At 62.8% G+C, this 56,955-nt stretch carries 50 protein-coding genes (1 of these 50 only partly in view); 31 read left to right on the top strand and 19 right to left on the bottom strand.

Annotated elements, in window-relative coordinates; all coding sequences use genetic code 11:
- Positions 1-179: 179 nt before the first annotated feature.
- Together AC09SL_RS26920 and bfr are read left to right on the top strand one after the other, a co-directional pair.
- Positions 180-1,628: a catalase gene (locus tag AC09SL_RS26920; protein ID WP_058543337.1), complete on the top strand. Its 1,449-nt coding sequence runs from the start codon at positions 180-182 to the stop codon at positions 1,626-1,628.
- 158 nt (positions 1,629-1,786) lie between these two features.
- Positions 1,787-2,251, top strand: coding sequence for a bacterioferritin (gene bfr / locus AC09SL_RS26925; protein WP_058543338.1), 465 nt, complete (start codon positions 1,787-1,789; stop codon positions 2,249-2,251).
- A 95-nt stretch (positions 2,252-2,346) separates the two neighbouring features.
- Here the strand turns inward: bfr and uvrA are convergent, their stop codons facing one another.
- A complete protein-coding gene (gene uvrA / locus AC09SL_RS26930) occupies positions 2,347-5,181 on the bottom strand; it encodes an excinuclease ABC subunit UvrA (protein WP_058543339.1) in 2,835 nt (944 codons plus the stop codon).
- A 179-nt stretch (positions 5,182-5,360) separates the two neighbouring features.
- Here uvrA and AC09SL_RS26935 point away from each other — a divergent pair, with 179 nt between their 5' ends.
- Together AC09SL_RS26935 and AC09SL_RS26940 are read left to right on the top strand one after the other, a co-directional pair.
- Entirely contained in the window at positions 5,361-6,758 is a 1,398-nt protein-coding gene (locus AC09SL_RS26935) for an MFS transporter (protein WP_058543340.1), read from the top strand.
- A 9-nt stretch (positions 6,759-6,767) separates the two neighbouring features.
- Positions 6,768-7,289 (top strand): single-stranded DNA-binding protein, encoded by a 522-nt coding sequence (locus tag AC09SL_RS26940; RefSeq protein ID WP_003206078.1) that lies wholly within the window; start codon positions 6,768-6,770, stop codon positions 7,287-7,289.
- A gap of 75 nt (positions 7,290-7,364) precedes the next feature.
- On the opposite strand, the gene AC09SL_RS26945 is transcribed toward AC09SL_RS26940, so the two are convergent.
- On the bottom strand, positions 7,365-7,928 hold the full coding sequence (locus AC09SL_RS26945; protein ID WP_058543341.1) for a cysteine hydrolase family protein: 564 nt from the start codon (positions 7,926-7,928) through the stop codon (positions 7,365-7,367).
- A 98-nt stretch (positions 7,929-8,026) separates the two neighbouring features.
- Between AC09SL_RS26945 and AC09SL_RS26950 the strand changes: the two genes are divergently transcribed.
- The 3 genes from AC09SL_RS26950 (at position 8,027) to AC09SL_RS26960 (ending at position 11,221) form a co-directional block, all read left to right on the top strand.
- On the top strand, positions 8,027-9,022 hold the full coding sequence (locus AC09SL_RS26950) for a GlxA family transcriptional regulator (protein WP_058543342.1): 996 nt from the start codon (positions 8,027-8,029) through the stop codon (positions 9,020-9,022).
- A 341-nt stretch (positions 9,023-9,363) separates the two neighbouring features.
- Positions 9,364-10,473: a DUF3182 family protein gene (locus AC09SL_RS26955; RefSeq protein WP_058543343.1), complete on the top strand. Its 1,110-nt coding sequence runs from the start codon at positions 9,364-9,366 to the stop codon at positions 10,471-10,473.
- A complete protein-coding gene (locus AC09SL_RS26960; RefSeq protein WP_058543344.1) occupies positions 10,463-11,221 on the top strand; it encodes an alpha/beta hydrolase family protein in 759 nt (252 codons plus the stop codon). Before AC09SL_RS26955 ends, AC09SL_RS26960 begins: the two co-directional genes overlap by 11 nt.
- A 61-nt stretch (positions 11,222-11,282) precedes the next feature.
- Here AC09SL_RS26960 and AC09SL_RS26965 read toward each other — a convergent pair whose 3' ends face one another.
- The 5 genes from AC09SL_RS26965 to AC09SL_RS26985 all read right to left on the bottom strand — a co-directional run bounded on the left by AC09SL_RS26965 (position 11,283) and on the right by AC09SL_RS26985 (position 19,787).
- Positions 11,283-12,284, bottom strand: a complete 1,002-nt coding sequence (locus AC09SL_RS26965) for a lysylphosphatidylglycerol synthase domain-containing protein (protein ID WP_058543345.1) — start codon at positions 12,282-12,284, stop codon at positions 11,283-11,285.
- Positions 12,271-13,569 (bottom strand): cardiolipin synthase ClsB, encoded by a 1,299-nt coding sequence (gene clsB, locus AC09SL_RS26970; RefSeq protein WP_058543346.1) that lies wholly within the window; start codon positions 13,567-13,569, stop codon positions 12,271-12,273. The genes AC09SL_RS26965 and clsB overlap by 14 nt, the downstream gene beginning before the upstream one ends.
- Positions 13,566-14,375: an endonuclease/exonuclease/phosphatase family protein gene (locus tag AC09SL_RS26975; RefSeq protein WP_058543347.1), complete on the bottom strand. Its 810-nt coding sequence runs from the start codon at positions 14,373-14,375 to the stop codon at positions 13,566-13,568. Before AC09SL_RS26975 ends, clsB begins: the two co-directional genes overlap by 4 nt.
- Positions 14,372-15,298 (bottom strand): DUF72 domain-containing protein, encoded by a 927-nt coding sequence (locus AC09SL_RS26980; protein WP_058543348.1) that lies wholly within the window; start codon positions 15,296-15,298, stop codon positions 14,372-14,374. Before AC09SL_RS26980 ends, AC09SL_RS26975 begins: the two co-directional genes overlap by 4 nt.
- 175 nt (positions 15,299-15,473) lie before the next feature.
- Positions 15,474-19,787 carry a DEAD/DEAH box helicase gene (locus tag AC09SL_RS26985; protein ID WP_058543349.1) on the bottom strand — a complete coding sequence of 1,438 codons (4,314 nt, stop codon included), beginning with the start codon at positions 19,785-19,787 and terminating at the stop codon, positions 15,474-15,476.
- 406 nt (positions 19,788-20,193) lie between these two features.
- Here AC09SL_RS26985 and AC09SL_RS26990 point away from each other — a divergent pair, with 406 nt between their 5' ends.
- Positions 20,194-21,078 carry a sugar nucleotide-binding protein gene (locus AC09SL_RS26990; protein WP_058543350.1) on the top strand — a complete coding sequence of 295 codons (885 nt, stop codon included), beginning with the start codon at positions 20,194-20,196 and terminating at the stop codon, positions 21,076-21,078.
- Entirely contained in the window at positions 21,071-22,000 is a 930-nt protein-coding gene (locus AC09SL_RS26995) for an NAD-dependent epimerase/dehydratase family protein (protein ID WP_058543351.1), read from the top strand. Before AC09SL_RS26990 ends, AC09SL_RS26995 begins: the two co-directional genes overlap by 8 nt.
- Positions 22,001-22,258: 258 nt before the next feature.
- Here the strand turns inward: AC09SL_RS26995 and AC09SL_RS27000 are convergent, their stop codons facing one another.
- The 5 genes from AC09SL_RS27000 to AC09SL_RS27020 form a co-directional block, all read right to left on the bottom strand.
- Positions 22,259-22,957, bottom strand: a complete 699-nt coding sequence (locus tag AC09SL_RS27000; RefSeq protein ID WP_064107111.1) for an OmpW/AlkL family protein — start codon at positions 22,955-22,957, stop codon at positions 22,259-22,261.
- A 257-nt stretch (positions 22,958-23,214) separates the two neighbouring features.
- Positions 23,215-23,733 carry a DUF3299 domain-containing protein gene (locus tag AC09SL_RS27005; protein ID WP_058544945.1) on the bottom strand — a complete coding sequence of 173 codons (519 nt, stop codon included), beginning with the start codon at positions 23,731-23,733 and terminating at the stop codon, positions 23,215-23,217.
- A gap of 11 nt (positions 23,734-23,744) precedes the next feature.
- Positions 23,745-25,010, bottom strand: a complete 1,266-nt coding sequence (locus AC09SL_RS27010; RefSeq protein WP_058544946.1) for an ABC transporter permease — start codon at positions 25,008-25,010, stop codon at positions 23,745-23,747.
- Position 25,011: 1 nt separating this feature from the next.
- The gene (locus AC09SL_RS27015; protein ID WP_053187667.1) at positions 25,012-25,722 is read right to left on the bottom strand and encodes an ABC transporter ATP-binding protein; all 711 of its coding nucleotides are present in this window, start codon (positions 25,720-25,722) and stop codon (positions 25,012-25,014) included.
- Positions 25,723-25,882: 160 nt separating this feature from the next.
- The gene (locus tag AC09SL_RS27020; RefSeq protein ID WP_058544947.1) at positions 25,883-26,479 is read right to left on the bottom strand and encodes a DUF2796 domain-containing protein; all 597 of its coding nucleotides are present in this window, start codon (positions 26,477-26,479) and stop codon (positions 25,883-25,885) included.
- 120 nt (positions 26,480-26,599) lie between these two features.
- Here AC09SL_RS27020 and AC09SL_RS27025 point away from each other — a divergent pair, with 120 nt between their 5' ends.
- A complete protein-coding gene (locus AC09SL_RS27025) occupies positions 26,600-26,950 on the top strand; it encodes a hypothetical protein (RefSeq protein WP_058544948.1) in 351 nt (116 codons plus the stop codon).
- A 116-nt stretch (positions 26,951-27,066) separates the two neighbouring features.
- Here the strand turns inward: AC09SL_RS27025 and trxA are convergent, their stop codons facing one another.
- The 3 genes from trxA to AC09SL_RS27040 form a co-directional block, all read right to left on the bottom strand.
- Entirely contained in the window at positions 27,067-27,939 is an 873-nt protein-coding gene (gene trxA, locus AC09SL_RS27030; RefSeq protein WP_058544949.1) for a thioredoxin, read from the bottom strand.
- Positions 27,940-28,125: 186 nt separating this feature from the next.
- On the bottom strand, positions 28,126-28,779 hold the full coding sequence (locus AC09SL_RS27035) for a class I SAM-dependent methyltransferase (RefSeq protein ID WP_058544950.1): 654 nt from the start codon (positions 28,777-28,779) through the stop codon (positions 28,126-28,128).
- Positions 28,776-29,240, bottom strand: coding sequence for a YbaY family lipoprotein (locus tag AC09SL_RS27040; protein ID WP_058544951.1), 465 nt, complete (start codon positions 29,238-29,240; stop codon positions 28,776-28,778). Before AC09SL_RS27040 ends, AC09SL_RS27035 begins: the two co-directional genes overlap by 4 nt.
- A 127-nt stretch (positions 29,241-29,367) precedes the next feature.
- Between AC09SL_RS27040 and nrdR the strand changes: the two genes are divergently transcribed.
- The 12 genes from nrdR to AC09SL_RS27100 all read left to right on the top strand — a co-directional run bounded on the left by nrdR (position 29,368) and on the right by AC09SL_RS27100 (position 38,195).
- The gene (gene nrdR / locus AC09SL_RS27045) at positions 29,368-29,832 is read left to right on the top strand and encodes a transcriptional regulator NrdR (protein WP_058544954.1); all 465 of its coding nucleotides are present in this window, start codon (positions 29,368-29,370) and stop codon (positions 29,830-29,832) included.
- Positions 29,829-30,962: a bifunctional diaminohydroxyphosphoribosylaminopyrimidine deaminase/5-amino-6-(5-phosphoribosylamino)uracil reductase RibD gene (gene ribD, locus AC09SL_RS27050; protein WP_058544952.1), complete on the top strand. Its 1,134-nt coding sequence runs from the start codon at positions 29,829-29,831 to the stop codon at positions 30,960-30,962. Before nrdR ends, ribD begins: the two co-directional genes overlap by 4 nt.
- 46 nt (positions 30,963-31,008) lie before the next feature.
- On the top strand, positions 31,009-31,686 hold the full coding sequence (locus AC09SL_RS27055; RefSeq protein ID WP_014340443.1) for a riboflavin synthase: 678 nt from the start codon (positions 31,009-31,011) through the stop codon (positions 31,684-31,686).
- 16 nt (positions 31,687-31,702) lie between these two features.
- Positions 31,703-32,794, top strand: coding sequence for a bifunctional 3,4-dihydroxy-2-butanone-4-phosphate synthase/GTP cyclohydrolase II (gene ribBA / locus AC09SL_RS27060; protein ID WP_063324168.1), 1,092 nt, complete (start codon positions 31,703-31,705; stop codon positions 32,792-32,794).
- A gap of 245 nt (positions 32,795-33,039) precedes the next feature.
- On the top strand, positions 33,040-33,516 hold the full coding sequence (gene ribH / locus AC09SL_RS27065) for a 6,7-dimethyl-8-ribityllumazine synthase (protein WP_003206025.1): 477 nt from the start codon (positions 33,040-33,042) through the stop codon (positions 33,514-33,516).
- Positions 33,513-34,013, top strand: coding sequence for a transcription antitermination factor NusB (gene nusB, locus AC09SL_RS27070; protein WP_003185935.1), 501 nt, complete (start codon positions 33,513-33,515; stop codon positions 34,011-34,013). The genes ribH and nusB overlap by 4 nt, the downstream gene beginning before the upstream one ends.
- A gap of 18 nt (positions 34,014-34,031) precedes the next feature.
- A complete protein-coding gene (thiL, locus tag AC09SL_RS27075; RefSeq protein ID WP_058546814.1) occupies positions 34,032-34,997 on the top strand; it encodes a thiamine-phosphate kinase in 966 nt (321 codons plus the stop codon).
- Positions 34,994-35,497, top strand: coding sequence for a phosphatidylglycerophosphatase A family protein (locus tag AC09SL_RS27080; protein ID WP_058546815.1), 504 nt, complete (start codon positions 34,994-34,996; stop codon positions 35,495-35,497). The genes thiL and AC09SL_RS27080 overlap by 4 nt, the downstream gene beginning before the upstream one ends.
- An 11-nt stretch (positions 35,498-35,508) precedes the next feature.
- Positions 35,509-36,267 carry a substrate-binding periplasmic protein gene (locus AC09SL_RS27085; protein WP_058546816.1) on the top strand — a complete coding sequence of 253 codons (759 nt, stop codon included), beginning with the start codon at positions 35,509-35,511 and terminating at the stop codon, positions 36,265-36,267.
- A gap of 109 nt (positions 36,268-36,376) precedes the next feature.
- Positions 36,377-36,994, top strand: coding sequence for a GTP cyclohydrolase II (ribA, locus tag AC09SL_RS27090; RefSeq protein WP_003206015.1), 618 nt, complete (start codon positions 36,377-36,379; stop codon positions 36,992-36,994).
- Positions 36,991-37,410, top strand: coding sequence for a hypothetical protein (locus tag AC09SL_RS27095; RefSeq protein WP_058546817.1), 420 nt, complete (start codon positions 36,991-36,993; stop codon positions 37,408-37,410). Before ribA ends, AC09SL_RS27095 begins: the two co-directional genes overlap by 4 nt.
- Positions 37,410-38,195 carry a helical backbone metal receptor gene (locus AC09SL_RS27100; RefSeq protein ID WP_058546818.1) on the top strand — a complete coding sequence of 262 codons (786 nt, stop codon included), beginning with the start codon at positions 37,410-37,412 and terminating at the stop codon, positions 38,193-38,195. The genes AC09SL_RS27095 and AC09SL_RS27100 overlap by 1 nt, the downstream gene beginning before the upstream one ends.
- 140 nt (positions 38,196-38,335) lie before the next feature.
- Here the strand turns inward: AC09SL_RS27100 and AC09SL_RS27105 are convergent, their stop codons facing one another.
- The 4 genes from AC09SL_RS27105 to AC09SL_RS27120 form a co-directional block, all read right to left on the bottom strand.
- The gene (locus AC09SL_RS27105; RefSeq protein ID WP_058546819.1) at positions 38,336-40,216 is read right to left on the bottom strand and encodes a TonB-dependent receptor domain-containing protein; all 1,881 of its coding nucleotides are present in this window, start codon (positions 40,214-40,216) and stop codon (positions 38,336-38,338) included.
- 144 nt (positions 40,217-40,360) lie between these two features.
- Positions 40,361-42,259 (bottom strand): 1-deoxy-D-xylulose-5-phosphate synthase, encoded by a 1,899-nt coding sequence (gene dxs / locus AC09SL_RS27110; RefSeq protein ID WP_058546820.1) that lies wholly within the window; start codon positions 42,257-42,259, stop codon positions 40,361-40,363.
- Positions 42,260-42,374: 115 nt separating this feature from the next.
- Entirely contained in the window at positions 42,375-43,262 is an 888-nt protein-coding gene (locus AC09SL_RS27115) for a polyprenyl synthetase family protein (protein WP_058546821.1), read from the bottom strand.
- Positions 43,259-43,501, bottom strand: a complete 243-nt coding sequence (locus AC09SL_RS27120; RefSeq protein WP_003185917.1) for an exodeoxyribonuclease VII small subunit — start codon at positions 43,499-43,501, stop codon at positions 43,259-43,261. Before AC09SL_RS27120 ends, AC09SL_RS27115 begins: the two co-directional genes overlap by 4 nt.
- Positions 43,502-44,122: 621 nt before the next feature.
- Here AC09SL_RS27120 and AC09SL_RS27125 point away from each other — a divergent pair.
- From AC09SL_RS27125 to AC09SL_RS27165, 9 genes are all read left to right on the top strand, one after another.
- Positions 44,123-44,911: a YfaP family protein gene (locus AC09SL_RS27125; protein WP_058544916.1), complete on the top strand. Its 789-nt coding sequence runs from the start codon at positions 44,123-44,125 to the stop codon at positions 44,909-44,911.
- Between the two features lie 30 nt (positions 44,912-44,941).
- Positions 44,942-46,651, top strand: coding sequence for a DUF2138 domain-containing protein (locus AC09SL_RS27130; protein WP_058544915.1), 1,710 nt, complete (start codon positions 44,942-44,944; stop codon positions 46,649-46,651).
- Entirely contained in the window at positions 46,636-47,295 is a 660-nt protein-coding gene (locus tag AC09SL_RS27135) for a DUF1175 domain-containing protein (protein WP_058544914.1), read from the top strand. Before AC09SL_RS27130 ends, AC09SL_RS27135 begins: the two co-directional genes overlap by 16 nt.
- On the top strand, positions 47,292-51,860 hold the full coding sequence (locus tag AC09SL_RS27140; protein ID WP_081264535.1) for an alpha-2-macroglobulin family protein: 4,569 nt from the start codon (positions 47,292-47,294) through the stop codon (positions 51,858-51,860). The genes AC09SL_RS27135 and AC09SL_RS27140 overlap by 4 nt, the downstream gene beginning before the upstream one ends.
- Before the next feature lies 1 nt (position 51,861).
- Entirely contained in the window at positions 51,862-53,481 is a 1,620-nt protein-coding gene (locus AC09SL_RS27145; RefSeq protein ID WP_058544912.1) for a DUF2300 domain-containing protein, read from the top strand.
- A gap of 3 nt (positions 53,482-53,484) precedes the next feature.
- Positions 53,485-54,324 (top strand): YfaP family protein, encoded by an 840-nt coding sequence (locus AC09SL_RS27150; RefSeq protein WP_058544911.1) that lies wholly within the window; start codon positions 53,485-53,487, stop codon positions 54,322-54,324.
- 362 nt (positions 54,325-54,686) lie between these two features.
- Positions 54,687-55,268 carry a YjfI family protein gene (locus tag AC09SL_RS27155; RefSeq protein WP_116641237.1) on the top strand — a complete coding sequence of 194 codons (582 nt, stop codon included), beginning with the start codon at positions 54,687-54,689 and terminating at the stop codon, positions 55,266-55,268.
- Between the two features lie 22 nt (positions 55,269-55,290).
- The gene (locus AC09SL_RS27160; RefSeq protein WP_058544909.1) at positions 55,291-55,989 is read left to right on the top strand and encodes a PspA/IM30 family protein; all 699 of its coding nucleotides are present in this window, start codon (positions 55,291-55,293) and stop codon (positions 55,987-55,989) included.
- A 466-nt stretch (positions 55,990-56,455) separates the two neighbouring features.
- Positions 56,456-56,955: the start of an ion channel gene (locus AC09SL_RS27165; protein WP_058544908.1), read on the top strand. The gene runs 535 nt beyond the window's last position; 500 of the gene's 1,035 nt are visible here — the first part of the coding sequence; its start codon is at positions 56,456-56,458; the stop codon falls past the right edge of the window.

Below are 56,955 nucleotides of genomic sequence, written 5' to 3' on the forward strand. Positions count from 1 at the left end.
CCTGGAGGAAAAGCAGACGGGCTGTTTCGCCTAGCTTGGCTATCGGCAAGTATTCAGCGTTAGATAATGACTATCGATGCCCATGATTTAATGAATTTGGATACTGTCATTAACATGATCAATACTCCTTTCCAGCCGATTAGCCGGCAGTTCGAAGACCGACCTAGGAAGATTTGAGCATGAGCCAGACCAAAACGCTTACGACCGCCAGCGGCGCTCCTGTCGCCGATAACCAGAACTCTCGCTCCGCCGGCCCGCGCGGCCCGCTGCTGCTCGACGACTTTCACCTGATCGAGAAGCTTGCTCACTTCAACCGCGAAAACATCCCTGAGCGCCGTGTGCACGCCAAAGGCTCGGGCGCCTACGGTACATTCACCGTCACCCGAGATATCACCTCATACACCAGCGCCAAGTTGTTCGAATCGGTTGGCAAGCAGACGCCCACCTTCCTGCGGTTCTCCACTGTGGGCGGCGAGCGTGGTTCGGCTGACACTGAGCGCGACCCGCGCGGCTTCGCCCTGAAGTTCTACACCGAGGAAGGCAACTGGGACATCGTCGGCAATAACACGCCGGTATTCTTCATCCGTGATCCGTTGAAGTTTCCAGATTTCATCCACACCCAGAAACGTCTGCCGCAAAGCAATCTGAAAAGCGCGCAAGCGATGTGGGATTTCTGGTCGCATTCGCCTGAGGCGCTGCACCAGGTCACCATTCTGTTTTCCGATCGCGGTATTCCGGATGGCTACCGCCACATGCACGGCTTCGGCAGTCACTCCTACAGCCTGATCAACGCACAGGGTGAGCGCCACTGGGTGAAGTGGCACTACAAGACCCAGCAAGGGATCAAGAACCTCGCGCCGGCAGAGGCAGCACGCCTGGCGGGTACCGACCCGGATTACGCCCAGCGTGATTTGTTCAGCGCCATCGAGCGCGGTGACTTCCCGAAATGGAGCGTTTGCATCCAGGTCATGACCGAGGCCCAGGCCGCGGCGCATTACGAGAATCCGTTTGACGTCACCAAGACCTGGTCGCAGAAAGAGTTTCCGCTGATTGAAGTCGGCGTGCTGGAGCTCAACCGTAACCCGCTGAATTATTTTGCCGAAGTCGAGCAAGCGGCGTTTGGCCCTAGCAACATGGTGCCAGGGGTTGGTCTCTCGCCGGATCGCATGTTGCAGGGCCGCGTTTTCGCCTACGCTGATGCGCACCGCTACCGTGTGGGCACCAATCACCAGCAATTGCCGGTGAATGCGCCGCGCAGTCCGGTCAATACCTACCAGCGCGACGGCGCCATGGCGTTTGGCAGCAATGGCGGGGCGGCTCCGAACTACGAGCCTAACAGCTACGTGGAAGCGCCGAAGCAGGCTCCACGTTACGCAGAACCAGCACTGGCCCTCAGTGGCGCGGCGGATCGTTACGATCATCGCGAAGACACTGACTACTACAGCCACGCTGGTGCGCTGTTCCGCTTGATGAGCGATGAGCAGAAAGCGCTGTTGATCAGCAACATCGCCGGTGCGATGGCTGGCGTATCGCCGGATGTGGTTGACCGCCAGTTGCAGCACTTCTTCAAGGCAGATGTTGCTTATGGAGAAGGCATTGCAAAAGCCTTGGGTATAGCGCTTACCTAAGTCTAAACGAGAAGCAGAACCGCCCTCATTAGGGCGGTTTTTGCGTTATTTAACCTGGTTTTCTCGGATTTTCTTCGCTTTTGTAGCGTTGAGGCAGTGACCTTGCGGTCAGCTTGGTTCAAACTACAACCTTTAAAAGCTTGTGGAGATGTAGGGCGATGCAAGGTCACCCAGACGTAATCGATTACCTCAACACGTTGCTGACAGGCGAACTGGCAGCCCGTGATCAATATTTCATCCATTCGCGGATGTACGAGGATTGGGGTTTTACCGAGCTCTACGAACGTATCAACCACGAGATGGAAGAAGAGACCCAGCACGCCGATGCGCTGATGCGCCGGATCCTGATGCTCGAAGGTACGCCACGCATGCGTGCCGATGATCTTGACGTCGGCACCACGGTGCCCGATATGCTCGCCGCCGATCTGCGCCTGGAATACAAAGTCCGCGCTGCGCTGTGCAAAGGCATCGAGCTCTGTGAGCAGCACAACGACTACGTGACCCGCGAGATCCTGCGGATCCAGCTCAACGACACCGAAGAAGACCACACCTACTGGCTGGAGAAGCAGTTGGGTCTGATCAAGCTGGTCGGGTTGGAAAACTACCTGCAATCGCAGTTCTGAATGTAGGAGCTGCCGAAGGCTGCGATCCTTTCGAAATCGCAAAAAAGCCCCTGCCATCGATGAGATGACAGGGGCTTTTTCGTGCTCGGGTAAAATCAGTCCCGATCACGTTCCAGCAGCGGCTTGAGGTAGTAGCCGGTGTAGGACTGCTTCATCTCGGCCACTTGTTCCGGCGTCCCTACGGCGATGATCTGGCCACCTTTGGAACCACCTTCCGGCCCCAGGTCCACCAGCCAGTCAGCGGTCTTGATTACGTCCAGGTTGTGTTCGATCACCACCACGGTGTTGCCGTGGTCACGAAGGCGGTGCAGCACGTCGAGCAATTGCTGGATATCGGCGAAGTGCAGGCCTGTGGTCGGCTCGTCGAGGATATACAGGGTCTTGCCGGTGTCGCGCTTGGACAGCTCGCGGGACAACTTGACCCGCTGGGCTTCACCGCCCGACAGCGTGGTTGCCGACTGTCCCAGCTTGATATACGACAGGCCGACATCCATCAGCGTCTGGAGCTTGCGCGCCAGGGCCGGCACCGCGTCGAAGAACACCCGTGCTTCCTCGATAGTCATCTCGAGGGTTTCGTGGATGTTCTTGCCCTTGTACTTGATCTCCAGGGTTTCGCGGTTGTAGCGCTTGCTCTTGCACACGTCGCACGGCACGTAGATGTCTGGCAGGAAGTGCATTTCCACCTTGATCAGGCCATCGCCCTGGCAGGCTTCGCAGCGCCCGCCCTTGACGTTGAACGAGAAACGCCCCGGGCCGTAGCCACGCGAACGGGACTCCGGTACGCCGGCGAACAGTTCGCGGATCGGTGTGAACAACCCGGTATAGGTCGCCGGGTTGGAACGCGGGGTACGGCCAATCGGGCTCTGGTCGATGTCGACCACTTTATCCAGGTGCTCCAGGCCCTTGATGCTGTCGTGGGCGGCCGCTTCCAGGGTGGTGGCGCCGTTCAGGGCCGTGGCGCTGAGGGGGAACAGGGTGTTGTTGATCAACGTCGACTTGCCGGAGCCGGAGACGCCGGTAACACAGGTCAGCAGGCCAATCGGGATTTCCAGGTCGACGTTGCGCAAGTTGTTGCCGCGAGCACCCTTGAGGGTCAGCGACAACTTCTTGTTGCGTGGCGTACGTTTGGCCGGGACCTTGATCTTGACCCGGCCAGACAGGTATTTACCCGTCAGCGAGTCAGGGTGCGCCATGACTTCGGCGGCGGTGCCCTGGGCGACGATGTGCCCGCCATGCACGCCCGCGCCCGGGCCGATGTCCACCACGTAGTCGGCCAGGCGAATCGCGTCTTCATCGTGCTCGACCACGATCACCGTGTTGCCGATGTCCCGCAGGTGCTTCAGGGTGCCGAGCAGCCGGTCGTTATCCCGTTGGTGCAGGCCGATGGACGGCTCGTCGAGGATGTACATCACCCCCACCAGGCCGGCGCCGATCTGGCTGGCGAGGCGGATACGCTGGGCTTCGCCGCCGGACAAGGTGTCGGCGCTGCGATCGAGGGTCAGGTAGTCCAGGCCGACGTTCACCAGAAACTGCAGGCGCTCGCGAATTTCCTTGAGGATCTTGTCGGCGATTTCGCCCCGACGGCCAGTGAGCTTCAAACCGCCGAAATAATCGGTGGCGTCGCCAATCGGCAGGTTGGTCACCGCCGGCAGCGTCTTCTCGCCGACCCACACGTGCCGCGCTTCGCGACGCAGACGGGTGCCACGGCAATCCGGGCAGGGTTGGGTGCTGAGGAACTTGGCCAGTTCTTCGCGCACACTGGCCGATTCGGTCTCGCGGTAGCGTCGCTCCAGGTTCGGCACGATGCCTTCGAACGGGTGGGAGCGCTTGACGATGTCGCCGCGGTCGTTGAGGTATTTGAAGTCGACATTCTGCGAGCCGCTGCCTTGCAGGATGAATTTCTGCTGGTCGGCGGGCAGCTCGTTGAACGGCTTGTCCAGGCTGAACTTGTAATGGGCCGCCAGCGAGCCGAGCATCTGGAAGTAATAGACGTTACGCCTGTCCCAGCCGCGAATCGCGCCTTCGGCCAGGGTCAGCTCGCCATTGACCAGTCGCTTGGTGTCGAAGAACTGCTTGACCCCCAGGCCATCGCAGGTCGGGCAGGCGCCAGCCGGGTTGTTGAAGGAGAACAGCTTGGGTTCCAGCTCGCTGATGGCGTGGCCGCAGACCGGGCAGGCGAAGCGCGCGGAGAAAATGATTTCCTCGCCGGGCTCGTCGTCCATCGGCGCGACCAGGGCGATGCCATCGGCCAGCTTCAGCGCCGTCTCGAAGGACTCGGCCAACCGCTGTTGCAGATCGGCGCGGACCTTGAAGCGATCGACCACTACATCGATCGAATGCTTCTTCTGCTTATCCAGCTTCGGCAGTTCGTCCAGTTCGCACAGCTTGCCGTTGACCCGGGCCCGCACGAAGCCCTGGGCGCGCAGTTCTTCGAAAACCATCAGGTGTTCGCCCTTGCGCTCGCGAATCACCGGCGCCAGCAACATCAGCTTGCTGCCTTCCGGCTGGGCCAGCACCAGGTCGACCATCTGGCTGACGGTCTGGGCTTCCAGGGGAATGTCGTGATCGGGGCAGCGGGGAATGCCGACTCGCGCATACAGCAAGCGCAGGTAGTCGTAGATCTCGGTGATGGTACCGACCGTCGACCGTGGGTTATGGGAGGTCGACTTCTGTTCGATGGAAATGGCCGGCGACAGGCCTTCGATGGTGTCGACGTCGGGTTTTTCCATCATCGACAGGAACTGCCGGGCGTAGGCTGACAGCGATTCGACATAGCGTCGCTGGCCTTCAGCGTACAGCGTGTCGAAGGCCAGGGATGATTTGCCGGATCCGGACAGGCCGGTGATGACGATCAGCTTGTCCCGTGGCAGGGTCAGGTCGATGTTCTTCAGGTTGTGGGTACGGGCCCCACGAATCAGGATCTTGTCCAAAGTGGCCTCGCTCGGCGGGCGTCGAAAACGTAGGAGTATACGGGCAAATACTGGATGGATGCACACTATTGAAGGTGCGATTGCAGCCATACATGAAGACTGCGCGGCAAACGGTCGCCATATACCCTCTCAATCGATGGGACTGGTAGAATCGCCGCCGGTTCACATGAGGTTTTTCCATGCAAGATCCCCACAGCGAACGCATGAGTAGTGGCGAGACGCGCGCAGCAAGCGGTCTGGCCCTGGTGTTCGCCTTCCGTATGCTGGGCATGTTCATGGTGTTGCCGGTGCTGGCGACCTATGGCATGGACCTGGCTGGCGCGACCCCGGCCCTCATTGGGTTGGCGATTGGCGCTTATGGCCTGACCCAGGCGATCTTCCAGATCCCGTTCGGGATCATTTCCGACCGCATCGGCCGGCGTCCGATCATCTACCTGGGGCTGATCGTCTTCGCCCTGGGCAGTGTGCTGGCGGCCAATGCCGACTCGATCTGGGGCGTGATCGCCGGACGCATCCTACAGGGCGCCGGGGCTATTTCCGCGGCTGTCATGGCGCTGCTGTCGGACTTGACCCGCGAACAGCATCGGACCAAGGCCATGGCCATGATCGGCATGACCATTGGTCTGTCGTTCGCTGTCGCCATGGTCGTAGGCCCCTTGCTGACCCGTGCCTTTGGTTTGTCGGGGCTGTTCCTGGCCACCGGAGTCATGGCGCTGATAGGCATCCTGATCGTGGCGTTCATGGTGCCGCGTTCCACCGGGCCGTTGCAGCACCGTGAGTCCGGGGTGGCGCGCCAGGCGCTGATCCCGACGCTCAAGCACCCGGACCTGTTGCGCCTGGACCTGGGCATTTTCGCGCTCCACGCCATGCTGATGTCCAGTTTCGTAGCCCTGCCGCTGGCCCTGGTCGAGAAGGCCGGCCTGCCCAAGGAGCAGCACTGGTGGGTCTACCTGACGGCGCTGCTGATTTCGTTCTTCGCCATGATCCCGTTCATCATCTATGGCGAGAAACGACGCAAAATGAAACGAGTTTTGCTAGGCGCCGTCACGACGCTGATGCTCACTGAGCTATTCTTCTGGCAGTTCGGCGATAGCTTGCGGGCCCTGGTGATTGGCACGGTGGTGTTCTTCACCGCGTTCAATCTGCTGGAAGCATCGCTGCCGTCGCTGATCAGCAAGGTTTCACCGGCGGGCGGCAAGGGCACCGCGATGGGGGTCTATTCCACCAGCCAGTTCCTGGGTTCAGCGTTGGGCGGAATCCTCGGCGGCTGGCTGTTCCAGCATGGCGGTTTGTCGGTTGTGTTCCTGGGATGTGCCGCGCTGGCTGCACTTTGGTTAGCCTTTGCTGTTACCATGCGCGAACCTCCCTATGTGACGAGCCTGCGCTTGCCCTTATCGCCCGAGGCGATTCGTGAGGCTGGCCTGACCGAGCGTCTGAAGGCCGTCGTTGGAGTAACCGATGCAGTGGTGGTCGCCGACGAGGCGGCCGTGTATATCAAACTCGACACCGAATTATTGGATCGCGCGACGCTCGAGCGCCTGGTGAACAACCCGGCCCCGACCACGTGCGAAGCCTAGGAGAACGTTATGGCCCGTGGGGTTAACAAAGTCATATTGGTCGGTACTTGCGGCCAGGATCCTGAAGTTCGCTACCTGCCCAACGGCAACGCCGTGACCAACCTGAGTCTGGCGACCAGCGAACAGTGGACCGACAAGCAGACCGGCCAGAAGGTCGAGAAGACCGAATGGCACCGCGTGTCGATGTTCGGCAAAGTGGCTGAGATCGCCGGCGAATACCTGCGCAAAGGCTCGCAAGTGTACATCGAAGGCAAGCTGCAGACCCGCGAGTGGGAAAAGGACGGTATCAAGCGTTACACCACCGAAATCGTGGTTGACATGCAAGGCACCATGCAACTGTTGGGCGGCCGTCCACAGGGCGACCAGCAACAAGGTGGCAACAACTACCAGCAGTCGGCTCCGGCCCCGCGTCAGCAGGCGCCTCGTCCGCAGTCGGCTCCGCAGCCACAACGCGAACGCCCGGCCCCACAACAGGCCGCGCCGCAACCGGCTCCGGATTTCGACAGCTTTGATGACGATATTCCGTTCTAAAGAGCAGTTCATAGCTCCGAGCTAACAACAAAACCGCGCTTCGTTTCCGAGGCGCGGTTTTTTTTCGCTTGAAACTTATGGCTGCGTCCGGCTGGCGCCCAAAAACTGTTCAGTGCTCACCACACTCGCGTAGGCAAACCCCAGCGCTGCCATGACCGCCGCATGCACCTGGGCAGCCGGCACGACGACGCCGTTGAATTCCAGGTCGAGGGTGGCACAAGCGTCGTGGATCACCGTGACTCCATAGCCCAGGTCCGCCGCTGCCCGTACTACGCCCTCGACGCACATGTGGCTCATGCTGCCGACGACCACCAGTTGTTCGATGCCGTGCTGGTCGAGGAGGGCTTGCAGTTCGGTTTCGCGAAACGCATTGACGAAGTGCTTGAGCACCACCGGTTCATCGGCGCGATTGAGCACCTTGGGGTGCAGTTGTGCGCCTTCGGAGCCTGGGGTGAAGAAGGGCGCGTCGTCGGAGGTGAATTCGTGGCGGATGTGCACCACGCTGTCGCCGGCCTGGCGAAACGCTTCGATCAACCGTGCGGCGTTATCGGCGGCGACGTCGGCATCGACCAGCGGCCATTTGCCCTGGGGGAAGTAGTCGTTCTGGATATCGACTACGATGAGCGCTTGCTTGGACATGAAGGCTTCCTTTATCAGGTGAGAGAGGGCGCCAGTATTGGCGTTTACCGCCGGTTCGAGGATTGGCCGCAACGACAATAAGCGAGGGAAAACTGACAATGGCGCAGCAAAGGGCAGTCGCCGAGCTTGGGGTGCTTATCTACCCCGGCGCGCAAATGGCGGCGGTGCATGGCTTGACCGATCTGTTCGCCGTGGCCCATCGGATCGCGGCCGAGCAAACCAGTGCACAATTGCCACGGTTGCGGGTCAGTCACTGGCAAATCGACAACGACGAGGCGCCGCGGCGGGTGTTCGACAGCGAAACCGGCCCGACGGGCCATTTGGTGGCGTTGCTGATTCCGCCGTCGCTTGCCGGCTTCGATGACGAACTGGCCTCGCCAACGCTGATGGCTTGGCTGCGTGCGCAGCATGCGGGCGGCACCGTGTTGGGCGGTGTGTGTGTGGGCTCGATCCTGCTGGCCGAAAGCGGCCTGCTCGACGGGCGCAGCGCTACTACCCACTGGACGTCGGCCAAGTCCTTTGCGGCGCGTTACCCGAAGATCAAGCTCAACGCCGACAAACCCATCGTCGACGACGGCGACTTGATCACCACCGCCGGGTTGATGGCCTGGTCAGAACTGGGGCTTCGTTTGGTGGACCGCTTGCTTGGGCCCAGCATCGCCACGCGCACGGCGCAATTTCTGGTGATTGAACACAGCGACAGCGCGAGCCAGTGCGGGAGTAATTTTGCACCGATTCTCGGCCATGGCGACCCGGCAATTCTCAAGGTCCAGCATTGGCTGCAAAGCAGCGGCGCGGTGGAGGTTTCCCTCGGTGCGATGGCCGAACGCGCCGGGTTGGAGGAGCGCACTTTCCTGCGCCGGTTTCGCGCCGCCACGGGGCTCAAGCCCACTGAGTACTGCCAGCACCTGCGCGTCGGCAAGGCTCGGGAAATGCTGGAGTTCACCAATGGCACCATCGACCACATTGCCTGGACCGTCGGTTACCAGGACCCGAGCGCCTTTCGCGCGACGTTCAAGAAAATAACCGGGTTGGCGCCGAGTGATTACCGGGCGCGGTTTGGGGTGAGCCCGCCGAGTACTCCCAAAGGCTGACCCTGGACTCTTTGTGGCGAGGGGATTTATCCCCGCTGGGCTGCGAAGCAGCCCCAGAAGAGGCAAATGCAGTTCGCCTGATACGCCGCGATGTCAGGTTTCAGGGCTGCTTCGCAGCCCAGCGGGGATAAATCCCCTCGCCACAGGGAACAGTGCCTGGTCCAAGCATCGTGCAATTTGCGGGACGTCGACCGTCTGTCGTGCAGAATGAAACAGGCCCGGTGCTATCAACTGCGCGCGATACACCCGCTTGGCTGCCCCATCCTTGCGATGACACCGTTGGCCTGATCTCTGCACCTTTCCTTATCCAAAGCCATCGAGCGCAGGAAAAAGGGCAACGCATGACATCCGTCAATCGCAACAAGCGGGTAGTGGCCTATTCGGTCAATCCACAAGCGCCGCGCCATGAGGTCGAGACCAATCGTGCACTGGCCCAGTGGCTGGCGCAGATCCTGGGATGGGAATACGGCGACAGCCATGACGCCCAGCGGCATGCCGGTCATGATCTTTATCTGTTGCCCACGCAAACCCTGATCGGCGCCGAAGCCGCGATGCGCCTGGGGGTCAAGGGGCCCGAGGATGTGTGGGGCGGGTATGTCGAGCATGATTTTATCTGCACCAAGGCAATTACCCATGGTCTGTTGAATAAGGACGCCGTGGCGCCCAAAGGCTGGTCGCCGCTGTTTGCCAAGCTCACGCGAGGCGCGGTACTCGATGGCGTGACGGTCTTTTCGCTCAAGGATGCGCGCCCCGCCGCCGAGCATTTGCTGTACACCGGGCCGATCCGCCTCAAGCCGATCCATGCCTGTGCCGGGCGTGGTCAACGGCTGATCAAGAGCCTGGCGCAGTTCGATGAAATTGTCGCCGGGCCTGACGCCCAGGCGCTGTTTCGCGATGGGGTGGTGTTGGAACAGCACCTCAACGAGGTCAAGACCCAGAGCGTCGGCCAGAGCCTCATCGGCGGCAAGGCCTTGAGCTATTGCGGCGTGCAACACCTGACCCATGACAGTGAAGGGTTGGAGGTGTACGGCGGCTCGGACCTGCTGGTGGTGCAGGGCGGCTATATCGAGTTGCTCAAGCTCGAACTGCCCGACGATGTGCGCGAGGCGGTGCGGCTGGCGCAAGTGTTCGATGACGCCGCCAACCAGGCCTACCCGAGCTTTTTTGCGTCGCGGCGCAATTACGACATTGCCCAGGGCCTGGACGCCGCCGGCCAGCCGCGTGGCGGCGTGTTGGAACAATCATGGCGCATGGGCGGCGCCAGCAGCGCCGAACTGGCGGCGTTGCAGGTGTTCGTCGAAGCGCCCGCAACCAGCGCGGTGCGAGTGTCCTCGGTGGAGACCTACACCGAACAATCGCTGCCGCCCGGCGCCAGGGTGGTCTATCGCGGCGCGGCGCACAACGGCGACTTCCTTCTCAAATACGTAACGGTTCAATCCTATGACGGCTAGAAGTGAAACCATTCAGATCGAGATTGACGATGAACATATGAACGGGACGTTCCTGAGCCCCAAATCGAAGGTCCCTGGCGTGTTGTTCGTGCACGGTTGGGGCGGTAGCCAGGAGCGGGACCTGGAACGGGCCAAAGGCATCGCCGGCCTCGGTTGCGTGTGCCTGACCTTCGACTTGCGCGGGCACACCGGCGGGGCGGGGATCCCGTTGGCGCGGGTCACCCGCGAGGACAACCTGCGGGACCTGTTGGCGGCATACGACCGCCTGCTCGCGCACCCGGCCTTGGATACCTCGGCGATTGCCGTGGTGGGTACCAGCTATGGCGGTTACCTGGCTTCGATCCTCACTTCGTTGCGCCCGGTACGTTGGCTGGCCTTGCGGGTGCCGGCACTGTACCGCGACGAGCAATGGCATACCCCCAAGCGCGACCTGGACAAGACCGACCTGCTGGATTACCGCAGCACCCTGGTGCACGCCGGCACCAACCGCGCCTTGCATGCCTGTTCGCAGTTCACCGGCGATGTGTTGCTGGTGGAGTCCGAAACCGATGTCTACGTGCCCCATGCCACCATCATGAGCTACCGGGCGGCGTGCCAGCAGACCCACTCGCTGACCCATCGGATCATCGACGGTGCCGACCATGCCCTGAGCGACCCCGTGTCACAACAGGCCTACACCTCGATCCTGGTGGACTGGATCACGGAAATGGTGGTGGGAGAGCGGTTGAGCATTATTCAGGAGCGGTGATCAGGATTTTGTATCGTCTGTGTGGGCCTCTTCGCGAGCAACTCATCATTCAGGCAACCCATCACTTAGGCCCAGGCTTGACCCGCAACGCCTTGGCCTTCGCCTCGATCACCAGGTACATCACCGCGGTAATCAGCAACGGCAGGATGAAGTAGATCGCCCGGTAGGCGATCAGCCCCGCCAGCAGGCTGCCCCGCGACGCCTCATGTTGCAGCAGGGCAATGAACACCGCCTCCAACACCCCAAGCCCCGCCGGAATGTGAGTGATGACCCCGGCAATGCTGCTGATCAGCAACACCCCGAGCACCAGTGGGTAATCCAGTTTGTTGGGCAGCAACGTGAAGATCACCGCCGCCATCAACGACCAGTTCAACGCGCCCAACGCCAGCTGCAGCAGCGCCATGCGCAGCGACGGCAGGTTGATTTCCATGCCGCGGACGATCCACGCCCGGCGCTTGGAAAACCGGCAGGCCACGAGATAACCTGCGCTCACCAGCAACAACAGCGCGCCGACGCCTTGCAACGCATCGCTGCTGAGTTTCCAGCCCGGTGGCATGGTCACCAAGCCACTGCTGAACACCACGCCGGCCAGGGTCATGTAGCCGAACCAGTTGGTGGCCAGGCTCAGGCCGAGGATCTTGGCGATGTTGCCGGTGCTGACTCCCAGCCGTGAATACAGCCGATAACGCATGGCGATGCCACCGACCCAGGCGCTGAGGTTGAGGTTGAACGCGTAACTGATCACCCCCACCGGCAAGATCTGTCGCCAACCCAGTTTCTGGCGGATATAGGTGCGACCGATCAGGTCGAAGCAGGCATAGGTGATGAAGCTGGTGGCGGTCAGTGCGGCTGCGATGATCAGCGTGCGTACCTTGAAATCAGCCAGGGTGGCGAACACTTCGGACCAATCGATGCGCCGGGCCAGGGCGGTGAACAGTACGATCAGCAGCAGAAAAAACGCCAGGGTCAGCGGTCTTTTCCAGCGGTTCCAGCGCGATTTGGGCTTGGCCTGTTCCGGCGCGTGGGCATCTCTCGGCGCGGTGTGCGCTTCAGAGTGGTTCATGGGGCTCGCTCCGGACCGCCGTCGGCGGCGTAAAAGGTTTCAGACGGGGTTTATGGGCCGGCAGCCAGCCGGCCCAGGCGGGGAAGTGGCGCAAAAAGTGGAACACCATGAAACCGATGGTCATGCGCCACAGCAGGCCCCGGGGGGCGTCGCTTTCGGGCATGACGGTGCAATGGTTGCGGCTCAGGTAGTCGAGGCGCTCGAACAGCTCGCGGTTGAACCCTCGGTCGCGGATCAGCACATTGGCTTCCAGGTTCAGGGACAGGCTCAGCGGGTCGAGGTTGCTCGAACCCACCGTGCTCCAGTCCTCATCCACCAGGGCCACCTTGCCGTGCAGCGGTCGCTCGCAATATTCGTAGATCACCACGCCGGCCTTGAGCAGGTAGCTATAGAGCATGCGTGCGGCGAGCTTGGCGATCATCATGTCCGGCTGGCCCTGCAGGATCAGCCGCACTTCCACGCCACGGCGCGCGGCATTGCGGATCTCGCGCAGCAACCGGTAGCCAGGGAAGAAATAGGCATTGGCGATCACCACCCGCCGCTGGGCACTGCGCAGCACTTGCAGGTAGACCTCTTCGATGTCGGTCTGGTGATCGTGGTTATCCCGGTAGACCAGGCGTACCTGGCCGTCATGGTCGCTGAACGCCAGCTCGTTGCGGCGTCGGCGTCGGCGTTGCCACCAGTATTTGGCCCGGGCCGGCCGGCCACTCTGCAACAGCGCGAAATGGTGGATATCCACCACCGCCGGGCCTTTGACTTCCACGGAATAGTCCTGCTTGGCCTCGGGGCCAAAATCGCCCAGGTGGTCGGCGGAAAAGTTGATCCCGCCGATAAACGCAATCACCCCGTCCACCACCACGATCTTGCGGTGCAGGCGGCGGAACCAGTTAGTGCGGATCCCCAAGTGCCGGGGCGCCGGATCGAACATCTGCAAGCGCACCCCGGCGTCGCTCAGCGATGCCAGGAAAGTGTTGGTCAGCTCACCGCAGCCGAAGCCATCGAGGCTGACGGTGATGCGCACGCCACGCTCGGCGGCTTCGACCAACAGATCCCGCAGTTCAATGCCGACCTTGTCCTCGAACAGGATGAAGGTCTCAAGAAGGATTTCTGTCTCGGCCCGGCGAATGGCCTCGAAGACCCTGGGAAAATATTCCTCGCCGTTTTCCAGCAGCTTGACGCGATTGTTGCCGTGCCAGCCGTATTCGATATCGACCAGCGCCGGGTTGCGTTCCGTGGGGGGCGTATCGAGCTGCTCAACCGTCGCCTTGTTCATCGTCGCGCTCATAATTGGATCTCCACCGACAGCGGTGCGTGGTCGGAGAGGTGCGACCAGGGTCGGACGCTCAACACCTTGGGATGACGGGCCTTGAGGTTGCGCACGTAGATGCGGTCCAGGCGCAGGACTGGCAGGCGCGCCGGAAAGCTGCGGGCCGGTTTGCCCCACTGTTCGGCGAACACTTCCCGCAGGCCGCAGGGTTCGAGCAGTTCGCTGGCCTTGCCGCGCCAGTCGTTGAAGTCGCCGGCAACGATAACCGGCGCGTCGGGCGGCAGTTCGCTCAAGCGCTGGCAAAGCAGCTTGAGTTGCTCGACACGATGACCTTCGCGCAGCCCCAAGTGCACGCAAATGGCATGCACGTGCGGTCCATCGCCCGGCAGGCGCAGCACGCTGTGGAGCATGCCGCGGTTTTCATGGCCACTGATGGACACGTCCAGGTTGTCGTGGCGGATGATCTCGAATTTCGACAACAGCGCGTTGCCGTGGTCGCCCGCCGGGTACACCGCGTTGCGCCCGTAGGCGAACTGCGGCCAGAGGCTATCGGCCAGGAACTCGTATTGCGGCATGCTCGGCCAGTTGCTGTAGCGCTGGGGGTGGTGTTCATGGGTGCCGTGGACTTCCTGCAAGAACACCACATCGGCGGACACACTGCGCACCGCTTCGCGCAGTTCCGGCAGGATGAAGCGCCGGTTCAGGGCGGTGAAACCCTTGTGAGTGTTGACCGTCAGCACGGTGAAGTGGCTGACCCGGTCGAGAACCTGGGGCTGTTGCTGGGTCGGCTCGCGAGTTGTTTCGCTGGTTTGCGGGCGGTTCATGGTAATACCCCTTCGGCCGGGCGCTCGCCGGGCGCGGTGGCGAGGTCCTTGTCCAGATGAAAGCGCTCCAGCAAGTGACGTGCGTCATAGGGCGCGCGGACTTTGATGTCGTTGTCGAAATAGCAGAACACTTCCCGGCTTTTGCGTGCCCGGGGCTTTTTGTCGGGGTCGATCAGGTGGGCGTCGGCGGGTTGCTTGCCGTGGCTCCAGGCCTCAATCCGCTCGCCCCAGCGCTTCAACGCCTCGTCGGTGTAGCCGCTGGCATACAGCTGCTCGGCACCGTGCAGGCGCAGGTAGACGAAATCGCTGGTGACGTCTTCGCGATAAGGCCATTTACCGGCGGTGTCGGCAATCACCAGGGCCACGTCATAGCGCTTGAGCAACGTGACGAAGTGCGGGTCGATGAAGCTGTCATGGCGGATTTCCACGGCATGGCGCAGTGGGCGCTTTTTGTCAGTCGTGGTGCTGGCGTGGCCGTCCAGGCGTGGCTCGTGTTCGCGGGCCAGGGCGGCGGCGCCTTCGGTGTCGTGGGGCAGTTGCTTGAGGAAGTCTTCGAACAGTTCGGGGTCGAATTTGAAGCTTGGGGGAAACTGCCAGAGGATCGCGCCCAGTTTCTCCTTGAGCTCCAGCACGCCGGAGGCGAAGAAGTTGGCCAAAGGCTTGCGGATGTCCCGCAGACGCTTGATGTGAGTGATGAAGCGCGGGGCCTTGACGCTGAACACGAAGCCGGGCGGTGTCTCGGCATACCACTGGGCATACCGTTCGGGGCGTTGCAGGGCGTAGAACGATCCATTGATTTCGATGCTGTTGACCGCTCGCGAGGCGAATTGCAATTCCCGTTTCTGGGTCAGCCCCTTGGGGTAGAAATCCCCCCGCCAAGGCGTGTAGCGCCAGCCGGAAATACCAATGTGGATCGCCGTCATGTATCCCTCCCGTGCCAATGACCTCGTACCGCCTGTGTCTTGTGATGACTGTTACGCGGCCCGGAAAGTTTCGATGGAGTGCCCAGCGGTGGAGGGGCTTGCCCGTTGCGTGGGAGCAAGGCTTGCCCGCGAACAGGCGCCTTGATGTCTGAAAGACCACGGTGAGCTGCTGGCCTCAAATTTTATGGAGGATCTTATTGCGCACTTCAGTCATCGCTTGAGCATCCAACTCCACCCAAAGATGCTGCTTGCCGGCAATCTGTGCCGCCACCGGCAAACCATCGCGATACACCAGCCGATTACTCGCCAGTGCCGGCACTTTCGCCCCCGGCAGCAAGGTGCCGGCCAGGTTCAACGGGTCGACCCCGCACACCGCCACCAGGCTGCCATCGGTGGGGCGGCGGCGAGTTTCGCGCAGCAGCGGGATGGCTTCGGGCAGGGCGAATTGTTCGCCCGCCAGCCCGCTGACAAAACGCCCGCCACGAATCTCGCCCCGCGCTTCCAAGCGATGAAAGGTGCGCAGCAGCTCGCGCCAACTCGGCAGCCAGTCGGCCTCGCGCTCCAGCAAGCGCCAGAACACCACGCCGTAACGGCGCAGCAGGGTCATGGCGATGTGTTCCAGGGTGTCGGGCGGTGTGGGCGCGGGACGGTTGCCTTCCACGGGCGCCGGTTGACTGCGGCGCAACAAGGCCCAGCGCCCGGCGTCATCCATACCACCGACAAACGCCCCGCGCCCGCGTCGGCTGCTGCGGGCCTGGCGTTTGCTGGCCGGGGTGATCAGCGCGCGCAAGCCGGCAAAGCTGTCGGCATTCACCAGCCCGGCGCCCACCAATTCCTGCAAGGCAATTTCCAGTTCGCTGCGCAGCAGGTGGGCTTCGTGGGCCAGTTCGTCGAAAAACAGCGCGCCGTGCTCGCTGAGGGCCTGATGGACTTTTTGCGTCTTGGGCGACAACTCATCCAAGGCTGTTTGCCCAGCCAGGCTGCTCCACAACGCCACCTGACTGCGCGGCAGCAGCACCACCGGCGTGCTGCGCAGGGCACTGGCGCTAGGCTTCTGGCGCGCGCTCAGGCGTGTCCATACCCACTTGCCACTGCGACACAACTCATCGAGCCAGCTGGGCGAGTAGTCCTTGATCCGCGCCGGCAACAGGTCGCTGTCCCAGGCTGACGCGGCGGCCGGGAAGCCTTCGAACTGGCCAAGGATCGACGGCAGCACGGCATTGCCCCGGCCTTGACTGGTCGCCGACAGATGCTGCCAGTCGAACAAAAAGCGCATGAAATCCTGCAACATCACCGGCTCGATTTCCCGGCGCAGGCGCTTGACCGTGTAGCGATGGATCCGCGCCAGCAAATGCCGCTCGCACCATTCCTCCTGGCCGGTGCCCGGCGTGAACCGCCCGCGCAGCACATAGCCTTGTTGCTCGAGCTGCGCCAGGGCCTGGGTGACCTGCGGGGTCGACAGCCCCAGCGGGTAGGCGATGGCCCTCGACGGCAGCGGGCCAAAGGCGCTGAGCCGGGCGCGGAGCACTTCCACCACGGCTTCGTCGCTGTCCCAGGTTTCATCGAAGCCGGCCAGGGGCGTCAGTGCCGGTTGCCAGCGGGCCTGTGGATAAATGGCTTGCAGGCAGGTCAGGCGCTCCAGCGGCACCCACAAACCGCGCTCGGCGCTGATCTGCAGGTGACTGGCGCGGCCACTGGCGGCCAAGGCCTGCAACCAATCCAGCCACGACGCGTGGGCGTCGGCTTCGCTGTCGGCGATGCAGCCCAGGCTCATCAGGGCTTCATGCATCTCATCGAGATTGGCCGGCGTCGGCCAGGCCTCATCGCGGACCGACTGGATGGCTTCGGCGTCCAGTGCGCCAAGGTCGTCGGTGGCCTGTGGATCGCTCCAGCGTCGATTGATCACTGCCTGGGTGCGCCGTTCTTCCAGCGGCGCGTCGTCGAGAAAGGTGTAGGGGCGGGCGCTGAGGATTTCTGCCGCCAGCGGCGAGGGCGCCGGCAGGTCGCGGCTGATCAGGCGAACCTCGCCCGCTTCCATGCGCCGCAACAGCGTCAGCCAACCTTCACTGTCCATGGCTTCGTGCAGGCAATCGTCGAGGGTCTGTTCCACCAGCGGGTGGTCAGGGATCTCACGCTCGCCGGCCAGGTTTTCCAGGCAGGCGATCTGGTCCGGGAATACGCTGGCAATCAGGTCTTCGCTTTTCATCCGCTGGATCTGCGGGGCGACTTTGCGCCCGCCGGCATAGCGCGGCAAGGCCAGGGCCACGCCAGCGTTCCAGCGCCAGCGCACGCCGAACAGCGGCGCATCCAGCACCGCCTGGACCAGGATCTGCTCGGCGCTGTGGCTGTTGAGGTAGCGCCAGACCTCGTCCAATTCGAAGCTGTGGCTGGTGGACAGCGAGAGCACGATGGCGTCTTCACTGGCGGCGGCCTGCAATTCGAAGTTGAAGGTGCGGCAGAAGCGCTTGCGCAAGGCCAGGCCCCAGGCGCGGTTGATACGGCTGCCGAAGGGCGTGTGGATGATCAGTTGCGTGCCGCCGGACTCGTCGAAAAACCGCTCCATCAGCAGCGTGTCCTGGGACGGCAGGGCGCCGAAGGCCAGGCGCGCCGGGGCCAGGTAATCCACCAGTTGTTCGGCGCTGGCCAGGTTCAGTTGCAGGGTGCCGGTGAGCCAATCGAGGGCCGGTTGCAGGTTGCCCGGCGTGGCGCCGAGCAGTTGATCGAGCTGGGCTTGCAGGCGCGCCACGGCCAGGGACAATTCGGCGCTGCGCCCCGGCGCTTCGCCGAGCCAGAACGGGATGGTCGGCGGCTGGCCCTGGGCATCCTCGACCCGCACGCGGCCGGTCTCGACGCGAATGATGCGATACGAGGTATTGCCCAACTGGAACACATCGCCGGCGATGCTCTCCACCGCGAAGTCTTCGTTGACGCTGCCGATGTTCAGCCCTTGGGGTTCGAGCAGCACGCTGTAGTCGGCATTGTCCGGAATGGTGCCGCCGCTGGTTACTGCCGTGAGCTTGCTGCCCCGCCGCCCGCGCAAGGTCCGCGTGACGGCATCGCGATGCAGATAGGCACTGCGCACGCCCTGGCGGCCATTCAGGCCTTCGGCGAGCATCTGCAACAGCGCCTGGTAATGCCCTTCGTCCAGCTCCGCGTAAGGTGAGGCACGGCGCAAGGTTTCCAGCAGCGCTTGTTCCGACCATTCCTGGCAACTGACTTCGGCGACGATCTGCTGGGCCAGTACATCCAGCGGTGCCTTGGGGATGTGCAGGATGTCGAGTTCGCCACGGCGTACGCAGTCGAGCAGGGCGGCGCATTCGATCAAGTCGTCGCGAGTGGTGGCGAACAGGCGTCCCTTGGGCGTGCCACCGACCTGGTGGCCGGAACGCCCGACCCGTTGCAGGAACGCCGAGATCGAGCGGGGCGAGGCGATCTGGCAGACCAGGTCGACGTCGCCAATATCAATGCCCAGCTCCAGGGACGCGGTGGCGATCAGCACCTTCAGTTCGCCGCGTTTGAGGCGTTGCTCGGCGTCGAGGCGAAACTCTTTTGCCAGGCTGCCATGGTGGGCGGCCACGGCGTCCTTGCCCAGGCGTTCGCTCAGATGACGGCTCAGGCGTTCGGCCAGGCGCCGCGTGTTGACGAACACCAGGGTGGTGCGATGTTCCCGGGCCAGCTCGGCGAGGCGGTTGTAGACCAGTTCCCATACGTCATTGGCCATCACCGCCGACAGCGGCACCGGCGGCACTTCGATGTCCAGGTCTCGGGGGCGGGCGTGGCCGATGTCGACGATTTCACAGGTGCGCCCTTCGCCGACGAGAAAACGTGACACCGCTTCGATGGGCTTTTGCGTGGCGGACAGGCCGATGCGCATCAGCGGTTCGGCGCACAGGGCTTGCAGGCGTTCCAGGCTCAAGGCCAGGTGGCTGCCGCGCTTGCTGGCGGCGATGGCGTGGATTTCGTCGACGATGACCGTGCGGGTGCTGGCGAGCATCTGTCGGCCGGAGTCGGAGCCGAGCAGCACGTAGAGCGATTCAGGCGTGGTGACCAGGATGTGCGGTGCGGTCTTGCGCATCGCCGAGCGTTCTTTCTGCGGTGTGTCGCCGGTACGCACGGCGGTGGTGATGTGCAGGGGCGGCAGGTCCATCCGCCGCAGCTGTTCGGTGATGCCGGCCAGCGGATTCTGCAGGTTGATCTGGATATCGTTGCTCAGGGCCTTGAGCGGCGAGACGTAGACCACCAGGGTCTGGTCCGGCAGGCCGCCCTGTTCCAGGCCGCGATGCACCAGGTCATCGAGCACGGCGAGAAAAGCCGTCAGGGTCTTGCCTGAGCCGGTAGGCGCCGCCACCAGGGTCGAACGACGCTGGCCGATCAACGGCCACGCCCGGGCCTGGGCGGCCGTGACCGCCGGGAATGTCTGGCTGAACCAGGCGCGAACGGCCGGGTGAAAGCCGGCCATGGCGTGGTTGGCTGCAAGGGGTAGATTCATGGGGCAGTTTATGCGGGTGGGTTGGGCAAGATGCAAGTACCGTCGGGTATCTGTGCAAAACTGAACTGGATACTGCCCCTGTGGCGAGGGGATTTATCCCCGTAGGGCTCTGTAGGAGCTGCCGAAGGCTGCGATCTTTTGATCTTTGGCTCGCGACTCAATTGTCTGGGACAAGATCGCAGCCTCGCTTCACTCGACAGCTCCTACGGCCAGCGGGGCGGTGCGACGTATCGCTAAATCCCCTCGCCACAGGTCCGCTATCAGCCTTGTAAGACGCTCAAACCTGGCTATCCACACTTTACGGATGACGGTTGCGCACTAAACCCGCAAAATGCAACGATTCCGGTAACGCCCGCGGGCGTTGTCGACCAAATTCTTGTGCCAATAGACTGGGCCTGCTGACTTTATGCGAATGCGCCTTATGTTACTGGGCGGCGGAAATGCCCTTGGGCAGGCGCTGATTCGCCTCGGTGCAGAAGAAGACATCGGTTTTCTTGCCCCCCGCCCGCCCGAAGAAGGTTGGGATGCCGCGAGCCTGACGCAACTGCTCGACGACACCCGCCCGGACGCCTTGATCAACCTGGCGTATTACTTCGACTGGTTCCAGGCCGAGGCCGTCAGCGAGCAGCGCCTGGCCGGCCAGGAGCGTGCTGTCGAGCGCCTGGCCGAGCTGTGCCAGCATCACAACATCATCTTGCTGCAACCGTCGAGCTATCGCGTGTTCGATGGCTCCCGCGCCACGGCCTACAGCGAGAAGGACGAGCCCGTGCCCCTGGGCGTGCGGGGGCAGGCGCTGTGGCGGATCGAGCAAAGCGTGCGCGCCACCTGCCCGCAACACGTGCTGCTGCGGTTCGGCTGGCTGCTGGACGACAGCACCGATGGCATCCTCGGGCGTTTCCTGGCCCGGGCCGAACAGCCCGAAGAGCTGTTGCTGGCCGACGACCGCCGCGGTAATCCGACGCCTGTGGACGATGCCGCCCGCGTGATCATCTCGGTGCTCAAGCAACTCGATTGCGCGGCGCCGCTGTGGGGCACCTATCATTACGCCGGCCACGAGGCGACTACGCCGCTGGCGCTGGGCCAGGCGATCCTCACCGAAGCCCGCGCGCTGCATCCGCTGGCCATCGAGTCGCCCACCCCCCAGGCCCACGCCGCACGACCGGACGCCGCGGAAGAACCGCAGCACGCGGTGCTGGCCTGCAAGAAAATTCTTCACACTTTCGGGATCAAGCCCCGCGCCTGGCGTGCGGCACTCCCAGGCTTACTGGATAGGTTTTATCGTCATGGCTGAAGGCCCTGTTTTAATCACCGGCGGCGCGGGTTTCATTGGTTCGCACCTGACCGACGCCTTGCTCGCCAAGGGACACTCGGTGCGCATCCTCGATGACCTGTCCACCGGCAAGCGCAGCAACCTGCCGCTGGACAACCCGGCGGTCGAACTGATCGAAGGCGACGTCGCCGACGCCGCGCTGGTGGCGCGGGTCATGGCCGGTTGCAGCGCCGTGGCGCACCTGGCGGCGGTGGCCTCGGTGCAAGCCTCGGTGGACGACCCCGTGCGCACCCACCAGAGCAATTTCATTGGCACCCTGAATGTCTGCGAAGCCATGCGCCAGAGTGGTGTGAAACGGGTGCTGTTCGCCTCCAGCGCGGCGGTCTACGGCAACAACGGCGAAGGTCAGTCCATCGACGAAGACACCCCCAAGGCCCCGCTCACGCCGTATGCCTCGGACAAGCTGGCCAGCGAGTTCTACCTCGACTTCTATCGCCGCCAGCACGACCTGGAGCCGGTGGTATTCCGTTTCTTCAACATCTACGGTCCGCGCCAGGATCCGTCCTCGCCGTATTCCGGGGTCATCAGCATCTTCAGCGAACGGGCACAGAAAGGCCTGCCAATCACCGTGTTCGGCGACGGCGAGCAGACCCGGGATTTTGTCTACGTCGAAGATTTGGTGGATTTGCTGGTGCAGGCCATCGAGAAGCCCGAGGTGGAAGTGGGCGCGGTGAACGTCGGCTGGAACCAGGCCACGACCCTCAAGCAAATGCTCCAGGCCCTGGCCGCGGTGGTGGGCGACCTGCCGCCGATCAGCTACGGCCCGGCGCGTTCCGGCGACATTCGCCATTCGCGGGCCGACAACCATCGGCTGTTGCAGCGCTTCAGTTTTCCACAGCAAACACCGATGAGCGTGGGGCTGGCGCGGTTGCTGGGGCGCTGAGTTTCAGTCACAAAAAAGGCGCCTTTCGAGGCGCCTTTTTTGTCACGGCCTACAACGTCGTGGCGAGGGGATTTGTCCCCGTTGGGCTCTGTAGGAGCTGCCGAAGGCTGCGATCTTTTGATCTTTCGCTCGCGACTCAATTGTCTGGGACAAGATCGCAGCCTCGCTTCACTCGACAGCTCCGGTCAGCGGGGTGGTGCGACGTTTCGCTAAATCCCCTCGCCACAGGGTGTTGTCAACTTGCGATGGTGCGCAGGCTTAGAACTTGTAACCCAACCCCACCATGTAGATCCATGGGTCCACATCGACATTCACCTTGGCCCGTGTGCCACCGGCCACGGCGTTGTTGTCCACATACGCGGTGGTGTCGATGTCGATGTAGCGAATCTGACCGTTGATCATGACGTTGTCGGTCAACATATAGTCGGCGCCCACTTGCCACGCCATGCCCCAACTGTTGCTCGCCCGGAAGTTGCTGAAGCCGTTCGCGCTGGCTTCGCTGCCGACGTGTTCGTCATAGATCCAGGTGTAGTTGATGCCGGCGCCGACATAAGGCTGGAACGCTGACTTGGCGTCGAGCGGGTAGTAGACCAGGCTCAAGGTCGGCGGCAGGTGCTTGAGGGTGCCAAGCTTGTTGTTGGCCGCGCCCAGGGCAGTGCCTTTGATTTTCACGTCGTGCTCGAACGGCGAGGCCGCCAGCAGTTCGATCCCCAGGTTGTTGGTGATCATGTAGGCGAAGTTCAAGCCCAGCTGCGTGTCGCTGCTCATGGTCGCCTTGCCGCCCAGGTCGGTGCCGGCCAGTGGGCCACGGTCGACCTTGACACTGGAACTGTCGGCTTCCGGGTTGACGGTGATAGCACCGGCGCGAACGATGATGTCGCCAGCCGTGTGGGCCTGGGCGAGTGGGGCTGCGAGCGCGAGGGCAACGAGGGAAGCGCTGAGCAAGGACTTGTTCATGAGGGCTCCAGAGGGCATCGAAAATTGATGTCCCATGGTACGAAGCCGTCTGGCCCGGTCTTTTGACGCAGCTCAATGAGTCAGGGGGTGTTTAATTGACTCAGCTCAATAAAAACGCTGATGGGAAAATTTGAGGGAACCATCGCGAGCAAGCCCGCTCCCACATTATTCGACCGCATTCCTTCTGAAACACGATCAACTGTGGGAGCGAGCTTGCTCGCGATAGCTATCCTACAAACAACACATCACCACCGGGTTCACTCCGGCAGCTCATACACATAGATCTTCTCGGCCTCCATCTGATACCCGGCATCGGCCAGTTCACTGGTGGACGGCTTGACCTGCATCGGCCCTTCGACCCAGTACGGTTGATACAACTCGTCGAGCTTGACCCCGACTTCACTTTTCACATGCACGATCTGGTTGGACGGCGGTGGTGGCACGTGGATGCAGGCGCCGAAATACGGCACCAGCAAGAAGTCCGTGGTGCGACCTTCCTCGCTGACTTCCAGCGGCACGATGTAGCCCGGCAAGCGAATCTGCTGGCCGTCGAGGGCCTTGACCACTGGGGCGTTGGGCAAATCCTGCTTGGCCGCCGGCGCGGACTCGGCGGCCAGGGCGTCGCTCATTTTCGACAAGTCGTGCAGCGGCGTCATGTTCGGCACTTCCGGCGGCGCGTCCGGCGGGATCATTTCCGACCAGGCCAGGTCCCTCGGCTCGGCCGCCCACAGCGGCAGGGCGACCAGCATCAACAGCGCAAGCAGGGCGCGGGGCATCTTCAAGGTCCTCATAGACGGATCGACAGGCCGTCGGCCAACGATTGGCGATAGGCGCGCCAGGCCGGCACGCTGCCCATCAGCAGGGCGGCCACCAGGATGCCAGCCAGCAGCGTCCATTCATACTCGCTCGGCCAACTCAGCGGCAGGTACAAGCCGTAGGCCGACTGCACATAACCCTGGGCGGCGGCGATGCCGATGTACAGCAACGCTAGTCCGGCGATCACCCCGGCCAGTGCCAGGGCAAAGGCCTCGAGTACCAGCAAGGTCGCGATGTGCCACGGCCGCGCGCCCACCGAGCGCAGGATCGCCATTTCCCGGCGGCGTTCATTGAGGCTGGTGAGGATCGCCGTGAGCATGCCGATCAGCCCGGTGAGCACCACGAACAGCGAAATCACGAACAAGGCTTTTTCCGCCGTGCCCATCAGGCTCCACAATTCCTGCAGCGCCACGCCGGGCAGGATGGCCAGCAACGGCTCGCCACGGAACTCGTTGATCTCGCGTTGCAAGGCAAAGGTGGAAATCTTGCTGTTGAGACCGAGCATGAACGCGGTGATCGCCTGGGGTGTAAGGTCCATGTTGCGGGCCTGGTCGGCGCTGATGCGGCCATTGCCCTGGGCCGGTACGCCGTTTTTCCAGTCAATGTGGATCGCCTCCATGCCACCGAGGCTGATGTGCAGCGTGCGGTCCACTGGGGTGCCGGTGCGCTTGAGAATCCCGACCACGGTGAAGGGCTTGTCGTCGTGCTTGACCAGGCTGATCGTCGCCACGCCGTGGGCCAGCACCAGTTTGTCGCCGAGTTTGTAGTGCAGCGCCTCGGCCACTTCGGCACCGAGCACCACTTCGAACGGATCGGTGGCGAACGCCCGGCCATCGGCCAGTTCCAGGTGTTGCTTGCGGCCGTACTGATAGTGCTCGAAGTAGGCCTCGGTGGTGCCCATCACCCGATAACCACGGTGGGAGTCGCCGAGGGACATGGGGATCGCCCACTTCACTTTCGGGTTGCTGGCGAAGTGTTCGAAGCTGTCCCAGCGGATGTTGTTGGTGGCGTTGCCGATGCGAAACACCGAATACAGCAGCAGGTTCACGGAGCCTGAGCGGGCGCCGACGATCAGGTCGGTGCCGCTGATGGTGCTGGCGAAACTGGCTCGCGCCTCGGTGCGTACCCGCTCCACTGCCAGCAACAAACAAACAGAAAGGGCGATGGCAAACGCGGTGAGGATCGCGGTGAAGCGGCGGTTCGCCAGGCTGGCCATGGCTAGACGGAACAAATACATCTCAGACCTCGAGTGGCGTGGCGGCGCGATTGAGATCGGCCAGCGACAGGTTGCGGTCGAACAGCGGTGCCAGGCTCTGGTCGTGGCTGACGAACAACAGGCTCGACCCGGCCTCGCGGCATTCAGCGAACAACAGCCGCAGGAAGTTTTCCCGGGCGTCGTAGTCCAAGGCCGAGGTCGGTTCGTCGGCGATCACCAGTTCCGGTTGGCCGATCAGTGCACGGGCGGCGGCGACCCGTTGTTGCTGGCCGATGGACAACGAGTCGGCGCGCCGCTCCAGCAGGTTCGGATCGGTCAGCCCCAAGTGGGCCAGCAGCGTGGCGGCGGCTTGATCGACGCTGCCGTGGCGCTGGATGGCCCGTTGCGCACGCAGCTTGGAAAAGTGACAGGGCAGTTCGACGTTCTCGCGCACCGAGAGAAACGGCAGCAGGTTGAACTGCTGGAAGATATAGCCGGTGTGGTCGACGCGAAAGCGGTCGCGGCTGCCGGCGCCCAGTTCGGTGAGTTCCTGGCCGAGCAGACGGATGCTGCCGCGATCCGGCGTCTGCACACCGCCCAGCAGCCCCAACAAGGTGGTTTTGCCGCTGCCGCTCGGGCCTTTGAGAAACAGCGTCTCACCGGCCTCCAGGCGAAACGCAGGAATATCCAGCAACGGCGGATGTCCGGGCCAACTGAAGCCCAGGTCGGACAGTTCGATGAGAGCTTGGGTCATGTTTGCCGCTTCAAATAGTGGAACCAGTGGAACACCTGTGGGAGCTGAGCTTGCTCACGATGAGATCACCACATTCAACTTGTATGTTGACTGTCGGACCGCTATCGCGAGCAAGCTTTGCTCCCACCAGGCTTGTTCCCACGTTGGGTTTTGCAGTGAATCAGAATTTCAGGGCTGGCGCCTTGGCCGTCACTTCCACGCCTTGCTGGCCGCTAGGGCTGATCAGTTGTACCTGAATTTTCTGGGTGGCCGGGAACGTTTTGAACAGGGTCGCCAGGTCCAGGTTCTTCAGTGCACCCGGGGCGGCGCAGGTGAATTGGTAGTGGGCATGGATTTCACTGTGCTCGCCGTGGTGCTCGTCGCTGTCGGCGTCTTCGTCATGGTCATCGTGGTCCGGTTCATCGCCGAACAACGGGCTTTCCAGTTCCTGTTGGGCAACGGTGCATTTGGCGGCGGCCGGCAGGTCGAACAACGCCAGTGGCTTGTCCAACTGCGCGCGCACGGCGGCGACCTTGGCCTTGTCGGCATCGCTGGTGGCGGCATGTTCGAAGCCCACCAGGTTCATCGCCGGGCTTTCCAGTTCCAGCTCCAGGGTCTGGCCGTCCAGGGCAGCGTTCAATCGAGCCACACCGTGTTCATGGGCGCCGAGGCTGCCGTGCTCGTGCTCGTGCTCGTGGTCATGATCATGCTCGACCGCCGCATGAGCGACAGCCAATGGCAGCAGGGCGAACGGCAAAGCGAGAAGCAGACGACGCATGACGAGTCTCCGAAAAGGTTATGTAATCTTATAACGAAAGTGCGGAGAGTTTGACCGTCTGCTTGGCGTCGCGCAAGGGCCATGGGAGCATGCGTACATGAAATTTTCAGGAGCACGATGATGTTGCGGATACGCGGAACCGTCGGCGATTGGCCGGTGGACTTGTCGATCGAAATGGATGAGGGCGACTGGGCACAGCTCGGCGCGCAGTTGCAAGTGGCCAAGTCCGAGGGCGTGGCGGCACCGGCGGCCAAGCCGGTGAACCCCGATGATGCCCAGTGGCAGATCGCCAAGGAACTGCTGCGCAAGGCCGGGCAACTGAGCGGCCCGGACCTGCTGGAACAGCTCGAAGGCCTGACCGGCAGCGCCTCGGCGGGCAAGCGCCTGTTGGTGCGCTTGCGCCATAGCCCGGATGTAAAAGTCATCAGCGGCGCCGATACACCGCTCTACAGCTGGCACGCAACCCCGTAGGAACTGTGTAGGAGCTGTCGAGCGAAGCGAGGCTGCGATCTTTACCCTGGCGCTTGAATCTCAAGCGAAAGATCAAAAGATCGCAGCTTCGCTTCGCTCGACAGCTCCGGGGGGCGTCAGTACAACGCTGCGAACAGCTTGCGACGATAAGTCGTCACCAGTGGATGGTCGTTGCCCAGCAGTTCGAACACTTGCAGCAAGGTCTTGTGGGGTAGGCCTTCGTTGTAGCTGCGGTTACGCACGAACAATTTGAGCAGTGCATCGAGGGCCGCTTCGTACTGCTGGCGCGCCAGTTGCTGGATCGCCAGTTGGTACACCGCTTCATCGTCCTGCGGGTCTTTTGCCAGGCGCGCCTTGAGCTCGGCGGCGTCCGGCAGGTGCTTGGCCAGGCCGAGGAACTGGATCTGCGCCTTGGCGCCGGCGAGGGCAGCCTTGTGTTCGTCGCTTTTCACCGCGTCGAGCACGGTCTGCGCTTCGTCCAGTTCACCGCGCTCCGTCAGGCAGCGGGCATACAGGATCAGGGCCTTGGCGTTGGTGTTGTCTTCTCCCAGCAACACCGTGAGCACGGCTTCGGCGTCGGCGAAACGACCGTCGTCGAACAGCGCCTGGGCCTGTTCGAATGGGTCGGCCGCGGCCGGAGGCGGCATCTGCACATGGGGTTCGAGCATCGTGCGCACCGCCGATTCCGGCTGGGCACCGGCAAAGCCGTCGACGGGTTGGCCGTCCTTGAACAGCACCACCGTCGGCAGGCTGCGAATGCCGAAGCGGGCGACAATGTCCTGCTCGATGTCGCAGTTGACCTTGGCCAGCAGCAGTTCGCCTTGATAGCTCTCGGCAATGGTTTGCAGCATCGGCATCAGCGCCTTGCACGGCGCGCACCACTCGGCCCAGAAATCCACCAGCACCGGTTTGTGGAAAGAGTTGGCGATCACCGACTGGTCGAAATCGGCGGTGGTGGCGTCGAAGATGTAGGGCGTTTCCTGAGTCATGGCAATCTCGTAGAGCGCTTGAATGGGGCAACTATACGGCTTGGTGGGGGTGGGCTGAAAGCCGGGAGGCCGTGAGAGGCGTATTGATTGATAGGACCTCATCGCGAGCAAGCTCGCTCCCACAAGAGATCTCAAGTGTTCATGCGACCCCTGTGGGAGCGAGCTTGCTCGCGATGCTTTTTAAGACTAACGCCGCGCGTGGTACAGGCTCACATGCCGAAACTCCTCCGGCTCGGCCAGGTCCGGCAAGGTCATGGCCTGGAGCATTTCGATGCGTCGGTACAGCGGATGCTGGAAATCCCGCACCCGGGAGTCGGCCACCAACGCCTCGCGGCCACGGCTGAGGAATTGATCGAGCAGCGGCAGGTTGGCCCGGTCGTAGAGCACGTCGGCGACCAGGATCAAGTCGAAACGATCAGCCTCGGCGAAAAAATCCGTCGAATAACCCAGCTCCACGCCATTGAGCGCGGCATTGGCCCGGCACGCGGCAATCGCCAACGAGTCCAGGTCGCAGGCCACCACTTCCAGCGCCCCGGCCTTGGCCGCGGCGATGCCCGCCACGCCGGAACCGGCGCCAAAATCCAAGACTCGCTTGCCCTCCACCCACTGCGGCTGTTCGGCCAGGTAGCGTGCCATCGCCAAGCCGCTGGCCCAGCAGAAGCTCCAATAGGGCGGCTCGTGGAGAATGCGGCGGGTTTCTTCCGGGCTGAAGGCGCGGTCCATGTTGTCGCCGTCGATCAGCCACAACTGCAAGTCAGCGCCAGGTAGCGGGCAGGCCACCAGGCGCGCGTCGCCGAGCAATTCACTCAACGCCCGTTGCAGGTCCTGCGGTGCACTCATGGCGCTTTGACGAATTGCAGGGCGCCTAATGCCTGGGTGGTCGGTTGGCTGATGCGTTGCTCCGGCAGATGCAGGATCAACTGGCCCGACTGGCTGGCGCGGCCACGCAGTTCCACCCGCGCACCAACCGGAAAGGCTTCGGGGTTGAAACGCAGGCGGAAGGGCAGGGTCTGGTTGGTGCCGATCAGGCTGGAACTGGCGAGCAGCTGTTGCGGACGGTCCTTGTCATCGATCACCAGCAGCGCCAATTCGACCTCGGCGCCGACCGGCACGCCTTGCAAGGTGCCGCTCAATTCGCGCTGATACGCCGGCAGCGGCCCCAGCTCGGCCGCCTGGCGGGCTTTTTCCTGGGCCTGTTTCGGCGCCGGGGCCGGTGCGGGCGCGGCAGGCTTGGGTGCGTCGCTGCTGCACGCCATCAGCAGGCTGAAAAGACTGAGCAAAACGAGTGATCGTAGCGGCATGTGTGGCTCCAGCAAGGTGAATTCCATGGATCTGACGGTAAGCCCGTCTGTATACCGTAAACCCTATGGCTTGTCTTGCCAGTGGGATGCGCTACCATGGCCCTCCCTTTTTTTGTTGCCTGCCACCATGCACTGTCCATTCTGCGGTGCCAACGACACCAAGGTCATCGACTCGCGACTGGTCGCCGAGGGCGAACAAGTCCGCCGCCGCCGCGAATGCCTGGCTTGCGGCGAACGTTTCACGACGTTCGAGACCGCTGAACTGGTGTTGCCGCGCCTGATCAAAACCGACGGCAGCCGCCAGCCGTTCGACGAAGAAAAACTGCGCGCCGGCATGCAGCGCGCCCTGGAAAAACGCCCGGTGAGCGTCGAGCGCCTGGAAGCGGCGCTGGTGCACATCAAGCACAAGCTGCGGGCGACCGGCGAGCGCGAGGTCAAGTCCCTGGTGGTCGGTGAGTTGGTGATGGCCGAGCTGCAGAAGCTCGATGAAGTCGCCTACATCCGTTTCGCCTCGGTGTACCGGCGCTTCCAGGACCTGAACGAGTTCCGCGAAGAAATCGACCGGCTGGCCCGCGAACCGGTGAAAAAATGACCGCCTCGGCGCAGCAGGCCATCCTCGACGCCCACTACATGGCCCGTGCCCTGGAGTTGGCGCGGCGCGGTCACTACACCACCCACCCCAATCCCCGGGTCGGTTGCGTGATCGTGCGTGCCGGGCAGATTGTCGGCGAAGGCTGGCACATTCGCGCCGGCGAGCCCCATGCCGAAGTCCATGCCCTGCGCGCCGCTGGCGAACAGGCCCGCGGTGCCACGGCCTACGTGACGCTCGAGCCGTGCAGCCATCACGGGCGTACGCCGCCGTGTGCCGATGCGCTGGTCAACGCCGGCGTGGCGCGGGTGGTCGCGGCCATGCAGGACCCCAACCCGGAAGTCGCCGGGCGCGGCCTGCAACGGCTGGCCCAGGCTGGCATCGTCACCGAAAGCGGCGTGCTGGAAGGTGAAGCACGCAAGCTCAATGAAGGTTTTCTCAAACGCATGGAGCAGGGCCTGCCGTTCGTGCGGGTCAAACTCGCCATGAGCCTCGATGGCCGCACCGCCATGCAAAGCGGCGAAAGCCAGTGGATCACCGGCCCGGCGGCACGCTCGGCGGTGCAACGCCTGCGCGCCCAGGCCAGTGTGGTGCTGACCGGTGCCGATACGGTGCTGGCCGACAACGCCCGGCTGACCGTGCGCGCCGATGAACTGGGGCTCGACGCCGAGCAGACCGCGTTGGTCATGAGCCGTCCGCCGCTGCGGGTACTGGTGGACGGGCGCCTGCGAGTGCCGCTGGATGCTGCTTTTTTCAAGGCCGGCCCGGCGTTGGTCGCTACCTGCATGGCGGTGGAAGAACAATACGCCAACGGTCCCGAGTGCATGATCGTGGCGGGCGATGACGGCCAGGTCGATCTGCATCGCCTGCTGGTGGAGCTGGCGGGCCGTGGCGTCAACGAGGTGCTGGTGGAAGCCGGTCCGCGCCTGGCGGGGGCTTTTGCCCGGCAAGGGCTGGTGGACGAATTCCAGATTTTCATCGCCGGCAAGTTCCTCGGATCTTCCGCGCGGCCCCTGCTGGACTGGCCGCTGGCGCAGATGAAAGACGCCCCGCAGCTGAAAATCACCGAAATCCGCGCCGTGGGCGATGACTGGCGAGTCATCGCCGTTCCCGTCGCGCAGGCGAGCGTATAATTCCCGGCTTTCGCTCAAGCGGCGGCCCGTTCTCGAGGAGGACTCCATGTTCACCGGCATCATCGAATCCATCGGCAGCATCCGTGCACTCACCCCCAAGGGCGGCGATGTGCGGGTCTACGTCGAAACCGGCAAGCTCGACCTGAGCGACGTCAAGTTGGGCGACAGCATCGCGGTCAACGGCGTGTGCCTGACCGCCGTCGAATTACCGGGCAACGGTTTCCTGGCGGACGTCAGCCGCGAAACCCTCGACTGCACGGCCATGAACGACCTCAAGAGCGGCAGCCCGGTCAACCTGGAAAAAGCCCTGACCCCCACCACTCGCCTGGGCGGGCACCTGGTCAGCGGTCACGTGGACGGCGTCGGCGAAGTGGTCTCGCGCACCGATAACGCCCGGGCCGTGGAGTTTCGCATCCGCGCGCCGAAGGAACTGGCCAAGTACATCGCCCACAAAGGCTCGATCACCGTCGACGGCACCAGCCTGACGGTCAACGCGGTGGATGGCGCCGAATTCCTGCTGACAATCATTCCCCACACGTTGAGCGAAACCATCATGGCTTCGTACCGGCCTGGGCGCCGGGTCAACCTGGAAGTCGACTTGCTGGCCCGTTACCTGGAGCGCCTGCTTATGGGAGACAAGGCCGCAGAGTCTGACTCTTCACAACGGCGGGCGGGTAACATCACTGAAAGTTTTCTGGCCGCCAACGGCTACCTCAAATCCTGACCCAAGGGGGTGCCGCGTGGCGCTCAATAGCATCGAAGAACTGGTTGAAGACATCCGCCAAGGCAAGATGGTCATCCTCATGGATGACGAAGACCGCGAGAACGAAGGCGACCTGATCATGGCCGCCGAGTGCTGCAAGGCCGAACACATCAACTTCATGGCCAAGCATGCCCGCGGCCTGATCTGCATGCCGATGACCCGCGAGCGCTGCGAGCTGCTGAAGCTGCCGCTGATGGCGCCGCGCAACGGCTCGGGCTTCGGCACCAAGTTCACCGTGTCCATCGAGGCCGCCGAAGGCGTGACCACCGGGATCTCCGCTGCTGACCGTGCGCGCACCGTACAGGCCGCCGCCGCGAAAGACGCCAAGGCCGAAGACATCGTCAGCCCCGGCCACATCTTCCCGCTGATGGCCCAGGCTGGCGGCACCCTGGCCCGCGCCGGCCACACCGAAGCGGCATGCGACCTGGCGCGCATGGCAGGCTTCGAACCCAGCGGCGTGATCTGCGAAGTGATGAACGACGACGGCACCATGTCCCGTCGTGCGGAACTGGAAACCTTCGCCGCCGAACACAACATCAAGATCGGCACCATCGCCGACCTGATCCACTACCGGATGATCCACGAACGTACCGTTCAGCGGATTGCCGAGCAGCCGCTGGACAGCGAACTGGGCCAGTTCAACCTGGTGACCTACCGCGACTCGGTGGAAGGCGACGTGCACATGGCGCTGACGCTGGGCACCGTGTGCGCCGAAGAGCCGACCCTGGTGCGCGTGCACAACATGGACCCACTGCGCGACCTGTTGATGGTCAAGCAGCCCGGCCGTTGGAGCCTGCGGGCCGCCATGGCGGCGGTGGCCGAGGCCGGCAGCGGCGTGGTGCTGCTGCTCGGGCACCCGCTCGATGGCGACGTGCTGCTGGCGCACATCCGCGAAACCGCCGATCAGGCGGCGGTGAAAAAACCGACCACCTACAGCATTGTCGGCGCCGGTTCGCAGATCCTTCGTGACCTGGGCGTGCGTAAAATGCGCCTGATGAGCGCACCGATGAAATTTAATGCGATATCCGGTTTCGATCTGGAAGTTGTAGAATACGTGCCCTCCGAATAATGGCCCGGAGATTTCGGCATTGTTGTTCAGCCTTGTCGGATTATTGTGGCGAGGGGATTTATCCCCGCTGGACTGCGCAGCAGTCCCAAAAAGGGGCTGCTTCGCAGCCCTACGGGGATAAATCCCCTCGCCACAAAAGATGTGCAAGTGAACGAGATGGCGGGATCCACGGCCCTGTATTCGTGGCTAATATCACTGAGGAGCGCGTTATAGAACGCGCTCCGGCTCTTTAAGAGATCTGACGAATGACCCTGAAGACCATCGAAGGTACCTTCATCGCCCCCAAAGGCCGCTACGCTCTGGTAGTGGGCCGTTTCAACAGTTTCGTGGTCGAGAGCCTGGTTGGCGGTGCGGTCGATGCCCTGGTTCGCCATGGCGTGAGCGAAAGCGACATCACCATCATCCGTGCCCCTGGCGCCTTCGAAATTCCGCTGGTTGCGCAGAAAGTCGCTCAAAAGGGCGAATATGCGGCGATCATCGCCCTGGGCGCGGTCATTCGTGGCGGTACTCCGCACTTCGAATACGTGGCCGGCGAATGCACCAAGGGCCTGGCCCAAGTGTCCATGGAATTCGGCGTGCCGGTCGCTTTCGGCGTACTGACCGTTGATTCCATCGAGCAAGCCATCGAGCGTTCCGGCACCAAGGCCGGCAACAAAGGTGCCGAAGCTGCCCTGTCCGCCCTGGAAATGGTCAGCCTGCTGGCGCAGTTGGAGGCCAAGTGATTAGCGACGAAAGCGATCGTTTCAACCCGCGCGATCCAAAGCCTGCGGATGCCGGCAAGCCGTCGAAGAGCGTCAAGCGTCGCGAAGCCCGTCAGCTTGCGACCCAGGCGCTGTATCAATGGCACATGGCCAAGCAGTCGCTGAACGAGATCGAAGCGCAGTTTCGGGTCGACAACGATTTCAGTGATGTGGACGGTGCTTACTTCCGCGAGATCCTGCACGGGGTCCCGCAGTTCAAGACCGAAATCGATACTGCGCTCACGCCTTGCCTGGACCTGACCATCGAAGAACTGGACCCGGTTGAACTGGCGGTGCTGCGCCTGTCCACCTGGGAACTGCTCAAGCGTGTCGACGTGCCGTACCGGGTAGTGATCAACGAAGGGATCGAGCTGGCGAAAGTCTTCGGCTCCACCGATGGCCACAAGTTCGTCAACGGTGTGCTCGACAAGCTCGCCCCGCGCCTGCGTGAAGCTGAAGTGAAGGCGTTCAAGCGCTAGTCAGCGCTTGATATCCGCATGGGTGAGTTCGAGCTGATCCGTAACTACTTCGCCGCCGCGCCTTGCGCGCAGGGCGGCGAGGGCGTTGCGCTGGGGATCGGCGACGACTGCGCCTTGCTGGCCGTTCCTCCCGGGGAACAACTGGCGGTGTCCACCGACACGCTTGTGGTCGGTGTGCATTTTCCAGACCCTTGCGACCCGTTCCTGCTCGGCCAGCGCTCGCTGGCCGTGGCGGTCAGCGACCTGGCTGCCATGGGCGCCAAGCCTTTCGCCTTTACCCTTGCCCTGACCTTGCCGACGGTGACCACCGATTGGCTGCAAGCCTATGCCCGCGGTTTGAACCAGATGGCCCAGGCCTGCGGCGTGGCGCTGGTGGGCGGCGATACCACGCGTGGACCACTGAGCCTGACCATGACGGTGTTCGGCCACGTGCCGTCCGGCCAGGCCCTGGTCCGTAGCGGCGCACGCCCCGGCGACCTGCTGTGTGTCGGCGGCGAGCTGGGCAATGCCGCCGGCGCATTGCCGCTGGTGCTCGGCCAGCGCAGCGCCGAACCGGTGATTGCCGAGCCTTTGCTGGCCCATTACTGGTCGCCACGTCCGCAGATCGACCTGGGCCTGGCGTTGCGGGGCAAGGCCAGTGCGGCGATGGATATCTCCGATGGCCTGCTGGCCGATTGCGGGCATATCGCCCTGGCGTCCGGCGTGGCATTACAGGTTGAACGGGACCGACTGCCGTTGTCCAACGCTCTGGTAGCGTTTCTTGGCCGGGCGGATGCCGAGCAGGTCGCCCTGAGCGGCGGTGACGATTACGTGCTGTTGTTCGCCGTGCCACCGAGCCGATTGTCGGCGCTGCAGGTTGAACCTTGGCCGGTTCACGTGATCGGCAGCGTATTGGCCGGGCAAGGCGTCACGCTGGTTGACAGCGTCGGGCACGACATCACCCCGCGAGTGCGGGGCTATCAACATTTTCGGGAGACACCGTGACAGATCATCCCAACCAGGTCCCGGCAGAGTTCGTTCCGCCTTCGGTCTGGCGCAATCCCTGGCATTTCCTGGCATTTGGCTTCGGTTCGGGCACTTTGCCTAAAGCCCCGGGCACCTGGGGCTCGTTGGTTGCGCTACCCTTCATACCGTTGTGGCAGATGTTGCCGGACTGGGGCTACTGGCTGATGCTGGGCATCACCATGCTGTTTGGTTTCTGGCTGTGTGGCAAAGTGGCTGACGACCTTCGGGTGCACGATCATGAAGGCATCGTCTGGGACGAAATGGTCGGCATGTGGATCACCTTGTGGCTGGTACCGGAAGGTTGGTATTGGTTGCTGGCGGGTTTTTTGATGTTCCGTTTTTTCGATATCCTCAAGCCGTGGCCGATCCGCTGGATCGACCGGCATGTGCACGGAGGCGTCGGTATCATGCTCGATGATGTGTTGGCCGGGGTTTTCGCCTGGCTGGCAATGCAAGGATTGGTGTGGTGTTTCACCTGAGGGAGTCAGGCATGGGCGTAAGCCGCGCACTACTGCTGTTGCTGTGTTTAGGAGCTTGTGTAGGGGCGAGGGCGACCGAGTCGACCCCGCTGCCTGACAAGATCCGTGCGGCCAGCGAGGAGTGGGCAGGTTATACCCAGGCCGATGGCCAGGGCATGGGCTGGGACATCTTGCGTGCGGTGTTCGAGCCGGAAGGCGTCAAGCTGGAGATCCGCAGCGTGCCCTACACCCGCTCGATCGGGTTGGTGCAACGTGGGGAAATGGATGCCCAGGTCGGCGCCTATCGCGATGAAACCGAAGGGTTGCTGTACCCACAGTGGCACTACGATGTCGATCACATCTATGCCCTGGGGTTGGCCTCCAAGCCGTCACCGACGCTGGCGACGATTGGCAACTATCGATTGGTGTGGATGCGCGGGTACGAATACAACAACTACCTGCCCAACATCCGGCGTTTCAACGAGATTCACCGCGCCATGGGCATCTTGCCGATGCTGGCCCATGATCGCGCCGATTTTTATGTCGATGCGTTGATGGAAATCCAGGATGTGCTCGCCAAGGCCGACAATCCCCAGCAATTCAAGCTCTCGCCGCTGACCAATTTGCCGCTGTACCTGGGCTTCGCCAACAACGAAAATGGGCGTGCATTGCGTGCATTGTTCGATCGACGCATGGAAGTGCTGGTGAAGAGTGGCGAGTTGAAGCCGATTTTCGAACGCTGGAAGCAACCCTATCCTTTCGACGAGCACGGCAAGCCACCGAAGCCGTGATCAGATTTATCGATGATCATCAGCGATAATTCAGCCTAAGCGTCTATAGGAACGTGCTGTTACAATGCCTGCCTCTGCGAATCTCCAGTACTAGATCAGGAGCACACCGGTGCCTGTCGTTTTTGTTGCCGCTTCCAAGCTGCCAACGCCCTTTGCGCAATTCACCATGCATGGTTTTCTCGATGAGGCCACCGGCCGTGAGCACGTCGTGCTGAGCCTGGGTGATTTTACCGACGGTTCTCCGGTGTTGGGCCGCCTGCATTCCGAATGCCTGACCGGCGACGCCCTGTTCAGCCAACGCTGCGATTGCGGTTCGCAACTCGAGGCCGCATTGCAGGCCATCGCCCGTGAAGGCCGTGGTGTGTTGCTGTACCTGCGCCAGGAAGGACGTGGCATCGGCTTGTTGAACAAGATCCGTGCCTATGAACTGCAAGATGGCGGCGCCGATACCGTGGAGGCCAATGAACGCCTGGGCTTTGCGGCCGACCTGCGTGACTACAGCATTTGCCTGCCGATGCTCGAACATCTGGGCATCAAGTCCCTGCGGCTGATGACCAACAATCCACGCAAGGTCAAGGCATTGACCGACATGGGCATCGTGGTGGCCGAGCGTGTGCCGCTGCACACCGGTCACAACCCCCACAACAAACTCTACCTGGCGACCAAGGCCAGCAAGCTCGACCACATGATGGGTAACGAGCACCAAGGCGAGGTTGACCGGGCATGACGCGCGATCAAGTCCGGCGGCGGCTGTCCGTCAGTTGGTGGAAATACCTGGCCCTGGCCTTGCTGCCACTGTTCATGATCAACGCGGTGTTCGGCCAGGGCGAAGCGATTCTGCCGGTGCTGGAGATGCCGTTGTTCATTGCCGGCATGGCGTCGATGTTTGTCAGCCTGCGATTCTTCGGGCCGTACAGGGAAGCTCTGATCGCCACCCAGAAAGCCCTCGACACGCGCGAAGAGCCCCAGGCTTGGATTTACCTGGCGGCCCGTCGTCGCGCCGCCTTCCTGGTGGCCGGGCTACCAGCCTGGGTCGGTGCCCTTGCGGTGTTCGTTGGCTTGGAAGCGGTGCCGTTGATGCTGCTGGCCTTGTCCACTGCCGTGTTGTTCTATCTGTACCGCATCCCGCGCCAACTCGGCTGATGAACCGCTGGCTGGCGGTCTTGCTGCTGGCCGCCAGCGCCTCGACGATGGCGGCTTCGCGGGTCGTCAGCCTCGCGCCATCACTGTCGGAAATCGTCGTTGAACTGGACTCCGCCGACCTGCTGGTGGGCGTGCTGGATGGCGGTGATCGTCCGCCTATCCTTAAAGACCTGCCTTCCGTCGGGCGTTACGGCCAACTGGACGTGGAGCGTTTGCTCAGCCTCAAGCCCGACCTGCTCCTGCTCTGGCCTGGCAGTGTCGGCCCGGCCCAGCGCGAGCAGCTCAAGGCGCTGAAAATCCCGATGTACGTTGCCGAGCCCCACAGCCTCGACCAACTCGTCACGCAAATCCAAGATATTGCCGCACAACTCGGACGCCCGGAGCGGGGCGTGCAGCGGGCGGCCGAGTTGCGCCTGCAGGTTGAAGCGCTACGTCAGCGTTATCGACGGGACGCGCCGTTGTTGGTGTTCTATCAAGTCTGGGACCGGCCGTTGTATACCGTCGGAGGCGGGCAGATCATCAGTGATGCGCTGTCGGTGTGCGGGGCCCGCAATGTCTTTGCCGATCAGGCCCTGCCGGCTCCGCAGGTGAGTGTGGAATCGGTGTTGCAGCGCCAACCGCAGATGATCCTGGCCACGGAGCAGGCGCAGCTCGATGCCTGGAAAAAATGGCCGGTGGCCCAGGGGCGGTTGTTGCTGGTCAATGACAAGGGGCTGGAGCGGCCCAGTGGGCAGATGATTGAGGCGACGGCTCGGCTGTGCGAATTGATTGCGCCAGACAGATAGACCGCAGCGCCTGCAATCGCGAGCAAGCTCGCTCCCACATGGGATTCTGTTGTGAACACAAAAACCTGTGGCCACTGAAGATCAACTGTGGGAGCGAGCTTGCTCGCGAAGAGGCCCGTCCGGGCACTACAGGTTCTGGATCAGAGAGACGGAGTCCAGGTCACCCCAAACAGCCAGGCCCGACCTTCTTCACGATACCCATACTGGCTTCCATCATGGCTATAAAGCGCCCGGCTGTAGCCCTTGTCCAGCAGGTTATCCACCTTCATCTCCAGCTTCACTTCCCGGGTCAGTGCCCAACTGCCGCGCAACCCGAGCAGGGCATAGCCGCCCAGGGCATTGCGGTTGTTTTCGTCGTCGTAGCTGCTGCTCACCGCTTGCCAGGTGGCGCCCAGGCCCAGGCGGTCGAATTGCCGGTCCAGGTCCAGGCTCAAGGTCCGTCGGGCGCGGCGGGCCAGGGTGTGGCCGCTGTCGCGGTCGCGCGGGTCGATGATGGCCAGGGCCAGGTTGCCCTGCCAGCCGAACACATCCTGCAGGTAGGCCATCTCAAAACCGTTGATCCGCGCCGAGGCAACGTTCTGCGGGCGTGAGTTGCTGCCAAAGATGATCGCGTCTTCCAGGTCCGTGCGGTACAGCGAGGTCTCCAGGCGGGCGCTGTCGCTCAGTTGGCTGCGCCATTGCAGCTCGTAGCTTTTCGCCGTCTCGGGTTTCAGGTCAGGGTTGCTGTAGTTCGGGTAGTACAGATCGTTGAAGGTCGGCGCGCGGAAGCTTTCGCTGTAGGTCAGCAACAGGTCATTGTCCGGGTTGATCGGCAGGGTGAGCGTGCCGCTCCAACTGTTCTGGCCGCCGAACTGTTGGTTCTGGTCGCGACGCAGGCCCAGTTCGGTGGAGAAGGTTTCGGCCTGGAAGCGGTGCTGGATGAACGCGGCACGGTTCCAGCGGCTGTCTTCGTCGAACGGCGTGCTGCTGTTGACCCGGTCCTGATACCAGTCGCCGCCGACGATCAGGCTGTTGCGAGCGTCCAGCGTCACGTCGTTCTGCCAGGTTACGGAGTCGCGGTAGGTGTTGAACACTTCCCGGACGTCGCTGAGCTTGTCGAAGGTCTTTTCACGGTTCTCGCTGTGGCCCAGTTCCAGGCGTGATTTCCAGGCATCGTTGATTCGCCCGTCCACATAGGTGCTGAAGCTGCTCACCGCAAACTCGCTGTAGGGTTGTTGGGGCAGGGATTGGAAGGTGGTCGGGTCGAAGCGGCCGAACGGGTTGTCGTATTCGCTTTTGCCGCGGTTATCCAGCAGGTTCAGGCCGACTTCCAGATCATCGCTGGCCGCATGGCTCAGGCTCAAGCTCAAGGACTGGTTGCGGTTGGCATCGTCGTCGCGGTCGCTGGCGTAGGACTCGTGGGTCCGATTGCTTCCGGCGCTCTCGTCGAGGCTGGCGCCGAGGGCGAAGCGGGTCTGCTCGTCGCCACCGGACAGGCCCAGGCTGCGTTCCCAGGTCTGGTGGCTGCCGACGCCCACATGCAGGCGCGGTTGCAGGCCTTGCTCGTTGCCGCGGCGGGTGAAAATCTGGATCACCCCACCCACCGCATCGGCACCGTAGATCACCGAACGCGAACCGCGCAGCACTTCCACTCGCTCGATCTGGTTGATGTTCAGGCGTTGCAGGTTGCTGTCACCGGAGGTGGCGTTGCCGACGCGCTGGCCGTCCACCAGTACCAGGCTCTGGGCCGATTTGGTGCCGCGAATGTAAATCCCCGGCAGGCTGCCGCGCCCACCCAGCGGTGCCACTTGCACGCCTGGCACGCGGCTGAGCAAGTCAGTGACGCTGGCCGGCTGCAAGCGATCGATGTCGTCGCGGGTGAACACGGTATTGGCGGCACTGCTGTCGTTGCGGGCCTCGACCTGGCGGTTGGCGCTGATCACGATGTCGGGCAGCTTCAGCGCCTGGTCGCGCTCGAAGGTGTCGGCCAGCAAATCGGGGGTGGGGAGCAGGGAGAGCGTGAGGGCGAGGCGGAGTTTCATGGGGTTCCAATCATGCTTGATTCACACATAACCAGTGTGTGGGCGAGCTTGCTCGCGATAGCAGTGTGTCAGCCAATGGAATATTGACGGATCTACCGTTATCGCGAGCAAGCTCGCTCCCACAGGGGCTTGTGTTGTCTGAACTTACAGCCCCAACAACTGCAACCGCTGACGCACCGCCGCTTCGATCCCCGCCTCGTCCAGCCCGCATTCGGCCAGCATCTGCGCCGGCTTGGCGTGTTCGACATAGATGTCTGGCAGGCCCAGGTGGAGCACGGACTTGAGGATGTTTTCCCGCGCCAGGAATTCGCTGACCGCAGTGCCGGCACCGCCCATGATGGCGTTTTCCTCGACCGTTACCAGCAGGTCATGGCTGCCGGCCATCTCGCGCACCAGGGCTTCGTCCAGGGGTTTGACGAAGCGCATATCCACCACGGTGGCGTCCAGAATCTCGGCGACTTTCAGGGCTTGGGCCAGTTGCACGCCGAACACCAGCAGGGCGGTTTGCTTGCCCTGGCGGCGGATCACGCCCTTGCCGATCTCGATCGGTTCGAGGTCGGTCGTGATCGTTGCGTTCGGGCCGGTGCCACGCGGGTAGCGTACTGCCGCCGGACCATTGAACAGGTGGCCGGTGGTGAGCATCTTGCGCAGCTCGTTTTCATCGCTCGGGGTCATCACCAGCATGCCGGGGATGCAGCGCAGGAACGACAGGTCGAAGCTGCCAGCGTGGGTCGGGCCGTCTTCGCCCACCAGACCGGCGCGGTCGATGGCGAACAGCACGTCGAGGTTCTGTACCGCGACGTCATGAATCAGTTGGTCGTAGGCCCGTTGCAGGAACGTCGAATAGATCGCCACCACCGGTTTTGCGCCTTCACAGGCCATGCCGGCGGCGAGGGTCACGGCGTGCTGCTCGGCAATCGCCACGTCGAAATAGCGCTGCGGGTAGCGTTCGCTGAAAGCCACGAGGTCCGAGCCTTCCTTCATCGCCGGGGTGATACCCACCAGGCGCGGGTCGGCGGCGGCCATGTCGCACAACCATTGGCCGAACACGCCGGAATACTTCGGTCCGCCGGCCTTTTTCGGCGCGGCCGCCGGAGCGTCCAGGGGTTCGAGCTTGGTGATGGCGTGGTAGCCGATCGGGTCGACTTCCGCCGGGGCGAAGCCTTTGCCCTTCTTGGTGACCACGTGTAGGAACTGGGGGCCCTTGAGGTCGCGCATGTTGCGCAGGGTGGCGATCAGGGTGGGCAGGTCGTGGCCGTCGATGGGGCCGATGTAGTTCCAGCCCAGCTCTTCGAACAGCGTGCCGGGGACCAGCATGCCCTTGGCGTATTCTTCGGTGCGGCGGGCGATTTCCCAGGCGCCGGGCAGGCGCGACAGCACTTTCTTGCTGCCTTCGCGCATGCTGGCGTAGGTACGGCTGGAGAGGATCTTTGCCAGATAGTTGGACAACCCGCCGACATTGCGCGAGATCGACATGTCGTTGTCGTTGAGGATCACCAGCATGTTGGCGTTGACTTCCGGCGCGTGGTTCAGCGCCTCGAAGGCCATGCCCGCGGTCAATGCGCCGTCGCCGATCACGGCAATGGCCTTGCGCTCGCTGTTTTGCAGGCGAGCGGCAATCGCCATGCCCAGGGCGGCGCTGATGGAGGTGCTGGAGTGGCCGACGCCAAAGGTGTCGTATTCGCTCTCGGAGCGGCGCGGGAAGGCGGCGATACCGTCCTTCTGGCGCAGCGTGCCCATGCGCTCGCGACGACCGGTGAGGATCTTGTGCGGGTAGGCCTGGTGCCCGACGTCCCACACCAGCCGGTCGTCCGGAGTGTCGAACACGTAATGCAACGCGATCGTCAGCTCGATGACGCCCAGGCCTGCACCGAAGTGCCCACCGGTCTGGCCGACCGTGTAGAGCAGTTCCAGGCGCAACTCATCGGCCAGGGTTTCCAGCTCGGCTTCACCCAGGCGACGCAGGCCGTCCGGCGTGTTGGCGCGGTCCAGCAGGGGCGTGGTCGGGCGCTTGCGGGGAATCTCTTGAAACGTCGTGGGCATCAGGCGAATCGTTATAGGTATAGAAAGAGGCGGCAGTTTACCTTATGGATCGCAAGCTGCCCACGCGTTGGCCGGAACTTGGCCGATACGCACTTATGAATGGGTTGACCTTGTATCAGCTGCGTCGTTCGACGATATAACGCGCCAAGTCGCGCAACGGCTCGGCCGCCGCGTCAAAGGGTCGCAGCGCGGCCAGGGCTTGGTCGCGCAACTCCAGGGCGTAGGCCTTGGCGGCGTCGAGGCCGAGCAGGGCCGGGTAGGTCGGCTTGTCCCGCGCGATGTCGGCGCCCTGGCGTTTGCCCAGGGTCTGGGTATCGCTTTCGACGTCGAGGATGTCGTCCTGCACCTGAAACGCCAGGCCGATGGCTCGGGCGTAGGTCTGCAAGGCTTGCAACTGGGCGGGCGTGGCCCGGCCGCTGGCCAGGGCGCCGAGCTGGACGCTGGCTTCGATCAAGGCGCCGGTCTTGTGCCGGTGCATGTATTCCAAGGCGTCTTGGTCCAGCTTCAGGCCCACTGAACCCAAGTCGATGGCCTGGCCGCCGACCATTCCGGCGGGGCCTGCCGCCAGCGCCAGGGCACGGGCCATGTCCAGGCGAACCTGCGCCGGGCAATCGCTCAGGGTCGGATCCAGCAGGGCGCTGAAGGCCAGGCTCTGCAGGCCGTCGCCGGCCAGGATCGCGCAGGCTTCGTCGAATTGCTTGTGGGTGGTGGGCTGGCCGCGCCGCAGGTCGTCGTCGTCCATGGCCGGCAAGTCGTCGTGCACCAGCGAATACGCGTGGATCAACTCCACCGCACAGGCAGCGCCGTTGGCCTGCTCGGCCTGGCCGCCCAAGGCTTCGCACGCCGCGTAGGCCAACAGTGGCCGCACACGCTTGCCGCCGTTCATCACGCTGTAGCGCATGGCTTCGTACAGGCGCGCCAGTTCCGGGCTCGGGGCGCTGAACAAGGTATCCAGAGCAGCATTGACCCGGGCCTGGCTGCTGGCCTGATAAGCGCCGATCATTCAGGCTGTTCCGCGTCGAAAGGCTCTTCGGTCAGCTCACCGTCACGTTCGAGCAGCAATTGCACCTTCTGCTCGGCCTGGGCCAGCGCCGCCTGGCAGTCGCGAGTCAAGCCGATACCCTGCTCGAAGGCGGTCAGCGAGTCTTCCAGCGACAATTCGCCGTTCTCCAGGCGCTCGACCAGCGTTTGCAGGTCGGCCAGAGATTGTTCGAAATCCAGTGCAGCTTTTTTGCGGGCCATGGCGGCTATTCCGGTTGACTGTTAAACCGGCGCGACACTAGCAGACATGGGGTGTTCGGGCAAATCAGGGCGGGGTAGATCGAAGCGCAACGGGTGAGCTGATACAGGCGGCGCTCGATCGGCTTTCGTGACGAGGGAGCTTGCTCCCGCTGGGCTGTGTAGGAGCTGTGTAGGAGCAGTGTAGGAGCTGTGTAGGAGCTGTGTAGGAGCTGTCGAGTGCAACGAGGCTGCGATCTTTCCAAAGACACTTGAATCTCAAGCGAAAGATCAAAAGATCAAAAGATCAAAAGATCAAAAGATCGCAGGCTTCGCCAGCTCCTACAGGGCGCAGTCGAACGGGAGCAAGCTCCCTCGCCACGGGGTTTCGTCAGAAGTGACGTCAGTTTCCGTATTCGGCTCATCTGGTGAGCCGAATAAACCCTCTATTCGGCTCACGCCCCCCTCAGTACGTGATTTCCCACACAGAATCGCGCGTTCCCTGATTGTTAATAATCCGCCGAATCGCTAACCTTCGCGCCATCTACGGCCCCCTTGCGACGGGGCCTTCAGACGAAACCCGAATAATGACAAACAGCGCCGAGGAAGGGCGCCGGGTTGCGTCATGCATGGCAGGAGGCATACGTGCGTTTTCTTTCTTTATTGATTGTGTTGCTCGGCGCGCCGTTGGCGTGGGCGCAGCCTTCTGCCGAGATGTCGGAGCCGGTGGGCGGCTGGCGCTACAGCGGTTTGCTCGATCGCACCGAAAACCCGCAAGTCGCCTATCCCACGCCGCCCATCGACCGGGGCGTGCAGCGCAACCGCACGATGATCGAGGGCCGGCTCAAGGCCATGGGCACGGCTCGCCAGCCCCACAGCCTGGCGGTCAACGGCAATCCACTGAATCTCTACACCGACGACGAGGGGCGTTTCGCCCGGCCATATGCGTTTGGCGCCGGCTCCAACAGCGTCGAGGTGCGCAGCTCCGAAGGCCAGTCCCTCAAGCGCGTGCAATTCTATGAAGCCAACCACCTGCGCACCCCGGCGCAGATCCGCGTGGTGCTGGGCTGGGACGACCCCAAGGCCGAGCTCGACCTGCATATCGTCACGCCCGACGGCCAACATGCGTTCTTCGGCCAGCCGGCGCTGAGCAACGGCGGTGGTCTCGACCCGGATGGCGTCGATGGCCCGGGCCCTGAAATGTTCACCATGACCGCGCCGATGCACGGTACCTACCTGGTCTACGTGAACTATTGGGGCAACTACGGCAGCGGCGGCTACAACTTCGATGAGACCAGCAACCAGAACGAGGTGATCACCTCGCAGATCAACCTGGTGCTCAACGAAAACACCGTCGATGAAAAACGCGAGACATTTGTCGTGCCCCTGCGCGCCATTGGCGATCTGTTGCTGGTCAAGACTTTCAACTACTAACGCTCCACGGATGAACAGGCCCTTGTGAATATGAGCGACAACACTGCTTCCCCGACCACGCCGACACCTGTCGCCAAACCTGTGCGCCGCTGGCCGGCGATACTGATCGGGCTGTGCCTGGTAGCCGGTGTGGCCGCCGGGTTGGGCTGGTTCATGAACAAGCCCAAGGCGCCACCCATGGAGCTGGCGTTGGAAAAACTCGGCTTGAGCCGTCCCGACGGCTTGCTCGAGGCCCATTCCCTGAGCCAGTTGCCCAAGGACCTGTTGGCGGTGCCGTTCCTCAAGGCCACGCTCACCGAGGACTTCGTCTTCTATTACGAGGCCCATGCCGACCGTCTCGGGTTGATCGGCAGCCTGCGCCGGATCATCTACGAGCATGACCTCAAGCTGCAGGACAGCTTGATCGAAGCACTTTTCGACCAGCCGGTCGATGTCGCGCTGTGGCGCGGTGCCGATGGCCGTCTCAAGGATTTCCTGTTGGTGATGGATCGCGGCGGCCTGGCCAAGGTCTTGGAGCCGTTGGCGAAAGTCGCCATGGACGACACCCAGTTGAGCAAGTTGGGTGACCTGAAGGTGGGCGGCGACGAAGTCGCGCTATATCAGCTCAGCTATAACGCCAGCAAATCCCTGGTCTTCGCCTCCCACGGCGACAAGCTGGTCGTGCTGTCCAACCCGACCAAGCTCTACGACAAAGGCAATGGCCCTACCGATGAAGCCGGCATGGTCTCGACCCAGGCTCTCGAAGCGCTGCTGGCCGGTGAAAAACTGTTCCCCGAAGCCTTTGGCCTGCCGCCCAAGGCGCCGGAGGTCAAGCAACGTATCTCGGTCAACGCCAGCGTGCTCGCCATGGGTTACCAGCGTTTCATCCCCAACTTCGCTGGCGTGCGTTTCGACATGGACGACAAGGGCTGGCACAGCTTCCTGGCGATGGACGAGCTGGAAAACCAGCCGGACTTGGACTTCAAGCCGATCTGGCAAGCCATGCCCATGGGCGCCAGTGCCTGCGTCGCCTTGCCCCTGGCCGCCGAGCAGCACAAACCCTTGCTGGTAAAACTTGGTGCCGACGAAAAAGCCGCCCAGGCCATGGTCGACCATGTGGCCGGCGCCGCAGGCCTGTGCTGGTACGCCGATTCGCGCCTGTACACGCCGCTGCTGGTGGCGAGCCTGAGTGAAGACGACGGCAAGCTCGACGCCGATTTGGGCAACCTGTTCGGTTCGATGGTGGGCGCCTATGAAAACAACGTCGCCGACCATGCATTCCCGGTTGTCGAGAAACAAGCAGGCTCGACGCACCAGTGGCAGCGTCAGGTCAGCTCCAGTTTCGGCCCTTACCTGGCCAAGGAAGCTGAGCAGCCCGATGCGATTACCGGCAAGGCGTTCCTGCGGGTCAGCCTGGCACGCCACGGTTCGACCTTGCTGTTCTCCCTCGATGACAAGTTGGTGGACAAGGCCCTCGGCACCCTCGATAAACGTTTCCCACCCATGGCCGACGTGGTGCCCAAGGACCTGCTGATGCCGGTCTACTTCGGCCCGGACTCCATGGCGCAACTGATGCAGCGTGAAACCCTCGACAGCTTGCCCCAGGACATGGAACCGGTGTTCTACAACGCCGCGCAAACCTACCTGATCCCGAAACTGCGCACCCTTGGCGGCTACGGCAAGTACGCCCTGACCTTGCCCGAAGGCAGCGAACCGGATGGCCATTGGCAGTGGTTGCCGCTGGAATGGAAAGCGCTGTGACAGTACGGGTTCGCAACACCGCGCTGGCGCTGCTGCTGGCCTTGCTGCTCGGCGGGCCCGCGCTTGCCGTCGAAGCGCCGGCGCTGGACGTGCAGCAATCCCAGGTCTTTCGCGCCTGGTTCGTGCGCATTGCCCAGGAGCAACTGACCAAAGGCCCGAGCCCGCGCTGGTATCAGCAGGACTGCGCCGGGCTGGTGCGCTTTGCCGCCAACGAAGCGCTGAAGGTCCACGATGAAAAATGGCTACGCAGCAATGGCCTGTCCAATCGCTACCTGCCGCCGGAACTGCCGCTCAGCCAAGCGCAACGGCGCCTCGCCCAGCAATGGCAGCAGGGCGGCGGCAAGGTCGGGCCCTATGTCAACGCGATCAAGCTGATCCAGTTCAACAGTCACCTGGTGGGCCGCGATGTGGCCCAGGCCCGTCCCGGCGACCTGATGTTCTTCGACCAGGGCGATGACCAGCACCTGATGATCTGGATGGGCCGCTACATCGCCTATCACACCGGCACCACAACCCCTACCGACAACGGCATGCGTTCCGCAAGCCTGCAACAACTCATGAACTGGAAGGACACCCGATGGATACCCGACGCAGCCAACCCCAACTTCATCGGCGTCTATCGACTCAACTTTCTCTCCCAATGACCGGTGCCCGCATGCTGCGCTTGTGTTCAAAATTGCCCCTGCTGTTTGCCTTGTTGCTGGCACCTGTCGTGAACGCCGAAGACACGGTGGAGCCCAGCGGCTACACGCCGGTGTCCGGTGAAAGCTTCTTCCTGCTGGCCGACAGCAGCTTTGCCAGCGACGAGCAGGCCATGGTCCGCCTCGAAGCGCCCGGCCGCGATTACCGTCGGTTCCGCATGGAGCCCTACGGCGGCGCCGATATCCGTGTCTATCGCATCGACAAGCCGCTGGATTTCCTCAAGCGCCAGAAGAACCTGCATCGCGTGGTCAGCGACGGCCAGTTCAAGGGAGAAGGCCTGTCGAACACCCTCGCGTACCTGTGGGACAACTGGTACCGCAAGTCTCGTCGAGTGATGCAGCGGGCGTTCTCCTACGAGTCCCGCCAGCAAGTCACCGAAGCAGTGCCGGAACTGAAGATTGGCAACGCCCTGGTCGCGCCGACACCGTACGACGCTCCAGCGCAATTCGCCTTGATCCCCGGCTTGCCGGTGGTCAGTCAGTTCCGCTATCCGCTGTGGCAGGCCAAGCCGATCCAGCCGCCCGCGGGCGTCAACCTGGCCGGTTCGTCCAGTCAGTTCGTCAGCGTCGCCCCAGGCAACGTCTATGTCCCTCTGGGCCAGTTGAAGCCCGGCCTGTACCTGGTGGAAGCGTTGATCGGCAAATACCGCGCAACCACCATGGTCTTCGTCTCCAACACCGTGGCGGTGAGCAAGATTGCCGGCGATGAATTGCTGGTCTGGGCCGCCCGCAAGCATGAAGGGCGTTCGGTGCCCAAGGTCAACGTGCTGTGGACCGACGGTTTGGGCGTGATGAGCAGCGGTGCCACCGATGAAGACGGCCTGCTGCGCCTCAAGCACGTCAGCCCGGAGCGTTCGTTCGTCATCGGTGAAGACGAGGAGGGCGGGGTATTCGTCTCGGAAAACTTCTACTACGACAGCGAAATCTACGACACCAAGCTCTATGCCTTCACCGACCGGCCGCTGTATCGGCCGGGGGATTGGGTGTCGCTGAAAATCGTCGGTCGTGAGTTCAAGAATGCCCGTGAGTCGGTGCAACCGACCGCCGCCGACGTCAGTGTCAGCGTGCTGGACGCCACCGGCACCGCGCTGCAGACCCTGGCCCTGAAGCTGGACTCCAAGGCCGGTACCCAAGGCCGTTTCCAACTGCCGGAAAACGCCGTGGCCGGCGGCTATGAACTGCGCTTGCGCTACAAGGACCAGCTCTACAGCAGCGCCTTTCGCGTGGCCGAATACATCAAGCCGCACTTCGAGATCGCCCTGAACCTGGCCAAGCAGGACTACCGCACCGGCGAGCCGGTCAAGGGCAGCCTCGTGCTGCTGTACCCGGACGGCAAACCGGTGGCCAACGCCAAGGTCAGCCTGAGCCTGCGCGCCCAGCAACTGTCGATGGTCGATAACGAACTGCAATACCTGGGGCAATTCCCGGTCGAGCTGACCAGCAGCGAAGTGACCACCGATGCCAAGGGCAATGCGACCCTCGACCTGCCGGCCGCCGACAAGCCGAGCCGCTACACGCTCACCGTGTTCGCCAGCGATGGCGCGGCGTATCGGGTCAAGACCACCAAGGAAATCCTCATCGACCGTGGCGCGGCGAATTTCCGCCTGAGCGCTCCCCAGCGTTTCAGCGCCGTCGGCCAGAAGGTGTCGTTCAGCTATGCCAACGAAGGCGGCAACGAACAAGCCAAAGCCGTGACGCCAGGCAGCTACGCCTGGGTGCGCCTGGAAGACCAGAGCACCGGCGAAGGCAAGCTGGCGGCCAAGGACAAGGGCTTCAGCCTGACCTTCGAGCGCCCGGGCACTTACAACCTGACGCTCAAGGACGACCACGGCCGAGTCATCGGCGCTGCCGCCCATGCAGTGACCGGTGAAGGCATCAAGGCCGTGCCGGGCACTGTCGAGATCGTCTTCGACAAGCCCGAATACAAGACCGGTGACGAAGCACTGGCGCTGATCACCTTCCCGGAACCGGTCAGCGATGCGCTGCTGTCGCTTGAGCGGGACAAGGTCGAGGCCACGGCGCTGCTGTCCAAGGGCGGCGACTGGCTGAAGATGGAAAAACTCAGCGACACGCAATACCGCGCGCGCATTGTCGTGAAGGATAACTTCGCGCCAAACCTGACCTTCTCGGTGCTGTACACCAAGGGCGGCCAGTACAGCTTCCAGAACGCCGGTATCAAGGTGGTCACGCCGCAGATCGACGTTGCCGTCGTCACCGACAAAGCCACCTACCGCCCGGGCGACACGGTGACCGTGGACCTGAGCACCCAGTTCGCCGGCAAGGCAATCCCGGCGCACCTGAGCGTCAGTGTGGTGGATGAGATGATCTACGCCCTGCAACCGGAAGTGGCGCCGACCATCGACCAGTTCTTCTATCACCCGCGTCGCAACAACGTGCGCACCAGTGCCAGCCTGTCGTTCATCAGCTACGACGTGGCGCTGCCAGGCAGCCCCGGCGCGCCGGGCAAGGCCAACCGCAGCGAACGCGGGGTCAAGGTGCTGGAACGGCCGCGTCGTGAAGACGTCGACACCGCTGCCTGGCAACCGGAGCTGGTCACCGACGCCAACGGCAAGGCCCGTTTCACCTTCAAGATGCCGGATTCCCTGACTCGCTGGCGCATCACGGCCAAGGCGATTGCGGACGATGGCCAGGTGGGGCAGAAAAAGCAGTTCATCGCCTCGCAAAAGCCGCTGTACCTGAAGTGGAGCGGGCCGACCCGTTTCCGCATGGGCGACAAGCCGCAACTGGGCCTGTTCGCGTTCAGCCAATCGGAAAAACCACTGAAGGCCGAGCTGCTGATCCGTTACGCCGGTGCTGAACAGCGCGTGGTGGCGGACCTGAAAAACGGCATCAACTACGTGCCGCTGCCGACCATGGACCTGAGCAGCGGTGACTTGAACGTCCAGTTGCAGGTCAATGGCGAAACCCAGGACGCCCTGGCCATGCGCTTGAACGCCAGCGGCAACGGCTGGCAAGTCACCCAGAGCCAGCGCCTTGATGTGACAAGCGGCGACACTCCGCTGACCCTGCCGGCCGACGCCAGCGATATTCGCCTGCGCCTGGATGACAGCCCGCAAGCGTTGTTCCGTTCCGCCCTGGATGACCTGTTGAGCTACCCGTACGGCGGCGTCGAGCAGACCGCCAGCCGTCTGTTGCCGTTGAGCATTGCCTATCCGACCCTGGCGTCGAACCCGCAGATTCGCGACCGCTTGCGGCTGATCATGCAAAACAGCCGCTTGCGCCTGGTGCAGATGGCCGGACCGTCGGCGAGCTTCACCTGGTGGGGTCAGGACGGTGAGCCGGATGCCTTCCTCACCGCCTATGCCTATTACGCCGACTGGCACGCCAGCAAGGCCCTGGACCTGAGCCTGCCGCCGGAGCACTGGCAGCGGGTGCTGGAGGTCTACGCCAAGCAGGCCGGTGATACGCCGCTGCTGCAGCGTGCGCTGATCCTGTCGTTCGCCAAGCAGATGCAACTGCCGGTGAACACCTTGCTCAGCGGCCTGATGGACGACCTGTCCAAGGCCAGTGAGGACACTGCCGAGAGCGTGCTGGACAGCGGCGAAGACAGCCTGGTCATGTACGCGCCGGACTCTGCCCTTGGCCTGGCCAGCGCCCGTGTCCTGACCGCGTCCCTGGCGAAACAGGCCAAGGTGCCGCTGCCGGCGGCCTTCAGTCGTCAAGCCGATGCGGCGCAACAGCAACTGGAGCTCAGCTCCCAGCCGTTTGTCGAGGCCTTGGTGTTGTCGTTGCAGAGCTTCGATCAGGCCCGCGCCAGCGCCTTGCTCGAGCGCGTGCTGCCGCAGCAGTCCACCCTGGAACGGGCCCTGGCCCTGACCTGGTTGCAGGGCAGCATCGAGCAGGCGGCGCCGGCCGTGGCCTTGGCGCCGGGCGAAGGCTGGGCAGCCAGGCAGGGCGCGACCGGTGAAACCTACTGGCAGTGGCAGGGCGCGCAGCTTCCAACGATGCTGACCCTGACCGGCGCCCAGGAGCGTCCTTTGCAAGCGGCACTGAGCTTCCAGAGCCAGCAACCGCCGGTAGCACCGATGGCCGTGTCCATCACCCGTCGCCTGTCGCGCCTGGTGCCGGGCGACGAGGCCTTCACCTTCAAGCTCGAAGCGGTGGGCAACAAACCGTTGTCCAGCGACAGCCTTTACCTGGACGAAGTGATCATCAACAGCAAGGCCCCGACGCCGCTGCGCTACGGCATGCTCGAAGTGCCGCTGCCGCCGGGCGCCGATGTGGAGCGCACCACCTGGGGCATCCAGTTGCTGGGCAAGGCCGGCAGCGAGCCGACGTCGTTGGAAAAAGCGCGCTTCGAGCCGGGCCAGATGGCCTACGCAGTACCGGTGGACGCCCTCAGTGGCGAGCTGCGCCTGCGGCACTTGGTGCGCTTCTCACAGAAAGGCCAGTTCACCTTGCCGCCAGTGCGCTTCACCCAGGTCTACGCGCCGCAACATCAGGCGCGGGAACAGAAACCGGCGCTCGGTCAGGTCACGGTCAACTGATATGCGTTGGCCGTTGGTTGGGTGGCTGTTGTGCTTGATTCCTGCGCTGGCAACAGCGCAGGACGAGCCGTTGCGCCTGGCCTTCGACGGTCAATTGCTGCAAGTGAGCCAGACCCAGGTGCTGGATCGCCAACCATTGCCTGACGCTTTGCAGGCGCCACTGGGCAGCCTGTGGAAGCTGTTTGTATACGCCTGGCTAGTGGACACCGACGCTCGCGAGCCGGTCTATGAGTGCCGCGGCGAGTCCAAGGAAGAAGTCTATTGCTGCAACGCCGGGCGCAGCATCGGTCGAGACCAGGCGCTGGTGAAGTCCTGCGGCCTGTATTTCGAGCCGCAGCGGCTCGGGCTCTCGGCCTCGACCTGGCGCGATTACTGGCAGGCCCGTCAGGCGCCGGCCTGGTTGTTGGACCTATCGACCTTGCAACCCCAGACGCAAGTGCCCGTCGCGCAGTTGCTCAAAGCCCTGGTCACGTTGCCGGCCCAGGACCAGGCTCGTAGGGTGTTGCTGGATGTAGTGCTCAATGCGGCGGATGGGCGATTGGTCGGCGAGTTGGGCAGTCGCCTGCGGGTCAAGACCTGGAGCTGGCTGGGTGACCAGGGGCCTTCATCGCGACAGGGCGGTTTCGCCGGTTGGCTGGCCGATGGCACCCCGGTATGGGCCGGTGGCCGTGGCACCAGCCAGCAGGTCTTGAAGGTCTACGGCCAAGGGTTGGCTGCAGCATTACCGTCACGCTGGCCGGCGGAAACCGGGCGTTGCGTGGAAGTCGGCCTGTTCGCCCGTTATCCCTGGCAACGGGTAATGGCGGGCGACCGGCCGGCTACCCCAGGCCAGTTGCGCGGCGACTATCGCGTCGAGTTCACCAACGGTAACCAGCTGGATATCCACAGCGACGGCGAGCTGTTCCTCATGCCTGGCAAGCTGGTGGCGCGCCTGGACCGGGAAGAGTACGTCGCCCGGGTCTTGCAACGCGAAGCCAAGGCCGAGCCCGTTGAAGCCGCCAAGGCCTTGGCCGTGGCGGCCCGCACCTACCTGCTGCAAAACGCCCAGCGCAATGGTGATTGCCTGAGCATCGACGACAGCAGCCATCGCCAGCGTGTCGCGCCACGCCCGGCGGTGCCCGAAACCCGCGCCATCGCCGCCTGGACCAGCGACCTGGTCCTGGCCGGCACCGATGTCACCTATCACTCCGACCAGCCCGGCCCGGACAAACTGTCCTGGGCACAAGCGGTGGAGCAAGCCAACGCCGGTCAACGCTACGACGCCATCCTGCTGCATGCCTACCCGCGTGCCAGCCTCAGCCGCTGGGACAACCCGGTGGCATCCTGCGAAGCGCTGCCGGCCGCCCAGGACTGGCTGCTGAAGCAGCGCCGGGGCTGGCGTGAGCGGCTGGAAAGTGAAGTGGGCTACAACGAAATCAGCGCTTTCGCCGTCTGCCGCGTCGCCTTTGGCCGGCCTTATGTCGACCGCGAGCGCCAGCGCATCTACGTGCGCGGCGTGCTGTCACTGCAGGATCGTCTCGACCTGACGCATGAATATCTGCACCTGGCCTTCGAAGCTCATCCCAACGGCCAGGACGAAACCTATATCGAAGGGCTCGCCCGTCACCTCTTGCTGGAATAGACCATGACACTCCGTTATCCACAGGTCTTGCTGTTGCTCTGCGCCTTGACCGCGTTGCCACCGGCGATGGCCGCTGACTCCATCAAGCTCGACACTCTCAAGCTCGATACACCGGTCGGCGGCTGGCGCAGCGGTGCGCCGGGCGGTGAGGGCGAACGTTTCAGCCAGACCGTCAACTACCCGGCCTCGTCGGTCAACACGCCTCCGGGCCAGGCCGACACCGCTCGCATCAGCGGCCAGATCAAAGGTGCGCCCAAGGACAGCAACGCGCCCGGCCAGTTGATCGTTAACGGCGTCAGCCTGCCGCTCAAGCTCGATGGGGAAGGCCGCTTCGATCGGCCGTTCTCGTTCCCCAACGGCAGCAACAGCGTTGAAGTGCGCAGCGCCGATGGGCAGCAGCGCCACCGCACGCAATTTCTCAACACCAGCGGCGGCGCCACACCGGCCAAGCTGCGGGTACTGTTGACCTGGGACAGCGACGGCACCGACCTGGACCTGCACCTCGTCACCCCGGACGGCGGCCACATCTGGTACGGCGACCGCGCCGTCGCCAACGGCGGCGCCCTCGACGTCGACGTCACCACCGGCTACGGCCCGGAAATCTTCGCCATGCCCGCGCCGATCAAAGGCCAGTACCTGGTGTATGTGAACTACTACGGCGGCGGTTATCGCTATCAGGAAGACAGCGAGGACGGTGGAGAACAAGCGCAACAAGCCCTGACCACCGCACAGGTCACCGTGATCACCGAAGAAGGTACCCCGAACGAGAAGATGGAAACCTTCGTCGTGCCGATGCGGGCGGTGGGCGAGCTTACGTTGGTCAAAAGCTTCAGCTATCCGTAGGCAATCCTTGTTCCCGCTGGACTTGTGTAGGAGCTGCCGAAGGCTGCGATCTTTTGATCTTTTGATCTTTCGCTTGAGATTCAAGTGTTGGGGGAAAGATCGCAGCCTCGTTGCGCTCGGCAGCTCCTACGGGTTCGGGCGTGTGTTCTGTGGGGGTATTTGTGACAAAAAAACTCACGCGTGAGCTATTGTGAGGTTTGAAAACTACCTGTAGTGTTTCTCACGCGTGAGTTTTTCACAGTGGGGTCAGTACCATGTCAACCAGCTCTCCATCAGATCCGCCTGACGGGTCTGTGACCGATTCAGCGAGCCGCACGGGAGAGCGCGCCAAACCCTCCGCGAAAAAACCGTCGAGCTTCTACATGAAGCAGATGCGCGCGGGCCTGAGTGCCGCCGGGTATGTGAAACACGAGACTTGGGTGCTTCCCGAAAACCGAAGCCTGCTCAAGCAAATGGAGAAAAAGCTACGCCAACCGATTCTGGCTGGCTCATTCATGTTGGAGGAATACATGAGCGCAGGTAACAACTGGAACATCGATCGCCTCTACAGCGCCCTTCAGGCCCTGGACGAAGTGGTCGCGAGCGACATCACCCTTTCCCTCGTTCAAGGCTCCGAGTCCAGCATCAAGCTGGAAATGAACGACTTCGGTGGCTTGCCGATCTACATCGCGGTGGTCGGTGACCAGATCATTGTCGATACCGTCCTGGTGGACGTCGAGTCGATCAACGACGTGGCGGCCTTCAACGATGCCGTGTTGCGCAGCCGGGAAATGTTCCCGCTGTCGTCCATCGGCATCGAGACCATGCCCAACGGACAGGTCGTCTACAACATGTTCGGTGCGTTGAGCTCCGACTCCAGCCTGACCAACGTCGTCACCGAGGTCAAAACCCTCGTCGACAACGTCCAGCGCGCCAGCGAAGCCTTCGAACGCTTTTTCATTTAATTCGCCGAATAGGAACCATCCAATGACTCAGTCCATCTGGAGCAAGTTGTTCACCGCACTGCGTGGCGGTGCCAGCGAAGTCGGCGAATCGATCGTCGACCAACAGGCCCTGCGCATCCTTGACCAGGAAATCCGCGATGCCGACAGCGCGCTGGCCAACGCCAAGCGTGAACTGGTCACCATCATGGCCAAGCACAAGTTGGCGACTGATCGCGTCGGCGAGTACAAGGCCAAGATCAAGGACCTGGAAGCCAAGGCCCTGGCCGCGATCCAGGCCAACCGCGAAGACCTGGCGCTGGAAGTGGCCGAAGCCATTTCGACCCTGACCAACGAACTGGACGCCGAGCAAAAGCACGCGACCGAATTCGGTGGTTATGCGGACAACATGCGCAAAGACATCACCAAGGCCGAAAGCCGGATCAAAAGCCTGCGTCAGCAAGTGGACATGGCCAAGGCCCGTGAAAGCGTGCAGAAGGCCCAGGTCAGTGCCTCGATCGCCAGCGGCGGCGCCAATGGCAAGTTGGAAACCGCCGTCGGTACGCTCAACCGCCTGCAGGCCAAGCAACAGCAACGGGCCGCTGAATTGCAAGCCCAGGACGAACTGGCCGAGGCTTCGACCGGCTCCGACCTGGAGCGCAAGCTGCGCGATGCCGGCATCACGCCGAACGAAGGCAGCGCCAATGCGATCCTGGAACGCCTGAAGAAAAAATCGGCTGAGTAATCGGTTCGCGCACAGCAAACCTGTAGCGAGGGACTTGCTCGCTGGACTTTGTAGGAGCTGGCGAAGCCTGCGATCTTTTGATCTTTTGATCTTTTGATCTTTTGATCTTTTGATCTTTTGATCTTTTGATCTTTTGATCTTTTGATCTTTTGATCTTTCGCTTGAGATTCAAGTGTCTTTGGAAAGATCGCAGCCTCGTTGCACTCGACAGCTCCTACACAGCTCCTACACAGCTCCTATACAGCTCGCATATAGCTCGTATATAGCTCTTGCACGGGTCCTACACGGCTCTTACGCAGTTTCCTTGCCACGGTCGTGTCCGGCACTCGACGGATTTAATTGTGGTGGAGGTACTTTTATCCAAGCCGCGCAGCATGTTTAATGCTGTCCGGCCACTATGCTCGAGCCGTCAGACGTCAGTGCGATAACCTCGCCAGGAACAAAGCCCCACGGAGTCAGGGACGAAATGTCGATTTTTCTTTTGTTGCGTACGTTCGCTGCGTCCTTCTTTCATCGGTTCGGCTGGGCGGGCCTGGCCATTGCGGTGGGCGTGCACCTGGCCACGGCCTGGATCGGCCTGGTGCTGCTGGGCGAGCAACACCTCATCGCCGCCGCCACGTTTATCTACTTCTATCTCACCACCACGCTCACCGTCGGCTATGGCGATCTGTTGCCACAGACATCCGCCGGGCGAATTTTCGTGGCGACCTGGATCATGCTCGGGGGCATTGCCCTGTTGACGACGGTCATCGGCAAAACCACCAGCAGCGTCATCGATGTATGGAGAAAAGGCATGAAGGGCAAAGGCGATTTCACCGGCAACGTCGGCCACACGGTTCTTATCGGCTGGGAGGGCGCCTCCAGCGAGCGGGTCATCGAATTGCTGCTGCAGGACGAAACCTCCAATGACAACCTGATCGTCATCTGCGACTGCGATCTCGAAGAAAACCCCATGCCCGGCAAGAC

This window comes from Pseudomonas sp. PF05 (assembly GCF_056521845.1).

What these genes read in the sequence shown, in the direction of transcription:
- AC09SL_RS26920 (WP_058543337.1), top strand. Translation starts at nt 180, where the DNA reads ATGAGCCAGACCAAAACGCTTACGACCGCCAGCGGCGCTCCTGTCGCC.
- bfr (WP_058543338.1), top strand. Translation starts at nt 1,787, where the DNA reads ATGCAAGGTCACCCAGACGTAATCGATTACCTCAACACGTTGCTGACA.
- AC09SL_RS26935 (WP_058543340.1), top strand. Translation starts at nt 5,361, where the DNA reads ATGCAAGATCCCCACAGCGAACGCATGAGTAGTGGCGAGACGCGCGCA.
- AC09SL_RS26940 (WP_003206078.1), top strand. Translation starts at nt 6,768, where the DNA reads ATGGCCCGTGGGGTTAACAAAGTCATATTGGTCGGTACTTGCGGCCAG.
- AC09SL_RS26945 (WP_058543341.1), bottom strand. Translation starts at nt 7,928, where the DNA reads ATGTCCAAGCAAGCGCTCATCGTAGTCGATATCCAGAACGACTACTTC.
- AC09SL_RS26950 (WP_058543342.1), top strand. Translation starts at nt 8,027, where the DNA reads ATGGCGCAGCAAAGGGCAGTCGCCGAGCTTGGGGTGCTTATCTACCCC.
- AC09SL_RS26955 (WP_058543343.1), top strand. Translation starts at nt 9,364, where the DNA reads ATGACATCCGTCAATCGCAACAAGCGGGTAGTGGCCTATTCGGTCAAT.
- AC09SL_RS26960 (WP_058543344.1), top strand. Translation starts at nt 10,463, where the DNA reads ATGACGGCTAGAAGTGAAACCATTCAGATCGAGATTGACGATGAACAT.
- AC09SL_RS26965 (WP_058543345.1), bottom strand. Translation starts at nt 12,284, where the DNA reads ATGAACCACTCTGAAGCGCACACCGCGCCGAGAGATGCCCACGCGCCG.
- clsB (WP_058543346.1), bottom strand. Translation starts at nt 13,569, where the DNA reads ATGAGCGCGACGATGAACAAGGCGACGGTTGAGCAGCTCGATACGCCC.
- AC09SL_RS26975 (WP_058543347.1), bottom strand. Translation starts at nt 14,375, where the DNA reads ATGAACCGCCCGCAAACCAGCGAAACAACTCGCGAGCCGACCCAGCAA.
- AC09SL_RS26980 (WP_058543348.1), bottom strand. Translation starts at nt 15,298, where the DNA reads ATGACGGCGATCCACATTGGTATTTCCGGCTGGCGCTACACGCCTTGG.
- AC09SL_RS26985 (WP_058543349.1), bottom strand. Translation starts at nt 19,787, where the DNA reads ATGAATCTACCCCTTGCAGCCAACCACGCCATGGCCGGCTTTCACCCG.
- AC09SL_RS26990 (WP_058543350.1), top strand. Translation starts at nt 20,194, where the DNA reads ATGCGAATGCGCCTTATGTTACTGGGCGGCGGAAATGCCCTTGGGCAG.
- AC09SL_RS26995 (WP_058543351.1), top strand. Translation starts at nt 21,071, where the DNA reads ATGGCTGAAGGCCCTGTTTTAATCACCGGCGGCGCGGGTTTCATTGGT.
- AC09SL_RS27000 (WP_064107111.1), bottom strand. Translation starts at nt 22,957, where the DNA reads ATGAACAAGTCCTTGCTCAGCGCTTCCCTCGTTGCCCTCGCGCTCGCA.
- AC09SL_RS27005 (WP_058544945.1), bottom strand. Translation starts at nt 23,733, where the DNA reads ATGCCCCGCGCCCTGCTTGCGCTGTTGATGCTGGTCGCCCTGCCGCTG.
- AC09SL_RS27010 (WP_058544946.1), bottom strand. Translation starts at nt 25,010, where the DNA reads ATGTATTTGTTCCGTCTAGCCATGGCCAGCCTGGCGAACCGCCGCTTC.
- AC09SL_RS27015 (WP_053187667.1), bottom strand. Translation starts at nt 25,722, where the DNA reads ATGACCCAAGCTCTCATCGAACTGTCCGACCTGGGCTTCAGTTGGCCC.
- AC09SL_RS27020 (WP_058544947.1), bottom strand. Translation starts at nt 26,479, where the DNA reads ATGCGTCGTCTGCTTCTCGCTTTGCCGTTCGCCCTGCTGCCATTGGCT.
- AC09SL_RS27025 (WP_058544948.1), top strand. Translation starts at nt 26,600, where the DNA reads ATGTTGCGGATACGCGGAACCGTCGGCGATTGGCCGGTGGACTTGTCG.
- trxA (WP_058544949.1), bottom strand. Translation starts at nt 27,939, where the DNA reads ATGACTCAGGAAACGCCCTACATCTTCGACGCCACCACCGCCGATTTC.
- AC09SL_RS27035 (WP_058544950.1), bottom strand. Translation starts at nt 28,779, where the DNA reads ATGAGTGCACCGCAGGACCTGCAACGGGCGTTGAGTGAATTGCTCGGC.
- AC09SL_RS27040 (WP_058544951.1), bottom strand. Translation starts at nt 29,240, where the DNA reads ATGCCGCTACGATCACTCGTTTTGCTCAGTCTTTTCAGCCTGCTGATG.
- nrdR (WP_058544954.1), top strand. Translation starts at nt 29,368, where the DNA reads ATGCACTGTCCATTCTGCGGTGCCAACGACACCAAGGTCATCGACTCG.
- ribD (WP_058544952.1), top strand. Translation starts at nt 29,829, where the DNA reads ATGACCGCCTCGGCGCAGCAGGCCATCCTCGACGCCCACTACATGGCC.
- AC09SL_RS27055 (WP_014340443.1), top strand. Translation starts at nt 31,009, where the DNA reads ATGTTCACCGGCATCATCGAATCCATCGGCAGCATCCGTGCACTCACC.
- ribH (WP_003206025.1), top strand. Translation starts at nt 33,040, where the DNA reads ATGACCCTGAAGACCATCGAAGGTACCTTCATCGCCCCCAAAGGCCGC.
- thiL (WP_058546814.1), top strand. Translation starts at nt 34,032, where the DNA reads ATGGGTGAGTTCGAGCTGATCCGTAACTACTTCGCCGCCGCGCCTTGC.
- AC09SL_RS27085 (WP_058546816.1), top strand. Translation starts at nt 35,509, where the DNA reads ATGGGCGTAAGCCGCGCACTACTGCTGTTGCTGTGTTTAGGAGCTTGT.
- AC09SL_RS27095 (WP_058546817.1), top strand. Translation starts at nt 36,991, where the DNA reads ATGACGCGCGATCAAGTCCGGCGGCGGCTGTCCGTCAGTTGGTGGAAA.
- AC09SL_RS27100 (WP_058546818.1), top strand. Translation starts at nt 37,410, where the DNA reads ATGAACCGCTGGCTGGCGGTCTTGCTGCTGGCCGCCAGCGCCTCGACG.
- AC09SL_RS27105 (WP_058546819.1), bottom strand. Translation starts at nt 40,216, where the DNA reads ATGAAACTCCGCCTCGCCCTCACGCTCTCCCTGCTCCCCACCCCCGAT.
- dxs (WP_058546820.1), bottom strand. Translation starts at nt 42,259, where the DNA reads ATGCCCACGACGTTTCAAGAGATTCCCCGCAAGCGCCCGACCACGCCC.
- AC09SL_RS27115 (WP_058546821.1), bottom strand. Translation starts at nt 43,262, where the DNA reads ATGATCGGCGCTTATCAGGCCAGCAGCCAGGCCCGGGTCAATGCTGCT.
- AC09SL_RS27120 (WP_003185917.1), bottom strand. Translation starts at nt 43,501, where the DNA reads ATGGCCCGCAAAAAAGCTGCACTGGATTTCGAACAATCTCTGGCCGAC.
- AC09SL_RS27130 (WP_058544915.1), top strand. Translation starts at nt 44,942, where the DNA reads ATGAGCGACAACACTGCTTCCCCGACCACGCCGACACCTGTCGCCAAA.
- AC09SL_RS27135 (WP_058544914.1), top strand. Translation starts at nt 46,636, where the DNA reads ATGGAAAGCGCTGTGACAGTACGGGTTCGCAACACCGCGCTGGCGCTG.
- AC09SL_RS27140 (WP_081264535.1), top strand. Translation starts at nt 47,292, where the DNA reads ATGACCGGTGCCCGCATGCTGCGCTTGTGTTCAAAATTGCCCCTGCTG.
- AC09SL_RS27145 (WP_058544912.1), top strand. Translation starts at nt 51,862, where the DNA reads ATGCGTTGGCCGTTGGTTGGGTGGCTGTTGTGCTTGATTCCTGCGCTG.
- AC09SL_RS27150 (WP_058544911.1), top strand. Translation starts at nt 53,485, where the DNA reads ATGACACTCCGTTATCCACAGGTCTTGCTGTTGCTCTGCGCCTTGACC.
- AC09SL_RS27155 (WP_116641237.1), top strand. Translation starts at nt 54,687, where the DNA reads ATGAAGCAGATGCGCGCGGGCCTGAGTGCCGCCGGGTATGTGAAACAC.
- AC09SL_RS27160 (WP_058544909.1), top strand. Translation starts at nt 55,291, where the DNA reads ATGACTCAGTCCATCTGGAGCAAGTTGTTCACCGCACTGCGTGGCGGT.